The sequence below is a fragment of the Rathayibacter sp. AY1A2 genome (genome assembly GCF_002930935.1).
Lineage (GTDB): Bacteria > Actinomycetota > Actinomycetes > Actinomycetales > Microbacteriaceae > Rathayibacter.
In genome coordinates, this window is record NZ_PSTP01000001.1 from 56,717 (window position 1) to 113,223 (window position 56,507).

Here is a 56,507-nt window from a genome sequence, read left to right on the forward strand (position 1 = left end):
TGGAGGCGTCCGGCGGACGTCCGGAGGCCATCGTCATCACGGGTGATCTCGCCGACAAGGGCGAGCCGGAGGCGTACGCGAAGCTGCGCGCCGTCGTCGAGCCCGCGGCCGCACGCCTCGGCGCCGAGGTGATCTGGGTGATGGGCAACCACGACGACCGCGGCGCGTTCCGCTCGGGGCTGCTCGACCAGCTCCCGACCACGCAGCCGGTCGACCGCGTGCACGACGTGAACGGGCTGCGGATCATCGCGCTGGACTCCACCGTGCCCGGCGCCCACTACGGGGAGATCTCGGACGCGCAGCTCGACTGGCTGGCGGAGGAGCTCTCCAGCCCGGCCCCGCACGGCACGATCCTCGCGCTGCACCACCCGCCGGTGCCGAGCGTGCTCGACCTGTCGGTCCTCGTGGAGCTGCGCGACCAGCCCGCCCTCGCGGAGGTGCTCGAGGGCTCCGACGTCCGCAGCATCATCGCGGGCCACCTGCACTACTCGTCGACGGCGATGTTCGCCGGCATCCCGGTCTCGGTCGCGTCGGCCACCTGCTACACCCAGGACCTCAACGTGCCGGTGGGAGCGACCCGCGCCCGCAACGGCGCCCAGGCGTTCAACCTGATCCACGTCTACGACGGCACGGTGCTGCACTCGGTGGTGCCGATCGGCGCCTCGACCGAGGTGTCCTACGTCTCGGCGAACGAGACGCAGCGGATCCTCGCGGACCACGGCGTCGAGATCGCCGCGGCGACGGCGGCCCCCGTCGCCCGGGACGAGGAGCTCTACCCGCCGCTCGTGGAGCGGGTGGGCGTCAGCGCGTAGCGACGCGACGGGGCGTCGGGGTCGCCCCGACGCCTCCGGGCGCCGCGTCGACCGCGTCCTCGGACACGGCCGACGGTGTCAGCGCCCGCCGGCGCGGTCCCGCGCGAACAGCCATCCGGCGAGCGCCAGCGCCGCGGCCAGCGCGACGCCCACGCCGACGCCCGCTCCCACTCCGATGCCCGGGAACACGAGCGAGCTCGCCAGGCCGAGAAGCAGCCCGGCAACCGCTCCCCCGACGGCCCAGCCCACGGTCAGACCTCGCGCTCCCACGGAGCCGGGATCGGGTAGTACTCCTCGAGGAACCCGATGACGGCCTTGGTGCGCGCCTCCGCCGAGATCTCGGGGAAGCTGCCGTCGTTGAGGCAGAAGAAGTCGACTCCGCGGTTCTTGAGGAGCTTGCGCATGTCCTTCAGCCCCTGGTGCATCGTCGTGTCGACGTACTTCACCGAGGCGTTCTCCTGCACGACCGCGCGCCCGGTCATCAGCGCGTAGTAGTGGTAGAGCGAGTTGGTGACGGAGACGTCGCTCGCGGAGCGGAAGCGGCTCGCGGCGGTCGCGGTGAACTCCGGCTCGAACTCGGCCTCGAGCTCGGCCATCACGGTCTTGCGGAGCGGCGTGGCGGCGTGCTCGAGGTGACGGGTCGTCATCGCGCCGAAGCGCTCGCGGAGCAGGCGCCGGTTGACGCGGGCCGCGTTCTCGAAGCCGCTGCGGGAGGCGTTGGAGTCGCCCATGCCGATGCGCGTCGTCGCCTCGATGAACTTCGTGATGCCCCCGGGCGAGAAGAAGATCGACGGGTCGACCGGGCGCCCGAAGAACATGTCGTCGTTGGAGTAGAGGAAGTGCTCCGCCAGCCCCGGGATGCGGTGCAGCTGGCTCTCGACCGCGTGGGAGTTGTGCGTCGGCAGCACCGAGAGGTCGCGGAAGTGGTCCTCGCTGCGCACGAGGGTGACGTCCGGGTGCTCGTCCAGCCAGCGCGGGCGCGGGGAGTCGGTGACGATGTAGATGTGCCGGATCCACGGCGCGTACATGTAGACGCTGCGCAGGGCGTACTTGAGCTCGTCGATCTGGCGGAAGCGCGCCGGAGCGTCGTCGCCCTCGCCCACCACGTAGCTCGCCATGCGGGCCGCACGGGCGCGCTGGAACTCCAGGTCGGTGCCGTCGACCCACGAGAAGACGATGTCCACCTCGAAGCGGATGTCGCTGACGAGCGGCTCGAACATGCCCTCGAACGTCGGCCAGGTGCGGCCGTACGCCTCGACGTGGGCGTCGATGGCTTCGGCGACGGGGAGGCTGTTGCGCATGAGCGCGTTCTCGGCGGGAGTGATGATCTCCTCCTCGCCCACCTTCCACAGCTCGAGGCGGACGCCGCTGCGGGCGCCGTAGCGCAGCGATCCCGTCGAGGAGACGCGCGGGCGGAAGAGCTTGAAGACGGAGGCGCGCGGGTACGGCGCGAGCACGCCCTCGGCCAGGAGCTGGGGCGGGGTGCCCCGCTTGTCGACCGTCTTGGCGTAGAAGGGCTCGGTCGCGAAGGCGCGCGCCAGCAGCGTGGCCAGCTCGGCGCCGAGCACGCGGTCCACCGCGAGGAAGGGCGAGCCGTCGGTGCCGCGGATGAGGCGGTAGGGGAATTCGGCGGCGTCGAGGACCTCGCCGATGGCGATCAGGTCCTCGGTCCAGGCCGCGCGGGGCGTCGTACTCGAGTTCACCAGCGAGAACAGGCCGGCATGGACCACGACGTCGTCGCGGTCGAAGTGGCGCGGGCGCAGGAGCGGTGACGGAAGAGCACGGACGGAAGGCATGATTCACATTATCCGCCGTGGATTTCGTCCGTGTGACCGGGCCGTCGGCTTGACAGCGACCGCGGGGCCGCACGGTCAGCGCGAGAGCGACCCCAGACGGTCCCCCGCCTTCTCCGCGGCCTTCGCGGCCCGCCTGGCGCGGTGCCGCTCCTCGGCGGCGACGACCCCCAGCGCGAAGGCTCCCTCCCCGCTGCGATCGGCCTCCTCCAGGATCAGCGCACGGGCGGCGAGCGCGTCGCGCTCCTCCCCCAGGGCGTCGGCGAGGTCCTCTCCCGCCTCGGCGAGCGAGCGGCGCCGGGCGCCGACGGCCTCGGGGACGACCGCCCGCCACGCCTCCACGGTGTAGCGGAGCCGCTTCGCCGCCTTCCGCAGGTCGTGACGAGCCTCGAGCGAGCCGCCGGCCGCCGCGGAGCCCGCCGCGGAGATGCGCGCGAGGTCCTTCGCGACGGAGCGGCGCACCAGCGCCGTCGCGCTCGAGCTGGCCCGCGCGGTGCGGGGCGGATCCGCGAGCAGGGCGTCGAGCGAGGCGAGGAGCGCGAGGTAGCGGCCGCCGCGCAGAGTGCGGTCGACGCGGCGCAGCGCCGAGGCGTGCCGGTGCTCGATCTCCTCCAGCAGGGCGGTGGGGGTGCTCGGGGCGCCCTCGACGGCCGCCAGGGAGGTGCGGAACCGCTCGGCGAGCACCTCCTGGTCGCGGGCCGCGCCGAGGACCCCTCCCAGCCAGCGCAGCTCGTCCCGCACGGGGTCGGTCGCCGCACGGTCGAGCACGGAGCGGGAGGCGGCGAGGACGGACCGGAGCCGGCGCGCGAGCACGCGCATCCGGTGCAGGGCGTCGTCGGCCTCGAGGCGCACCCGCGGGTCGACGGCGCGCAGCTCGCGCAGGAGCGAGCGGACCGCGGCGAGCGCCGCCTCCCCGCCGTTCCGCGGATCCGGGACCGCCTCCTCGATCGGGCCGCCGGTGGCCCGGGCGAGCTTGGAGGCGCTGGCGGCCGGGCGGGCGCCCGCGGCGAGGAGGCGCTGCTCGATCGCGTCGAGGACCCGCTCGCCCTCGTCCCCAGGGACGTCGACGAGCTCGACCTCCCACTCCCTCCAGCGCCGCTCGCGGCCGGTGCGCTGGTCGCGCGCGGTCACCAGGTCGTCGGCGATCTCGGCGAGCTCCCGCCCGTGGGAGTCGAGGGCGCGGGTGATCGAGCGGACCGTCTCGAGAAGCGCCAGCGGCTCGAGCGGCGCGCGCCCCACCTGCCCGAGCACCGGCTCGCGGACGGCGGACGGGACCGTGCGCGAGGCCGTGAGCTCCGCGTGGATCTCGGTGCGGCCGGAGGAGCCGGGCAGCTTGACGTGCCAGCCCTGGTCGGATCCGCCCTCGCGGCGGCGCAGCGTGATCCGCGCCCGGGACAGAGCGCGCTCGGCGGTGTCGAAGTACTCGGCGCGGAGGGTCACCGGCTCCTCGGTGCGGACGCTCGCGACGCTCCCGGCGCCGGACAGGTCGGGCAGCCGGGTGCCCGCGTCGACGTCGTACTTGCGCTCGACCTCGGTCTGCACTCTCCGCGCACCGCCCGCCCGGGACGTCGCCGACTCGTTCTCCGCACCGCTGGCCATGCTCCATTGTGATCACGCCCGGCGCCGCGGCGGCACCCCGGGCGGCCAGGGGCGCCCTCGCCCTAGGCTGGAGCGATGACCGCGCCCGTTCCGCCCGTCGCCCGCCGCGTCCCCCTCGAGCGCCGCCACCACGGCGACGTGGTGGTCGACCACTACGAGTGGCTGCGCGAGAAGGAGAGCCCCGAGGTGATCGCGCACCTCGAGGCCGAGAACGCGTACACCGAGGCGGTGCTGGCTCCTCTCGCTCCGCTGCGCGAGCGCCTGTTCGAGGAGATCCGCTCGCGGACGAAGGAGACCGACCTCTCGGTCCCCGTCCGGGAGGGCTCCTGGTGGTACTTCTCGCGCTCCTACGAGGGCCGCCAGTACGCCGTGCACTGCCGGGCGCCGATCAGCGGGCCGGACGACTGGACGCCGCCGTCGATCGCCGAGGGCGGTCCGCTCGAGGGCGAGCAGGTCGTCCTGGACGGCAACGCGGAGGCGGAGGGGCACGACTTCTTCTCGCTCGGCAGCTTCGACGTCTCGGCCGACGGCCGACGGCTGCTCTTCGGCACCGACGTCGAGGGCGACGAGCGCTACACCCTCCGCATCCGCGACCTCGAGACCGGCGAGGACCTGCCGGACGTCATCGAGGGCACCGGCGGCGGAGCGACCTTCGGCGCCGACGCGCGCTTCGTCTTCTACCCGACCGTCGACGAGTCCTGGCGCCCCGACACGATCTGGCGGCACGAGGTCGGCGCCGGGACCCTGGACGAGGTCGTCTTCGCCGAGCCCGACGAGCGCTACTGGATCGGCGTGGGCCTCACCCGCAGCCGCCGCTTCCTCGTCATCGAGATCGGCAGCAAGATCACGAGCGAGTGCCTGCTGCTGGACGCGTCCGATCCGACCGGATCCTTCCTCTCGGTGTGGCCGCGCCGCGAGGGCGTGGAGTACGAGGTCGAGCACGCCGTCGTCGACGGGCGCGACCGCCTGCTGATCGTGCACAACGACGGCGCCCTCGACTTCGAGATCGTCGAGGAGCCGGCCGACCTGTCGCTCGACGCCGACGCCCGGGCCCGCGAGCGCCGCGTGGTGGTGCCGCACCGCGAGGGCCGCCGGATCGAGGGCGTCGACGCCTTCGCCGGGCACGTCGTCGTCTCCTACCGCGCCGACGGAGCCACCCGGCTCGGGCTGCTCCGCGAGGACGGCGCCGGAGCGCGGCTCGAGGAGATCGTCTTCGACGAGCCGCTCTACGACGCGGGCCTGGCGGGGAACCCGGAGTGGGAGCAGCCCTCCCTCCGCCTCGCCTACACCTCGTTCGTCACCCCCTCGACCGTGCTCGCGCTCGACGTCGCGACGGGCGAGCGCACGGTGCTCAAGCAGCAGCCGGTGCTCGGCGACTACGACCCCGCGCTGTACGTGCAGAGGAGGGAGTGGGCCGTGGCGGAGGACGGCACGCGGGTGCCCCTCTCGCTCGTCTGGCGCCTCGACGCCGCCGATCCGGACTCGGCCCCCGCGCCGCTCCTCCTCTACGGCTACGGCTCGTACGAGGCGAGCATCGACCCGGGCTTCTCGATCGCGCGCCTCTCGCTGCTCGACCGCGGCGTCGTCTTCGCCGTCGCGCACGTCCGCGGCGGCGGGGAGATGGGCCGCTCCTGGTACGAGAACGGGAAGACGCTGGCGAAGCGGACGACCTTCACCGACTTCGTCTCCGCGGCGCGGCACCTGGTCGACGCGGGCTTCACCGCTCCGGACCGCCTGGTCGCGCAGGGAGGGTCGGCCGGCGGCCTGCTGATGGGCGCGATCGCGAACCTCGCCCCGGAGGCGTTCGCCGGCGTCCTCGCGCAGGTGCCGTTCGTCGACGCGCTCACCTCGATCCTCGACCCGTCACTGCCGCTCACGGTGATCGAGTGGGACGAGTGGGGCGACCCGCTGCACGACGCCGAGGTCTACGCCTACATGAAGTCGTACTCGCCCTACGAGAACGTCCGCGAGGACGTGCAGTACCCCCGGATCCTCGCGACGACGAGCCTCAACGACACCCGGGTGCTCTACGTGGAGCCGGCGAAGTGGGTGGCCAGGCTCCGCGAGGTCGGCGCTCCCGCGCTGCTGCGCACCGAGATGACCGCGGGACACGGCGGAGTGAGCGGACGCTACGAGCGCTGGCGCGAGATCGCGTTCGAGTACGCCTGGACGCTGGACGTGCTCGAGCTGGCCTGAGCGCCCCGCCGCAAGCCCCTCCGCCCGTCGTCCGCGGCCAGTAGGGTTCGGGGTGCCGACGGAGGGAAGAGCATGAGCGCAGGCCTGTCGATCGACCGCATCGCCGCATGGGTGGCGGACCAGAGGTGGTACGCGAGCAAGGGGCGGCGCCCCGAGCTGGAGGTCCGCGGCGCCTGGTCGCTGCACCCCGGCGAGGCGGAGGTGGTGGACCACCTCTTCATCGACCGGGCAGGCACGAGCCCGGTGCTGTACCAGGTGCCGGTGACCGTCCACGCGGCTCCGGTGCCCGGGCTCGAGGACGCCCTCGTCTACTCCGACGACGTGCACTTCGTGTACGACGCTCCACGGGACCCGGTGTTCGCCCGCGCCCTGCTCGGCATGATCGCCGACGGCGGCCGCTCCGACGAGGACGGCGCCCAGGGCGGCGCCCGCGCCGAGGGCCACCGGCAGCCGGGTGCCGCGATCGGGGCGTTCGCGTCCTCGAAGGTGCTCAGTGGCGAGCAGTCGAACACCTCGGTGATCGTCCGCACCACCGCCGACGACGGATCCGACGCGACCCCGGTGATCGTCAAGGTCTTCCGCGCCCTCCACCACGGCGACAACCCGGACGTGACGGTGCAGTCGGCGCTCAACGCCGCCGGGAGCGCCCTCGTCCCGCCCGTGCTCGGCAACGTGACCGGCGAGTGGGACGACGAGGGCGAGGAGACGGGCCGCGCCTTCGGGCACCTCGCCTTCGCGCAGGAGTTCCTCCCCGGGGTCCAGGACGCGTGGCGCGTCGCCCTCGAGGCGGTCGCCGCCGACTCCGACTTCACCGGACCCGCCCGCGAGCTGGGCCGCGCCACCGCCGAGGTGCACGCGACGCTGGCGGAGGTCATGCCGACCGAGGACACCACGTCCGAGGTCGTCGAGCGGATGGTCGCGACCATGCGCCGTCGCCTGCGCATCGCCTCGGCCGAGGTCCCCGTGATCGCGGAGGACTCGGAGGCGATCGAGGCCGTGTTCCGCGCCGCCGAGACCGCGCCGTGGCCGAGGCTCCAGCGCATCCACGGCGACTACCACCTCGGGCAGGTCCTGTCCGTGCCCGACCGCGGCTGGGTGCTCCTCGACTTCGAGGGCGAGCCGCTGCGGCCCATGCACGAGCGCCGCCTTCCCGACGTGGCCCTGCGCGACGTGGCGGGGATGCTGCGGTCCTTCGACTACGCGGCGGGCGCGCACGAGCAGGCCGAGCCGGGCGCCTCGAGGGCGGCCTGGGCGGCGGCGAGCCGGGCCGCGTTCCTCGAGGGCTACACCGAGCGGGCGGGCGACGCGGTCACCGCGCACCGGGCGGTGCTCGACGCGTTCGAACTCGACAAGGCCGTCTACGAGGCGATCTACGAGGCGCGCAACCGGCCGGAGTGGCTGTCGATCCCGGTCGCCGCGGTGCAGCGCCTCGCCGGGCGCTCGTAGGGTGGCAGGCATGAGCGACGACACCGACGACAAGAAGCCCCTGGACCCGCTGAGCGACTTCAGCATCCCGGGCGACACCGATCTGCACACGACCGGCGACGCCTCGGGCGCGGACGGCGACGAGGTCGCGGAGTCCGGAGCGGACGAGGACTGAGCCGCCTGCTCCGCGGGGCCTGCCTCGGCCGTCGGCTCCGCTGAGCCGGCGGCCGTCCTAGCCCAGCGGGGCGAGCGGCTCGACCGCCGGCCCCTCCAGCACCGTGCCGTCGGCTGCGAAGCGGGAGCCGTGCAGCGGGCAGTCCCAGCTGCGCTCCGAGTCGTTCCAGGTGACGATCCCGCCCAGGTGCGGGCACACCGCCGACACCGCGCAGCGCCGCCCCTCCACGGTGGAGACCGCGACGGGCTGCAGGCCGTCGCGGGCGAGCGAGCCCTGGCCCTCCGCCGGCACCACCCCGGCCGAGCGGGGCGCGCGGAGCGCTGCCGACCACCCGCGGGCGTACCAGGCGCCCACCGCCAGCCCGGCGCCGAGCCCCTCCGCCATCACCCGCGGCAGCGTGGGCCGGCGGTGCAGCGTCCTCGCCCAGGCCGGCGTCCCGCCCTCGAGGTCGGCGACGAGCGTCAGCGCGGCCTGCACCGCGTTGGTCATCCCCCACTTGTCGTAGCCGGTCGCCAGGAAGATCCGTCCGCGGCCCCGCGGCAGCCAGCCCACGAACGGCACACGGTGGAACGGCTCGTAGTCCTGGGCGCTCCACTGCGCGACCGGCTCCGCCCCCGGGAAGGACCGCCGCGTCCAGGCGACCAGGTCGTCCACCGCCTCCGAGGTGACGGGCCTGCGCCCCACGGCGTGGCCGTTGCCGCCGATCAGGAGGAGCCGCTCGCCGTCGCGCTCGGCGTCGCGCACCGAGCGGGACGGCTCGTCGACCGAGAGGTACATGCCGTCGGGGATCGGCGCGTCGGTGCGGAACGCGACCGCGTACGAGCGCAGCGCGGCGATCTTGGCGAAGTACAGGCCGCGGTCGAGGATCGGCGCCCCCGTGAGCAGGTAGGCCCGGTCCCCGGTCACCGGGCCCGCGCTGGTGCGGACCCGGACGGGAGCGGTCGCTCGCATCCCGAGGGACCGGACGCCCTGCACCAGCGTGCCCCCGGCGGCGCGGAAGTCGGCGGCGAGCGCCGTGAGGACGTCCATCGGGTCGAACTGGGCCTGGTCGTCGAGGGCGACGGCCGCCGTGCTGGGGAACGGCACGTCGAGCTCGCCGACGAGGCGGGTCGCGAGGCCGAAGCGGCGCGCGGTCGCGTGCTCCTTCAGGACGGCGTCCACGCCCTCGGGCGTCTGCGCGTAGCTGTAGGCGGTGCGCCTCTGCACCGGCACGCCCGCGCCCTCGCAGTAGTCGAGCAGCCAGCGGAAGCCCGCGAGGTTCGCCGCGACGTAGGCCTCGGTCACCGCGGGGATGTTGCGCTCCGCGATCCGGGAGAGGTGCGCTCCCTGCAGGAGGCTGAGCTTCGCCGTCGTGTTCCCGGTCGTGACCGCGCCGACCTCCCGCGCCTCCAGCACCAGCACGCGCCGGCCGGTCCGCTGCAGGAGGAGCGCGGTGACCAGCCCGGTGAGTCCGGCGCCGACCACGACGTCATCGAAGTGCGCGCCCGGGACGAACTCGTCGGAGGGGATCGGAGCCGCGCCCGCCCGCCAGAGGGAGCGGGGCCGCGGGGCCGTCGTGGTCGTGTCCTCCGGAGTCATCGGGAGTCCCTCCGTTCAGGGGCCGGACGGCCCGCGAGCGACGCTACGCGGAGCCTCCGGGACCGTCACGGTGTTGACACGTCGCGGGACGCGGGCTCAGAGCCAGCCCCACCGCTTGAAGAGCCGGTGCAGCACCACGCTCGAGGCGAGCATCGCCGCGAGCGCCGCCGGGTACCCCCACGCCACGTGCAGCTCGGGCATCACGTCGAAGTTCATGCCGTAGATGCTCGAGATCATGGTCGGCGCGAAGAAGATGGCCGCCCACGCGGAGATCCGCTTGACCTCGTCGTTCTGCTGGTTGCCCACCTCCGCGAGCTTCTTCATGTCCTCGTTCTGCCGCTGGGCGACGAGGGTCGCGTTCACCGCCAGGATCTCCCGCAGCGTGGTGCGGAAGCCGTCGACCCGCTCGGTGACGAGCGCGACGTGGTCGGCGACGTCGCGGATGTAGCGGCGCAGCTCCACATCCGACTGGAACACCTCGAAGTCGGTGACGAGCCGCCCGAGCATGCCGGTCAGCGGAGCGACCGCACGCTGGAAGTCCAGCACCTCCTGGCTGAGCTCGTAGATGCGGCGGGACACCGCCGGGTCGCCCTCGAAGACCTGCGCCTCGATCTCGTCGATGTCGTTCTCGAGACCGGCGACGACGGGCGAGTACTGATCCACGACGGCGTCGAGGATCGCGTACAGCACGGCGACCGGGCCGACGCGCAGCAGCTCCGGATCGGCCTCCATCCGCCGCCGCACCAGCGAGAGGTCGGGCTTCTCGGAGTGGCGGACCGTGACGACGAAGTTCGACCCCACGAACAGGTGGAGCTCGCCGAAGTCGACCTCCTCGCGCTGGTCGGAGTAGCTGGCGGCGCGCAGCACCACGAACATGTCGCTGCCGTACCGCTCGAGCTTGGGCCTCTGGTGCGCGCTGATCGCGTCCTCGAGGGCGAGCGGGTGCATCGAGAACTCGTCCTCGAGCGCGGCGAGCTCGGCCGCGTTCGGCCGGTACAGCCCGATCCACGCCATCGCGTCGGGCAGCTTCTGCAGGGCGGCGAGCGCCTCCGGGATGCTGCCGGGAGAGACGACCCGGCGGCCGTCCTGGTAGATCGCGTTGTCGACCGTGCTGGTGCGGGCCGGCTCGTCGTCCGGGCGCAGACGCTGGATGGGAGCGGTGTCCTCGGCGGCGGCGCGGGTGCGCGAGCCCAGACCCAGGATCGTCGCGGGGACGCGGGGCAGCTTCACGACCATCTCCTCTGCTCGACCGACGCCCTATTGTGCACCTCCCGGTGAACGGGAGGTGTCCGCTGCGCCGCCGGTGTCGGAGGGCCTCACTAGCCTGGAGTCGCTCCCCCGGACGACGCAGAGGAAGGACGACCGTGAAGCTGCTGCACACCTCGGACTGGCACATCGGCCGCACCTTCCACGGGCACTCCACGACGGCGGCGCTCGCGACCGTGCTCGAGGCCCTGGTCGAGACGGTGCGGGCCGAGCGCGTGGACGCGGTGCTGATCGCCGGCGACGTCTTCGACTCCGCCGTGCCCGCCGCGGAGCACTACACCCTCCTCACCCGCACCCTCGAGGCGATCCGCGCGGCCGGCGCCGAGGTCGTCCTCACCAGCGGCAACCACGACTCCCCCGCCCGGCTCGGCTTCCAGGCGGGGCTCCTTCGCGGAGCGGGCGTCCACGTCCTCACCGACCCCGAGGCGTACGCCGAGCCGGTCCTGCTGCGCGACGCGTCCGGCCTCGAGGTCGGCGTCCACGGCATCCCCTTCCTCGAGCCCGCCCTCTACCGCCACCGGCACCCGGAGGAGCAGCTGCGCCGCCACGAGGACGTGCTCGCCTTCGCGATGGCGCGGGTGCGCGCCGCCGCCGAGGCGGCGGGCCGTCCCTGGGTCGTGCTCGCGCACTGCTTCGCGGTCGGAGCCCCGGCCGCGGTCCTCGAGCGCGACATCACGGCGGGCGGGCTCGACTACGTCTCGGTCGAGCACTTCGCCGCGGCCGACTACGCGGCGCTCGGGCACATCCACGGACGCGCCGAGCTGCTGCCGGGAGTGCGCTACTCCGGAGCGCCGCTGCACTACTCGTTCGGCGAGGCGTCGAAGCCGCGCGGCGCCTGGCTGGTGACGATCGGGCCCGAGGGGCTCGAGGGCGTCGAGTGGTCGCCGCTCCCCGTGCCGAGGAGGCTCAGCGTGATCGAGGGCGAGCTCCAGCAGCTGCTGCGCGATCCCTCCCTGGCCGAGGTGGAGGGCGACTGGGTCTCGGCGGTGCTCACCGATCCCGTGCGCCCGCTCGACGCGATGGCGCGCCTGCAGTCGCGCTTCCCCGGCTGCGCCACGCTCGAGCACCGGCCCCCGCACGCCGCGGCCGAGCCGCGCGCGTACGCCGAGCGGATCCGCGGGCGGAGCGACGTGGAGGTCGTCGACGACTTCCTCGCCCACGTCCGCGGCGGTCACGGCGCCACGGAGACCGAGCGCGCCCTCACCCTCGACGCGCTCGCGGCCGTCGAGGCCGAGGCTCTGCGGTGAGGATCCGCCGACTCGCCTTCGCCGGACTCGGACCGTTCCGCGCCGAGCAGTGCGTCGACTTCGACCGGCTCGAGGACGTGGGCGTGTACCTCATCGCCGGGCGCACCGGAGCGGGCAAGTCGACGATCCTCGACGCGATCGCGTTCGCGCTCTACGGCTCGGTCCCCCGCTTCGACGGCACCGCCTCGCGCCTCCGGAGCGACCACAGCGGCCCCGAGGACGAGACCTTCGCCGAGCTCGACTTCGAGGCGGCGGGGCGCGTCTACCGCGTCCGGCGCTCGCCCGAGTACGAGCGGCCGAAACGGCGCGGCACCGGCACCACGACCCAGCCGGCGAAGGTCGAGCTGCTGGAGCAGATCGACGGCACCTGGGTCGGGCTCTCGTCGAGCGCGAAGGAGGTGGGCGCCGACATCGGCCGGATCGTCGGCCTGACGAAGGACCAGTTCCTCCAGGTGATCCTGCTGGCGCAGAACCGCTTCCACGAGTTCCTGCTCGCGAAGAACGACGACCGGCAGCGGCTCCTGCGCACGCTCTTCGCGACCGAGCGCTTCGATCTGCTCCGCCGCCGCCTGCTCGAGCAGCGCGACGCGAGCGCCGTCGGGCTCGAGGAGGAGCGCGCGACCGTGACGGCGCTCGCGGACGAGGCCGTCCGGCTCCTCGATGACGGAGCCGAGCCGCCTCTGCCGGACGCCGCCTGGTTCGCCGGGCTGCCGGCGCGGCTCGCCGCTCCGCTCGAGGCGGCCCGGGCCGGCTCCGCCGCGGCCGACGCGGCGCACGAGGCCGCGGGGGCCGCTCTCGACGAGGCCCGGCGCACCGCCCGGGGCCAGGAGCGGCGCCGGCGCGCCCTCATCGAGGCGGAGGAGCTCGTGGTCGCCGAGGCGCACGTCGAGCAGCAGCGGGCCGCGATCGAGCGCGCGCGCCGGGCCGACGGCGTGCTGCCGCTGCTCCGCTCCGCCCGGGCAGCCGCCGAGAAGGAGCGGGCCGCCCGGCAGCAGCGCGACCTCGCCGCCGACGCCTACGGGGACGCGTCCGGGGGCCCGGCCGCCGAGACGGCCGAACGGCTCGCCGCTGTCCTCGGCGCCCTCGCCGAGGCGCTGGCAGAGGAGCGCCGGCTCCCCGACGCGGAGCGCGTCGCCGAGCGGTCCGCGCGCGCCGAGCAGGCGGCGGCGACCGCGCTCGCCGGGATCGAGGCGGAGCTGCGCGAGCTGCCCGCTCGCGTCGACGCGCTCGCCGGCGAGGAGGAGTCCCTGGCCGGGGAGGCCGCCGCCGTCCCCGCGCGCGTCGACGAGCTCGCCGCGCTCGAGCGGAGGATCGCCGCGGCCCTCGAGCGCGATCTCACTGCGGCGGGCCTGCAGCGGCTCCGCACGGCCTACGCCGACGCGGCGCGCGTCCACGGCGAGCGCGCCGCGGAGCAGGCCGCCCTGATCGCGCGCCGGTTCGCCGGGTTCGCCGGGGAGCTCGCCGAGCGGCTGGAGCCGGGCGAGCCCTGCCCCGTCTGCGGCTCGTGCGAGCACCCCCGCCCGGCCGAGCACGACGGCCCGACGACGGTCGGCACCGACGACCTCGACCGGGCCCGCGTCGCGGTGGAGCGCGCCGCCGCCGCCCTCGACGGCGCCCGCGAGCGCGAGGGAGCCGCGGCTCGGGCTCTCGCGGCGCTCGAGGAGCGTGTGGGCGAGGACGCGGATCCGGAGTCGCTCCGCCCGGCGCACGAGGAGCGGCTCGCCTCGGCGCGCCGCGCCGCCGCCCGCATGGAGGAGCTGCGGCGCGAGCGCACCCGGCTGCGCACCCGGATCGACGCTCTCACGACCGGACGGGACGCCGCTCGCGAGGAGCACCGCGCCCGCGCCGACGAGTCCGCCCTCGCCGCTGAAGCGCTGCGGCTGCTGCGGGAGCGCGTCGAGGCCTTCCGCGACGGCGCGACGAGCGTCGCCTCGCGGGTCGAGCAGCTGAGTGCCCAGCGCCGCCGTGCCGTCGCCCTGGTCGAGGCCGAGGAGGCGGCCGTCTCGCGGTCCGAGGCCGCCGCCGCCGCCCGGGAGGAGCTCGCCGAGGTCCTCGCCGAGCGCGGCTTCACGACCGCCGAGGAGGCCGAGTCGGCCGCGCTGGCCAGCGGGGACCGGGCACGGGCCGAGGCCGTCGTCGCCGAGCACGAGCGACGGCGGAGCGCGACGGAGGCGGTGCTCGCCGACCCGGAGCTCCGCGGACTGCCGGGCACGGCCGTCGACCTCGCCGCCGCCGAGGAGCGCTCGCGCGAGGCCTCCGCCCGTCGCGACGAGGCGCGAGCCGGCCTCTCCGTGCTCGAGCACCGCTCGGAGCGCCTGGCCGAGCTCGCCGCGACGGCCGCGGGCCGCCTCGCCGTGCTGGGTGAGCGTCTCCACCGCCACGAGGAGCTGCGCGCGCTGGCCGAGACCGTCTCCGGCCGGGGGCAGAACACGCGCCGGATGGACCTCGAGGCCTTCGCCCTCGCCGGACGCCTGGAGGAGATCGTGACCGCGGCGAACCTCCGCCTCGACGCGATGACCAGCGGCCGCTACGCCCTCGCCCACGACGACTCGCTCGCCTACCGCGGTGCCGCCTCCGGCCTCGGGATCGACGTGCTCGACGCCTTCACCGGCGTCCGCCGGCAGCCCGCCTCGCTCTCCGGCGGCGAGACGTTCCTCGCCTCGCTCGCCCTCGCCCTCGGCCTCGCCGACGTGGTGACGGCGCAGTCCGGCGGCATTTCGCTCGAGACCATGTTCATCGACGAGGGCTTCGGCTCGCTCGACGCCGAGACGCTCGAGACGGCGCTCAGCACGCTCGACGAGCTGCGGTCGGGCGGTCGGACGATCGGCCTGATCAGCCACGTCGACGCGATGCGCGAGCGGCTGCCGATCGGCCTCCGCGTCGCGGTGGGGCCGCGCGGCGACTCGACGATCCTCACCGGCTGAGCGGCCGCTCCCGGGCGAAGGGGCGACGACGGCCCGCTCCCTCCTCTCGCACTGCAGCAGCGAGCGCGCCCGCGCCCGCTGCTAGGGTCGTGCGCAGTGACACGGGGTGCCCGCCAGGGCTGAGAGAAGACCCGTTGAACCTGATCTAGTTCGTACTAGCGAAGGGATGTCGCGAATGAGCATTCGCACGCCTGTCCACCCGACCCTCCCCGCCGACACGGCGCCCGACCCGGCGTCCGTGGGTCGCGATCTCGCCGAGCTCCGCGCCGCCGGGCCCCTGGTGCAGTGCATCACGAACGCGGTCGTCACCGGCTTCACCGCCAACAGCCTTCTGGCCCTCGGCGCCAGCCCGGCGATGTGCGACCTGCCCGGCGAGGCGGGCGTCTTCGCGGGCCTCGCCTCCGCGGTGCTCGTCAACCTCGGCACGCCCGGAGCGGAGCAGCGCGAGGGTGCTCGCGAGGCGGTCGCCGCGGCCGGACGCGCCGGCACCCCGTGGGTGCTCGATCCGGTCGCCGTGGGCCCGCTGCCCGTCCGCACCGCTCTGGCGGTGGAGCTGCTCGAGGCGCGGCCCGCGATCATCCGCGGCAACGCCTCCGAGATCCTCGCCCTCGCGGGAGCCGGTGCGGGCGGCCGCGGCGTGGACGCCGTCGACACCGCCGAGCAGGCGCTCGACTCCGCCCGCGTCCTCGCCCGCCGCACCGGAGGCGTGGTCGCCGTCTCGGGAGCGGTCGACCTCGTCACCGACGGCGAGCGGATCGTCCGGGTCACGGGGGGCCACCCGCTGCTGACCCGCGTGACCGGCGGCGGCTGCGCGCTCGGCGCCGTGATGGCGGCGTTCCTCGGCGCGGGCGCCCGCCCGCTCGACGCGGCCGTCAGCGCCTCCGCGGTCTGGGGCCTCGCCGCCGAGCGGGCCGCCGCTGCGAGCAGCGGTCCCGGGTCCTTCGCCGTCGGCCTCCTCGACGCCCTCGCTGCCCTCCAGCCGGCCGACGCCGAGGCCGGGGCGCGGATCGCATGAGCCTCGACCTCTCGCTCTACCTCGTCACGGACACCGCCCAGTGCGGCCCGCGCGGCGTGCCCGCCGTGGCCGCTGCCGCCGTCCGAGGCGGAGTCACGACCGTGCAGATCCGCGATCACGACGCCTCCGCCGCCGAGCTCGTCGCCCTGACCCGGGCCGTCGCCGCCGTCCTCGACGAGCGCACGACCCTGCTGGTCGACGACCGCGTCGACGTCGCCCTCGCCGCCCGCCTCGCGGGCGCCCGCGTCCACGGCGTCCACCTCGGGCAGTCCGACCTCCCCGTCACCGCCGCCCGCTCGCTGCTCGGTCCCGACGCGGTGATCGGGCTCACCGCGAACACCCCCGAGCACCTCGCCGCCGTCCGCGCCCTGCCCGCGGGGACGGTCGACTACCTCGGCGTCGGCGTCATCCGGCCCACCGCGACCAAGCCCGACCACCCCGCTCCCCTCGGTGTCGACGGGTTCGCCGCCCTCGCCGCGGCCACGGCGCTGCCCTGCGTCGCCATCGGCGGAGTCGGAGCCGCGGACGCGGGGCCACTCCGCCTCGCCGGTGCGGCCGGCCTCGCGGTCGTGTCGGCGCTCTGCACGGCCGCCGACCCCGCGGCGGCCGCCCGCCTGATCCGAGCGGAGTGGGACCGATGACCGCCGGCGCTCGCGTCCCCCGTGTCCTCAGCATCGCCGGCACCGATCCGACCGGCGGTGCCGGCGTCCAGGCCGACCTCAAGTCGATCGGCGCGCTCGGCGGCTACGGCATGGCGGTCGTCACCGCGCTCGTCGCGCAGAACACGCACGGGGTCCGCTCCGTGCACCTGCCGCCCGCCGCGTTCCTCCGCGAGCAGCTCGACGCGGTGAGCGACGACGTCACGATCGACGCGGTGAAGATCGGGATGCTCGCCACGGCCGAGTACGCCGGAGTCGTCGCCGAGTGGCTCGACGAGGTCCGCCCGCCCGTCGTGGTCGTGGATCCGGTGATGGTCGCGACCAGCGGTCACCGGCTGCTCGCTCCCGAAGCCGAGTACGCCGTGCGCGACCTGCTCCGCCGCGCCGACCTGGTGACGCCGAACCTCCCCGAGCTGGGCGTGCTGGCCGGAGAGCCGACCGCCTCCGACTGGCCGGCCGCGCTCGCGCAGGGAGCGGCACTCGCCCGCGCCCTCGACGCCGCCGTGCTGGTGAAGGGCGGCCACCTCGACGGCCCCGCCACCCCGGACGCGATCGTCACCCCCGACGGCCTCGTGCGCGAGGTCCCCGGCGAGCGCGTCGCCACCTCGAACACGCACGGCACCGGGTGCTCGCTCTCGTCCGCGATGGCGACGCTCCTGGCCGGGCGCGATGCCTCCTCCGACGCCCTGGTCGAGGCGCTGACGGAGGCCAAGGAGTGGCTGACCGGCGCCCTGCGCGCCGCCGACGCCCTGGAGGTCGGCACCGGCAACGGCCCGATCGACCACTTCCACCGGCAACGTCCTCCGGCGTTCTGCGCGGACGTCTGGGAGCGGACCCGGACCCTCCGCGACGAGATCGACGCGCTCCCGTTCGTGCGGGCCCTCGGCGACGGCTCCCTCGGGCGGGAGGACTTCGAGTGGTACCTCGAGCAGGACGCTCTCTACCTCACCGAGTACGCCCGCGTCCTGGCCGTGGCGGCGCAGCGCGCGCCGACCACCGCCGAGCAGGTCTTCTGGGCCGAGGGCTCGGCGTCCGCCCTCGCGGCGGAGGCGCAGCTGCACCGCGACCGGCTCGGGACCAGGGACGCGACGCCCGCGCCCGTGACCCGCGGCTACACCGACCACCTGCTCGCGGTCGCCGCGCGCGGCGGCTACGGCGAGATCGTCGCCGCCCTGCTCCCCTGCTTCTGGCTCTACGCCGACGTCGGGTCGCGCCTCGCCGCCTCCGGGCATCCCGAGCACCCCTACGCGGACTGGCTGCTCACGTACGGCGACCCGGTCTTCGCGACGGCCACCGAGCGGGCGATCGAGTTCACGGAGCAGGCCGCCCGCGACGCCTCACCGAGGGAGCGCGCCGCGATGAGGGACGCGTTCCTGCGGTCGAGTTCGTTCGAGAGGGACTTCTTCGCCGCACCGCTCGCCCGGACCGGCTGAGCTCTCAGCCGGCCCGGCCGGGTGCGCTCAGCCGGCCCGGCCGGGTGCACTCAGCCGATCGCCTCGCGCAGGACGTGCATGAGGGCGTCCAGCTGCACTGTGTCGGCCGAGGCCGTCTCGGCGTCCGCGCCGTCGAGCGCGCGGGCGGCGAGACCGGCCTTGGCGTCGATGAGCTCGGCGATCTTCGCGTCGATCGTGTGCGCCGCGATGATCCGCCACGCCGTCACCGGCTCCTCCTGGCCGATGCGGTGCACGCGGTCGATCGCCTGCGTCTGCTCGGCCGAGGTCCACGACAGCTCGGCGAGCACCACGTTGGACGACGCCTGCAGGTTCACGCCGACTCCCGCCGCGGTGAGCGAGCAGACGGCGACCGAGACGTCGGGGTCCTCGTTGAAGGCGTCGATCTGCGTCTGGCGGAACGCCGCGGTCTGGTCCCCCCGGATCGAGACGGACGTGAGCTCGCGCTTCTCGAAGGTGTCCTCCGCCTGGTCCATCACGTCGATGTGCTTCGCGAAGAAGACGACCTTGCCCACCGAGCGGGCCAGCTGCGAGGCGTAGTCGGCGGCCAGCGCCGCCTTGGCCTGGCCGATCCGGCGCACCATGGTGAAGACGTTCTCGCCGGTCTTGGCCGACTTCGACTCCTCGAGCTCGCTCTGCGCCACGATGCGGATGAACCGCTCGCGCTCGTCGTCGTCGAGCTCGTGCGTGATCGAGGAGGTGACCGCCCTGAAGCGCTGCAGCATGCGGGCGCCGAGCTCGCGCTCGGCCTTCTGGATGGAGCGGCCGAGGTCGTCGTCCAGCTCGACGGGCAGGTCGACGATCCGCTTCGACGGCAGGTCGGCGGCGACGTCGATCTTCTTGCGCCGGACGATGCCGAGGTCGATCACGGCCTCGCGCGCCTCCGGGTAGAAGCCCGTGTCGGCGGGGGTGAGGCCCGTCTCCTCGAGGCGGCCCATCAGCTCCGGCCCCGGCTTGGTCTCGTCGATCCAGCCGAGGAAGCGCCAGATGGCGCGGAAGTCGTCGACGTCGTTGATCAGCGGGGTGCCGGTCAGCGCGATCATCAGCGGATCGTGCCCCGGAGTGGTCTCGCGGATCCTCGACGCCAGCGCGAGCACGCTCTGCGAGCGCTGCGAGCGGAGGTTCTTGATGAAGTGCGCCTCGTCGACGACCATGCCGCGGAAGCCCAGGCTCCCGAGCCAGCCGATGTGCCGGTCGAGGATGTCGTAGTTGACGATGACCACGTCGGCGAACGCGTCGAGCGTGCCGCCGTCTCCGTGGATGACCGTGGCGCGCCGCTGCGGGGTCCAGTGCTCGACCTCGCGCGCCCAGTTCATCTTGACCACGTTCGGCACCACCGCGAGCAGCGGGTACGCCCCGACCACCGAGGCGGCCAGGAGGCTCTGCGCGGTCTTGCCCAGACCCGGCTCGTCGGCGAGCAGGAAGCTGCGGTGCCCCTCGCGGGCGCTCTCGATGAAGCGCGCCTGGTGCGGCATCAGCTCGCGGCCGCGCGGCGAGACCCGGTCGAGCTTCGGCGGCTCCGGGAGCTCCATGCTCGCGGCCCGTCCGCCCGCTCCGTACTCGAACGCCTTGAAGAGCGGCCCGAGCAGCTCCCAGTCGTCGAGCCTGCGGCGCGGCGCCGGAGCCGAGGCCTCGGCGATCGAGAAGTCCGGCGGGAGGAAGGGGTTCGCCAGTTGGCGGGCGCGCACCGACTGCGGCACGACCTGGTTGACCGGCACCTCGGGCTTGGGCTCCGGCTCGGTCACGATGAGCAGCTCGTCGGGGCTGAGCTCCGCGCCCGCCTCGAGCAGCCAGTCGCGGCGGAGCTTCTGCGCGGCCGCCGTGACGCCGGCCTCCGATTCGAGCAGCGCGATCAGGCTGGTGTCGCGGGCGGCCGTCTTGGCCAGGATCGTGGCGATGCCGTCGAGGCGCTTCATCTCCTCGGCGCGCTGCGCGTCGCTGAGCGAGGGATCGACCTTGACCCGCTTGCGCTCCTCGCGCATCAGGAGGGCGATCACCAGGAACTTCGTCCGGTTGGTCGGTCCGACCTTGCCGGTCTGGGCCTTCGCCTCCACCTCGCGGACGCGGCGGGCGAGGATCGGGATGATCCCCGCGTTGTCCACGCCGCGCGAGCGCGATCGGGGTCGGCTCCCGGCGGCGTTCGACGCTCGTCGCGTCTGACCGGACTGACGCTGGCCGCTGCGAGCCATGCTCCTCCTCGATGTGTGACGGGGGCGGAGGAGGGGTTCCCGCGCGCTGCCGTCGCCGTGCATCCGCCGGATCGCCTCCGGAGAGGCGTCGGGCGTCGGTGCATCCGGTGGCCGTCGGGAGCTCCGAGCAACGGGTCTGGGACCCGGTCGCAGCATCCCCGGCGTGCGGGTGCGCCTCCAGTCTACTCCTCGGGGCGGTCCGGTCGGCGCTCCGCCGCGCGGACGGTCGCGCTCGTCGTCATTCCGGGGTCGGGACGCGGATGACGAGGCCCGCCGCCACGAAGACGCCGACCGCGGCGAGGCTCAGCGAGGACCAGATCGCGTCCGGGAAGGCGAACGGCAGCACCGGGTTCCACAGCACGAGCACCGGGACGAGCCCGATCAGCCAGAGGAGTGCGCGCGCCTGGATCGCGAACCAGCCGATGACCGCCGCGAGGATCGCGACCGGGTAGCGGATGAAGTCGTAGGCGTCGGAGCCGACGAGGGCGAGCCCTGCCAGCAGCACGATCGCGCCGAGGATCCCGGGCGCGAGCGCCATGCGGGCGCGGTCGCGCGAGGGGTAGCGGGCGGCGGTCGCGCGGGACGGCTTGCGGGTGCTCACCCCTCGATCGTAGGCGCGCATACCCCGCCCGGGTACCGCCTGCGGCGCGTAGGCTGGAGGAGTGATCGAGGACCTCAAGAAGCGCTCGCTGCACCGTGCCCGGATCCTGGGCGGCCAGATGCGCGGCCTCGAGCGGATGATCGAGAACGAGGACTACTGCGTCGACATCGTCACGCAGTCCCTCGCGATCCAGAAGTCGCTCGGCTCGCTCAACAAGCTCATCGTCGAGAACCACCTCCGCACGCACATCACCGCGATGTTCGAGGAGGGCGGAGACGCCCGCGAGGCGGCGATCGCCGAGCTCGTGAAGATCTTCGAGCTCTCCAACAACCGCTCGTGACCGCAGGCCTCGTCGCCGCGGCGCGGGTGCGCCCGCTGCTGCTCGACGGGGGCCTGGGCACGGAGCTGGAGGCGCAGGGCGCCGCGGTGGACTCCTCGCTCTGGAGCGCCCGGGTCCTGCTGGAGGAGCCCGGCCGGGTCGTCGCCGCGCACCGCGCCTTCGCCGAGGCGGGCGTCCGGATCGCGGTGACCGCGAGCTACCAGGTGTCCGCGAGCGGATTCGCGGCCGCGGGCCTGGCCCCGGGCCTCGCGGAGCGCGCCCTCCAGGAGAGCGTCGACCTGGCCCGGCGCGCGCAGAGCGGCTGGGTCGCCGCCTCCGTCGGCCCTTACGGCGCGAGCCTCGGCGACGGCTCCGAGTACCGCGGCGACGACGGCCTCACCGTCGGCGAGCTCGCCGCCTGGCACCGCCCGCGCCTGGAGACCCTGGCCGCGGCCGGGCCCGACCTGCTCGCTGTCGAGACCATCCCGTCGGTGCGGGAGGTGCGGGCCGTCGTGAAGGCCCTCGCGGGCTCCTCGGTCCCCGCCTGGATCTGCGTGAGCGGCCGTTCGGGCCGCACCGCGTCCGGCGAGCCCCTGGCCGAGGCGCTCGCCGTCGCCGCCGCCTCCGAGGAGGTCGTCGGCGTGGGAGTGAACTGCTGCCCGCCCGGCGACGTCGCCGAGGCGGTCCGCATCGCCCGCTCCGTCACCGGCAAGCTGGTCGTCGTGTACCCGAACAGCGGCGAGGAGTGGGACGCCGTCGAGCGTCGCTGGGCAGGCGACGCGGCCTTCGACCCCGCGCTGGTCGCCTCCTGGCGCGCGGCGGGAGCGGATCTGATCGGCGGCTGCTGCCGCGTGGGACCTGCGGCGATCGCTGCCCTCGGACGAAGCCTGGAGGAGGAGTCGTGACCACCCTGAGAGCCGTGCGCGGCGACCTCACCCGCGAGCACGTCGACGCGATCGTGAACGCGGCGAACTCGTCGCTCCTCGGCGGCGGCGGCGTCGACGGCGCGATCCACCGCGCGGGCGGGCCGGAGATCCTCGCCGAGTGCCGCCGGCTCCGCAGGGCCGAGCTGCCGGACGGCCTGCCCGCCGGCTCCGCGGTCGCCACGACCGCCGGCCGCCTCCCCGCCCGCTGGGTCGTGCACACCGTCGGTCCCGTCCACTCGTGGTCGGAGGACCGCAGCGCCGTCCTCGCCTCGGCCTACCGCGAGTCGGTGCGCACCGCTGTCGGCCTCGGCGCGCGGACGCTCGCCTTCCCGGCCGTCTCGGCAGGCGTCTACGGCTGGCCGATGGACGACGCGGCGCGCATCGCGGTGGAGACGGTCCGCGAGGCGACCGCGGACGGCGCACTCGACGAGGTCCGGTTCGTCCTCTTCTCCGCGGACGCCCTCGCGGCCTTCGAGGCCGCCCTGGCCGCGGAATGACGGAGGGGGAGCCGACCCTGCGGTCGACTCCCCCTCCACTGTGCTGCGCTAGGCCGTCTTCGGCCGCGCGAACTCGTCGTAGGGCAGCGTGATCGGGCGGGTCCGCGGAGGCATCCGCACGACCGCCTCGAGCGCCGGGCCCAGTGCCTCGCGCCACGCGCGGTAGCCGTCCTCGTTGAGGTGCAGGCCGTCCGGCGAGTACTGCTCGAGCAGTCCGCCGTCCTCGCCCGCGAGCACCGGCCACAGGTCGAGGTAGCCCGCGTGCGCCGTGGGCGCGAACTGCCACAGGTGGCGGTTGATCTCGCGGATCTGCGGCGCGAACTCGTGTCCGCGCGGCAGGACCGAGGTCACCAGGATGCGCACGTCCGGGAGGTCGCGCCGGAACGTCGCGACGATCGTCTCGATGTTGCGCACGACGTGCTCCGTCGTGCGGTGCCAGGCGAGGTCGTTGGTGCCGATCAGCAGCACCACCGTGTCCGGCTCCTGCGCGACCAGCTCGGCGAGCCGCGCGACGACGTCCGCCGTGGTGGCCCCTCCGACTCCCTCGTCGACGACCGTCGACTCCGTCAGCCACTCGCCCCAGGCTCCCGCCTGGATGATGCTGTCCCCGATGAAGAGGACCTTCCCCAGCTGGAGTCCGCGCCCCGCGTCCGTACTCGACCGTTCGCTCATCGTGCTCCTCTCGTCGGCGTCCCGGGCGGCCTCGCCGCCGCCGGACCCCTCCATTGTCACCGCTGCACCCGGCGCCCGCCAGGGGAGCGCTCGTCGCCGGAGTCCGGCAGGTCGGCCGCGGTGGCCGTGATGCGGTTGGCCATGCCGTTGAAGATGATGCCGTGGAAGGGCAGGATCGCGAACCAGTAGAGCCTGCCCGCGAGGCCCTGCGGGAAGAAGACCGCGCGCTGCGTGTAGACCGAGCCGCCGTCTCCGGAGGGCTCGGCGCGCATCTCGAGCCAGGCCCCGCCGGGCACCTTCATCTCGGCGCGCAGGCGCAGGAGCTTCGGCCGCTCGATCTCCTCGACGCGCCAGAAGTCGAGGGCGTCGCCGGCGTGCAGGCGCGCGGAGTCGCGGCGCCCGCGCTGCAGGCCCACTCCCCCGACGAGGCGGTCCATCCAGCCGCGGATCACCCATGCGAGCGGGAAGGAGTACCAGCCGTTGGTGCCGCCGATGCCCTCGATGACGCGCCAGAGCTTGGCCGGGTCGGCCTGGGTGCGGCGCTCCTTGAGGTCCACGTAGACCGTGTGGCCGGCCCACTCCGGGTCGCTCGGCAGCGGATCGCTGGGAGCGCCGACGACCTCCGCGTTCTGCCAGCTCGTCTCGATCTCGCCCGCCTGCATCTTTCCCAGCGCGAGCCGGACGGCGCGGCGGTAGGAGGTCAGCCCGCCCTCGGGGTCGGGGATGAGCGCGCGGATGTCCTGCTCGTGCACGACGCAGTCGTACTGCAGCGAGGCGATGATGGGCACCGCGAGCGAGCGCGGGATCGGCGTGACCAGGTTGACCCACTGCGAGGCCAGCCACGGGGTGAACACCGGCAGGGACGCGATCGGCCGCTGCGGGAGCCCGGCCTCGACCGCGTAGCCGTTCATCATCTGGCCGTAGCGGAGCACGTCGGGCCCGCCGATGTCGAAGGTGCGGTTGAGCGTGGCGTCCTCGAGCGACGCGGAGCCGATCAGGTAGTGCAGCACGTCGCGCACGGCGATCGGCTGGATGAAGTTGCGCACCCACTGCGGCGCGGGCATGTACGGCAGCACGTCGGTGAGGTGGCGCACCATCTCGAACGAGGTCGACCCGGAGCCGATGATCACGCCCGCCTGCAGGGCGATCGTCGGCACTCCCGACTCCATCAGGATCCGGCCCACCTCAGCGCGCGAGCGGAGGTGCTTCGAGAGCTCCTGGCCCTCGGGGTGCAGGCCGCCGAGGTAGACGATGCGGCCGACGCCGGCCGACCTCGCTGCCGTGGCGACGTTCTGCGCGGCGCGGCTCTCGACCTCCTCGAAGTGGGCGTGGTCGTTGCCCGAGCCCATCGAGTGGACGAGGTAGTAGAGGACGTCGACGCCCTCGACCGCGGCCTCCAGCGACTCCGGATCGCCGAGATCGCCCTGGGCGACCTCGACCTCCTCCGCCCACGGCACGTCGACCAGCTTGCGCGGGTCGCGCACCAGGACGCGCACCCGGAAGCCCGCCTCGAGGAGGCGCGGCGTCAGCCGGCCGCCGATGTAGCCGGTCGCGCCGGTGACGAGCGCGAGGGGGCGCGCCGAGTCGGAGGGGGTTTCGCTCATGCGGCCACGGTACGCCGATGGCCCCGGGACCTCTCCCGCTGGTGCGGGCCCGCGGCCCCTGCTAGGCGGCGGCCGGCATCCCGCTCAGTCGATGCCGAGGACCTCGCGGACCTGCACCACGTCGTGGTTCATCTGGCGGATGAGGGGCTCGACGCCCTCGTAGGCGACCTGGCCGCGGATCCGGCCGACGAACGCCACGTCGACCACGCGGTCGTAGAGGTCGAGGGTGTCGAGCGTCTGATCGAGCACGTACGCCTCGACCTGCTTGGGCGGCACCCCGACGAAGGTGGGGTTGCTGCCGACCGAGATCGCGGCGGGATGCGTGACCCCGTCGGTGGTGAGCCGGCCCGCGTAGACGCCGTCGGCCGGGATCAGGCCCTGCGACTCCGGCGAGAGGTTCGCGGTCGGGAAGCCCAGCTCGCGGCCGCGCTTCGCTCCGTGCACGACCACGCCGCGGACGACGGGCTCGTGCCCGAGCAGGCGCGTCGCGTGCTCCACATCGCCCTCGGCCAGCAGCTCGCGGATCCAGGTGGAGGAGACGCGGCGCCCGTCCTCGGGCCGCACGTCGTCGATCAGCTCCATCTCGAATCCGTGCTGCCCGCCGAGCACGCGCAGCAGGTCGACGTCGCCCGCTCCCCGGGCGCCGAAGCGGAAGTCGGAGCCGACGAGGACCACGCGGGCCTCGAGCGCCTCCACCAGCACCTGCTCGACGAACTGCTCGGGCGAGAGCGCCCGGAACGCCTCGTCGAAGGTGAGCAGCAGCGTCGCGTCCACGCCGGTCCCGGCGAGGAGCTCGAGCTTCTGCTCGTTGCCGACCAGGACGGGCGGGCACTTCTCCGGCGCGATCACGCTGAGCGGATTGCGGTCGAAGGTGACGACGACGGCGGCGAGCCCCTGCTCGCGGGCCCGCTCGTGCAGCCGGCCGATGACGGCCCGATGCCCGGAGTGGACGCCGTCGAACTTGCCGATCGTGACGGCGGAGGGTCCGATCCCGGCCAGGTCGCCGGGGCGGGTCTCGACGCGCATCAGGCGGCCGCCCGGGCCGTGCGCCGCCCCTGCACGCGGAGCCACCAGAGACCGAGCACGGGCAGGACGAGCGGGATGAGCAGGTAGCCGGCGCCGAAGGCCGCCCACACCGTCGACTGGCGCCCGAACGGGTCGGCGCTCGCGAGCCCGAGGAGCTGCGGAGCGAGGAGGCTGAGCGCGCCGACCACGAGCACGCCCACCAGCTCGAAGGTGATCGTCACCCACGCGACCCGCTGCCAAGCGCGGCCCGGGACGATCAGGGCGATCGTCGCGACGATGTACACGACGGCCGAGAGCGCCGAGAGCGAGAACGCCAGCGGCGCCTCGTCGAACCGGTCGATGATCTGGAAGACGGAGCGCCCCGTCGCGGCGAGCGCGAGGATCCCGTAGACCACGACCAGGAGGCTGCCGATCCCGCGCGAGCGGGCGGAACGGGTCGGCTCTCCGCTCCCGGGGGCCGAGGGGACTGAGGGGTCGTGAGCGGCCCGTCCGGACGCATCGCTGGCTGGTTTCGACATCGCACGTCCATGCTAGGCGCTCGCCGGGCCGGGCCCGGTGGCGGGCCCGATCAGGCGCTCTGGAAGAACCAGATCTGGTGCATCCGGTAGACCATGACCGCGATCGAGAGGCAGGCGACGCCCAGGATCACGGTGCTCCAGCGGCTCCGCTCGATGAGCGCCCAGAACCCGGCAGCGAGCGGCAGGAGCAGCGCCGAGATCAGGTAGATGTAGTACTCCGGCAGGCTCCCCGACGGGCGGTTGCCGACCAGCGGCGACACGATCGCGACCGCCAGCTGGACGATCAGCAGCAGCTCGACGATCGCCGTCGCGCCGACCGAGACGTCCGAGGGACGGCGGGCGAGCAGCCCGAGCACGAGGCAGAGCAGGCCGGCCGCGACGGCGATCCCCACCTGGAGGATCGTGAACCACTCGATCACGAGGCGGCCGTCCGCAGGTCCTCGGTCGGGAAGTTGACGACGCTCTTGAGCTGGGTGCCGCGCCGCTCGGCGAGGCCGATCAGCCGCTCCCCCGGGCCGACCGCGGCGAGGAGGCCCTTCGCGCCCGCCACCGCCGCCGGGGCCGGGATGCGCTTGCCGTTCGCGAGATCGCCCGCCTCCTGGGCGTCGAGGCGCAGCAGGGGGAACAGCTCGCCCGCCACGAGCGTCGGCGGCAGGAGCGCGGCGGGGACGTCGAGCTCGTCGATCTCGCCGGCCTGGGCCACGGAGAAGGGGCCGACCGCGGTGCGCCGCAGCGCGGTCAGGTGGCCGCCGACTCCGAGGGACGCGCCCAGGTCGCGGGCGAGCGCGCGGATGTAGGTGCCGGAGGAGCAGGTGACGCGCACGTCCAGGTCGAGGAACCCCTCGACCGGGCGGCTCGCCAGGACGGCGAACTCCGAGACGGTCACGGGGCGGGAGGCGAGCACGACCTCCTCGCCGTCGCGGGCGCGGGCGTAGGCGCGGCGGCCGTCCACCTTGATCGCGCTGACCGTGCTCGGGACCTGCTCGATCGCTCCGGTGAGGGCCGCGATCGCGTCGGACACCGACTCCGGGGCGAGGGCCGCGACGAGGGCGGGCTCCGCCGAGGCGAGCACCTCGCCCTCCTGGTCGTCGGTGGTGGTGGAGGAGCCCAGCCGGATCGTCGCCTCGTACTGCTTGTCGAGGCCGACGAGGTAGGTGAGCAGGCGCGTCGAGGGGCCGAGACCGAGGATCATCAGCCCGGTCGCCATCGGATCGAGCGTCCCCGCGTGGCCGACCTTGCGGGTCCCCGCGCGGCGGCGGGTCCGCGAGACGAGGTCGTGGCTGGTGATGCCGCCGGGCTTGTCCAGCAGGAGGATCCCGTTCGGAGCCGGGGCGGGGGTCTCGAGCACGGGTGCGAGGATACACGGACGGATCGGGAGTACCCCCGGGGTGGAGCCGGAGCCCTCGCCCGCCCGTCCTAGGCTGTCCGGATGAGGATCGCAGTACTCGGAGCAGGCGCCGTCGGCGGCACCATCGCCGCCCTTCTCGACCGCGCCGGGCACGACGTCGAGGTCACCGCCCGAGGCGACCACCTCACCGCGATCCGCCGGTCGGGGATCCGGCTCGACGGGGCGTGGGGCGAGCACACCGCCTGGGTCCGCTGCGGCGAGTCCCTCGACCTGGTGCCCGATCTCGCCTTCGTCTGCACGAAAGCGCAGGACGCCGAGGACGCGCTGCGCACCAACCGCCGCACGGTCGACGGCACCCTCGTCGTCGTCGTCCAGAACGGACTGGACGGGCTCACCGCGGCGGCCCGGCAGGTGCGCGACGCCCGGCTCGTGGGTGCTCTCGCCCTCTTCGCCGCGAGCCACCTCGAACCCGGCCGCGTCACCGTCACGGCTCCTGCCACGACCACGCTCGGCGTCCCCGGCCGCCCGGCCGACGACGACGTGCGACGGGCCGCCGCCGTGCTCGGCGAGGCGGTCCCCACCGCCGTCACCGACGACTTCACCGGAGCGCAGTGGACGAAGCTGCTGATCAACGAGGTCAACGCCCTGCCCGCGATCACCGGGCTCTCGGTCCAGGAGACGATCGACGATCCGGGGCTGCGGCGCGTCCTCGCCCGGTCGATGCGCGAGGCCGCCCGGACGGGCTTCGCGTCTGGCGTCCGCTTCGGCTCGCTGCAGGGACTCTCGAACACGTCCGTCCGCGCCCTGGCCGCCGCTCCCCTGCCCCTGGTCGAGCTGCTCCCCCGCCGGATGGCCGCGCGGATGGGCGAGGTGCCGAACCCCGGGTCGACGCTGCAGAGCGTCCGCCGCGGAGTGCCGAGCGAGATCGACCACCTGGCCGGGGCCGTGGTCCGCACCGCTCACCGCGGCGGGCGCGAGGCACCGGTCAACCAGCTGCTGGTCGACCTGGTGCACGAGGTCGAGCGGGCGGGCGCCTTCGTGCCGCCGGCGGAGGTCGTGCGCCGCGCCGCCCTGGTCTGAGCCCGCGGCCCTGTCGGACGGACGCCGCCCGCGGCGGCGGCCTCCGTCCCGAGGCTCAGCAGGAGTCGGCGAAGAGGCGCCGGGGCTGCTCCGGATCGCGGACGTCGACGAGGATCCCCGCCAGCCGGCGCGGGTCCGTCGTGGCGCGGTACGCCGCGTCCACCGGCGGCTCCTGCGTGTCGAGGCGGATGCTGGTGCTCCACGCTCCGCGCAGCTCCGGCCGGAGGGCGAACTCGCCGTCGACGAGCAGCACCGCGTCGCGGCCGGCGGTCCGCCAGCGCGCCTGCCGCGCCTCGTCGCGCACCGCGTCGAAGCCCGCGAGCACGAACCCGGTGCTGCCGCCGAGGGTGAACGGATCGAGCAGCACGCGGCGCAGGAGCTCGTAGTCGTACCCGGCCGCGTAGGAGCGCTGCTCGTCGGGCACGGCGGGGTCGTCCCGATCGGCGCGGGGACGTCGGAAGTCGGCGAGGTGCGCGACGATCGCGTCCTTGCCGGCCCGGCGGAGCGCCTCCGCGAGGTCGAGCGCGAACGCCGCGCTCACCGCGGGGTCGTCGCCGTCGATCCCGACCTTGACCCGTCCGCGCCCGTAGTTGTGCAGCACCTCCGCCGCGAGAGCGTCGAGCACATCGGCCTTCTGCGGAGCCCACCTGGTCATCCGCCCACGATACGCGCCGCCGCCTAGTGTGGGCTGATGCCCTCCGACCCTCTCGCCGACGCGATCACCGCCTGGTTCCGCACGAGCGCCCGCGACCTGCCGTGGCGCCGCGAGAACTTCCCCGCCTGGGGCACGCTCGTCAGCGAGTTCATGCTGCAGCAGACCCCGGTGGTCCGCGTCGTCCCGCGTCTGGCGGAGTGGCTGGAGCGCTGGCCGACACCCTCCGCACTCGCCGCCGTCCCGCCCGGCGAGGCGGTGCGCGCCTGGCAGTCCCTGGGCTACCCGCGGCGGGCCCTGCGACTGCACGCCTGCGCCGTGGCGATCGCCGAGGAGCACGGCGACGTGGTCCCCGACGACGTCGAGACCCTCCTCGCGCTGCCCGGCATCGGCGACTACACCGCCCGCGCCATCGCCGTGTTCGCCTACGGGAGGCGGCACCCCGTGGTCGACACCAACGTCCGCCGGGTCCTCGCGCGCGCGGTCGACGGAGCGGCGGAGCCCGGCCCGCCCCGCGCGAGGGCCGACCTCGCCGCGATGTCGGCGCTGCTGCCCGAGTCGCTCTCCGAGGCGGCGGCCTTCAACGCGGGCGCGATGGAGCTGGGGGCGATCGTCTGCACCGCCCGCGCTCCGCGCTGCGACGAGTGCCCGATCCGCGACCTCTGCCGCTGGCGGGCGGAGGGGTACCCCGAGCACACCGGGCCCGTGAAGGCGAAGCAGAAGCGGTTCGAGGGCTCGGACCGCCAGGTCCGCGGCCTCATCCTCGCCGAGCTGCGCGCCGCGCACGGCCCGGTCACCGCGGCCGAGGTGGAGTCTCTCTGGCCGGACGCCGACCAGCGCGGTCGCGCCCTGGCCGGGCTCCTCGCCGACGGCCTGGCGACGGGCGGCCCGGAGGACGGCTACCTCCTCCCCGGCTCCTGAGGGCCCGTCGACCGCCGTCCGCGTCGGAGGAGGCGGGTAGGGTCGGCGCCGTGACCGGTCGCCGCCTCCGCCTCCCCCGCCCCGACGCCGCCGTCGAGCGCACCCTCGACGTCGACCTCGCCCAGGACGTCCAGCGCGCCCTCGCCGCGGTCCGCGTCGAGAACGACCTGCCCGGCCCGTTCCCGCCGGCCGCGCTGGCCGAGGCCGAGCACGCGGACGCCGGAGCGGACGACGAGGACCGCGTCGACCGGACGGACCTCCCCTTCGTGACGATCGACCCGCCCGGCTCGCTCGACCTGGACCAGGCCCTCCACCTGGAGCGCACGTCGGAGGGCGTCGTCCTCCGCTACGCCATCGCGGACGTGCCCGCGGTCGTCCGCACCGGCGGAGCGCTCGACGCCGAGACGCGCCGCCGCGGCCAGACCTACTACCTCCCGGACGGCCGCGTCCCGCTGCACCCCGCGGTCCTCTCCGAGGGGACCGCGTCGCTCCTGCCGGACGAGACGCGCCGAGCGCTGGTCTGGACGCTGACCCTCGACGAGCGGGCGGAGCCGCGCTCGGTGCACCTCGAGCGGGCGCTCGTGCGCAGCGTGGCCCGGCTCGACTACGAGGGCGTGCAGCGCAGCGTCGACGCGGGCGATCCGCACCCCTCCCTCGCCCTCCTCCCCTGGTTCGGACGCGAGCGCCTGGCGCGCGAGGCCGAGCGCGGAGGAGCGAGCCTGACGCTGCCCGAGGAGGAGATCGTCGCCGCCGACGGCGGCTACCGGGTCGAGCGCCGCGCTCCCCTGGCCGTCGAGGGCTGGAACGCCCAGGTCTCGCTGCTGACCGGTATGGCGGCGGCGACGATGATGCTCGACGCGGGGGTGGGCATCCTCCGGACCATGCCCGAGGCCGACCCCGCCACCGTCGCGGCCTTCCGCTCCCGAGCCGCGGCGCTCGGCGTCCCGTGGCCCGAGGAGGAGGCCTACGGCGCCTACCTGCGCCGCCTCGACACCGCCGACCCCGCCCAGCTCGCCATCATGTACGCCGCGGCGAGCCTGTTCCGCGGCGCCGGCTACACCGCCTTCGACGGCGCCCCGCCGGAGCATCCCGAGCAGGCGGCTCTCGCCGCGCCGTACGCGCACGTCACCGCGCCGCTGCGGCGCCTGGTCGACCGGTTCGGCCTCGCCGTCTGCCTCGCGGTGTCCCGCGGCGGAACGATCCCGTCGCAGCTGCGCGAGGCGCTGCCCCTGCTCCCGCCGCTCCTCGCCGCGAGCGACCGTCGGGCCGGAGCCGCCTCCCGTGCGGCGACCGCGATCGTCGAGGCCGCCGTCCTCCGAGGCCGCGAAGGAGCCTCCTTCAGCGGGATCGTCGTCTCCTCGGCGCGCACCCGCTCCTCGGTCCAGCTGCTCGACCCGGAGATCACCGTCGACGTCCCGGCCCCGCTCACGCCGGGAGCCCGTGTCGTCGTCGTCCTGGAATCGGTCGACGTCGCCACGGGCTCCGCGGTGTTCGGGCTCGGCGCCTAGTCCTCGTCGTCCTCGCGGGGCTTCACATAGGGGTCGGCCTCGCCGGCGTAGTCCGCCTGAGCGGCGAGCGACTGCACCTGCGAGTCCTGGCTGCGCGCGGCGGCGAGCAGGTCCTCGATGTGCTTCGCGTTCTCGGGCACCGCGTCGAGGATGAACTCGAGCGACGGCGTGAGCCGCGACGTGATGTTCCTGCCCACCTCGGTGCGGAGCATTCCGGTGGCGGCCTTGAGGGCCGCGGCCGAATCGGCGCGCTCCTCATCGGTGCCGTAGACCGTGTAGAACACCGAGGCGTGCTGCAGGTCGCCGGTCACCTGGACATCGGTGATGGTGACGAAGCCGAGGCGCGGGTCGCGGAGACCGCGCTCGAGCCGCTTCGCGACGATCACCTGGATACGTTCGGCGAGCTTCCTCGCCCGGGCCGGATCTGCCATGGCTGGTCCTCACATCTCTCTCGGCGAACCGTTCAGCTCGCCATTCAACCACTCTCCGCCCGGACGACCGGTCGCGTCCGAGGGGGCCTTGCTTCTGGGGCGTGATGCCCCTCGACCGCGCGTCTGCGACGGCGCGGGTGGGGTGCCTTCTCGCGGCTCCCTGATCCTCGGGGACCGGATGGGGAGGGAAGGCTCAGGTGCTGGATCGGGAGCCGGACGTCGCCCGCAGGCGCGCTGCTCGCGAGCTGCTCGTTCAGCGGGCGCACCCGCCGAGACAGGAGCGCCTGATCGGGGTCGGTCTCCCGCACCCGGGGGTGCGGAAGCGCCCGCTGGAGGGTGCGCACCTCCGGGACACGGGCGGCCCCCGATTCCTCCCGCAGGGCGCGAGAGGACGAGAGTCCCCTCCCGATCCCGCACGAACAGCGCCGTGAGACGCCGGAAGGCCCGGGCGGACCCGGGCCTTCCAGTGGAGCGGATCAGCCTCGCGGCTTCTCCTTCATCTCGATCGTCTCGATCTCGTCGCCGATCTGGATGTCGTTGTACTTTCCGAGTCCGATACCGGCCTCGTAGTCCGTACGGACCTCCGTGACGTCGTCCTTGAAGCGACGCAGCGACTCGATGGCCAGGTTGTCCCCGACCACGACGCCGTCACGGATGACGCGCGCCTTCGAGTTGCGGGTGATCGTGCCGGAGCGGACGATGACACCCGCGATGTTGCCGAACTTGGAGGAGCGGAACACCTCGCGGATCTCGGCGACACCGGACTGGACCTCCTCGAACTCGGGCTTGAGCATGCCCGTGAGCGAGTTCTCGACCTCTTCGATCGCGTTGTAGATGACCGAGTAGAAGCGGATGTCCACTCCTTCTCGAGCAGCGCGCTCGCGGGCCTTCGGGTCGGGGCGGACGTTGAAGCCCACGATGATCGCGTTGTCGATCGTCGCGAGGTTGACGTCCGACTCCGTGATCGCACCGACACCGCGGTGGATGATGCGCAGCTGCACCGAGTCGTCGACCTCGATCTTGACGAGCGACTCCTCCAGCGCCTCGACGGCACCGGACACGTCGCCCTTGATGATGAGGTTGAGCGACTCGACCTTGCCCTCCTCGAGAGCACGGGTGAAGTCCTCGAGCGAGATGCGCTTGCGGGCCTTGGCCAGCAGGGCGTTGCGCTGAGCGGCTTCGCGCTTCTCGGCGATCTGACGGGCCGTGCGGTCCTCCTCGGTGACGAGGAAGGTGTCGCCGGCGCGGGGCACGGACGAGAGTCCCTGCACCTGCACCGGACGCGACGGCACGGCTTCGAGGACGGCGTTGCCGTTCTCGTCCGCCATCGCACGGACGCGGCCGTAGGCCGTTCCGGCGACGATCGCGTCTCCGACGCGCAGCGTTCCCGACTGGATGAGCACGGTCGCGACCGCACCGCGTCCCTTGTCGAGCTTCGCCTCGATCGCGACTCCGCGCGCCTCCTTGTTGGGGTTGGCGCGCAGGTCGAGACCGGCGTCCGCGGTGAGCAGCACGGCGTCCAGGAGGTCCTGGATGCCGGTGCCCGCGCGAGCCGACACGTCGACGAACATGACGTCTCCGCCGTACTCCTCGGCGACGAGCCCGAACTCGGTGAGCTGCTGGCGCACCTTGGCCGGGTTGGCGTCGGGCTTGTCCACCTTGTTCACCGCGACCACGATCGGCACGTTGGCCGCCTGGGCGTGGTTCAGCGCCTCGATGGTCTGCGGCATGATGCCGTCGTCCGCCGCGACCACGAGGATCGCGATGTCCGTGACCTGGGCACCGCGGGCTCGCATGGCGGTGAACGCCTCGTGACCCGGGGTGTCGATGAAGGTGATCGGGCGCTCGATGCCCTCGTGCTCCGCGACGACCTGGTACGCACCGATGTGCTGCGTGATGCCGCCCGCCTCGCCGGCGACGACGTTGGCGTTGCGGATCGCGTCGAGCAGGCGCGTCTTTCCGTGGTCGACGTGACCCATGACGGTGACGACGGGGGGACGGATCTCGAGGTCCTCGTCCGTCTCGTCGTCGAGCTCCTGCTCGAGGTCGAGACCGAAGCCCTCGAGGAGCTCCTTGTCCTCGTCCTCGGGCGAGACGACCTGGATCTTGAAGCCGAGCTCGGAGCCGAGCACCTCGAAGGTGGCCTCGTCGAGCGACTCGGTGGCCGTCGCCATCTCGCCGAGGGCGAAGAGGACGGTGACCAGGTTGCCGGGGGGCACCGGCACGCCGGTCATGGCCTCGATCTTGTCGGCGAAGTCCGAGATCGACGCGCCGCGGCGCAGACGGATGACCGTCCTGCCGTCGCCGCGGGGGACGCTGACGCCGCCGAGCGACGGGGCCTCCCTGAGCTCGAACTCCTGACGCTTCGTGCGCTTGGACTTCCGGGCCTTGCTCTTGCCGCCGCCGCGACCGAAGGCTCCTGCGGTTCCACCGCCGGGGCCGCGACCGCGACCGCCGCCGCCACCGGGACGCGGGGCGAAGCCGCCACCGGCACCGGGAGCGCCGCCGGGGCGCTGGAAGCCGCCGCCGGCCGGACGACCGGCACCGCCGGGACGTCCTGCTCCGCCGCCGGGTCCGCCGGGACGCTGGCCGAAGCCGGCGGGGCGCTGGCCCATGCCGGGTCCGCCGGGTCGGGGCGCGCCGGGGCGCGGAGCAGCCGGGCGGGGGATGTTGCCCGGGGTCGGACGCGATCCCATGCCCTGCGAGCTGGCGAAGGGGTTGTTGCCGGGGCGCGGGGCGGCGGGACGCTGTCCCATGCCCTGGTTGCTGGCGAACGGGTTGTTGCCCGGGCGCGGGGTGCCGCCGGGGCGGTTGGAGCCGCCCGAGGCGCCGCCGGGGCGCGGGGTGTTCGCGGCGGGAGCCGGACGCGGGGTCACGGGCTTGGGTCCGCCGGGGGTCGCGCCGGACGCCGGCTTCTCGGCGGCGGCCGGAGCCGCGGGGGCCTCGGTCGGAGCCGGAGCGGCGGCCTCGGCGGGCGCGTCCTTGGCTGCCTGGGCGCGCTGAGCGGCCGCGGCCTCCTGGGCGGCCTGAGCCTGGGCCTGGCGCTCCGCGACCGACATCGGCGGTGCCGGCGCCGGAGCGGGCGGCTTGGCCGGTCCGGGCGTGGGCGCGGACGGACGCGCGCCGGAGGGGCGCGGGGCCCCGGGACGGGCGCCGGCGGCGGGGGCGGCCGGGGTCGCCGACGCTCCCGCGGAGGAACCGCCCTGGCCCTGGAGGGCCTGGCGGAGCTTGCGCGCCACCGGGGGTTCGATGCTCGAGGACGGCCCCTTGACGAACTCGCCGAGCTCCTTCAACTTCGCAAGTGCGACCTTGCTATCGACACCCAGTTCGGATGCGATCTCGTGTACGCGTGGTTTTGCCACTTCTCTCCTGTCTTGGGCCTGCACCCAAGACGGGGGCAGGCGTCACGAACGGACGGGTCTCATTTCGAGCCGCTCATCAGTCTTCGCTCATGATCAGTTCACGGGCCGTTCTGCCTGTTCTCTATGGTGTGATCGTGCGCTGCTCCGGCCCCTCCGGTCGAGGAGCCGAGCCGGTCGGATCGTGCGATGTACTGCTCCAGCTCGCTCGCGTCCACGCTCTCGCGTGTCCGGAACGCTCTTCCGAACGCGCGGCGCTTGACCGCGAGCTCGTAGCAGTCGGCTGTGTCGTGGAGCCACGCTCCCCGACCAGGACGGACGGCACGCGGGTCTACCGCGAGGACGTTCGAGTGGAGGACCAGCCTCAGAAGAGAGGCCCGGGGGGCGCGCAGACGGCAGCCGACGCACGTTCTGACGGCTTCCACTCTACTCCCTCCCCTCCGGGACCGCTCCCCCGCACGGCCGATGCTCGGGGATCACTCCCCGTCCATCACCGAATCGGGCTGGATGTCGATCTTCGCGCCGGTCAGCTTGGCGGCGAGGCGGGCGTTCTGGCCCTCCTTGCCGATGGCGAGCGAGAGCTGGTAGTCGGGGACGAGCGCCCGGACGGCCTTGAGGCTCTGGTCGATCACGAACGCGCTGGTCACCTTGGCGGGCGAGAGCGCGCTGGCGACGAAGGTCGGCAGGTCGGAGGAGTAGTCGACGATGTCGATCTTCTCGTTGTTGAGCTCGGCGGTCACCGCGCGCACGCGCTGGCCGAGCTCGCCGATGCAGGCGCCCTTGGCGTTCACGCCGGGCTCGGTCGCGCGCACCGCGATCTTGGTGCGGTGGCCCGCCTCGCGGGCGAGGGAGACGATCTCCACCACGCCGGACGCGATCTCGGGGACCTCGAGGGCGAACAGCTTGCGCACCAGCGACGGGTGGGTGCGGGACACCTGGACCGACGGGCCCTTGGGTCCGCGGCCGACGCTCGTGACGTAGACGCGGATGCGGCGTCCGTGGCTGTAGTCCTCGCCGGGCACCTGCTCCTCGGGCGAGAGGATCGCCTCGATGGAGCCGAGGTCGACGTGGATCATCCGCGGGTTGGGGCCCTGCTGGATGACGCCGGCGACGATGTCGCCCTCGCGGCCCTTGAACTCGCCGAGCACGTGCTCGTCGGCGATGTCGCGCAGGCGCTGGTTGATGACCTGCTTCGCGGCGAAGGCGGCGATGCGGCCGAAGTCGCGCGGGGAGTCCTCGGCCTCGCCCACGACGGCGCCCTCCTCGTCGAGCTCGGGCACGAAGACCGAGACGTGACCGGTCTTGCGGTCGAGGTGCACTCGCGCGTCGACGGCGGTGGCCTTGTCGGCGTCGTCGGCCTGGCCGATGTGCTTGAGGTAGGCGGTCAGGATCGCCTGCTCGATGATCTGCACGAGTTCCTCGAAGGGGATCTCGCGCTCGCGCTCCATGAGTCGCAGAACGCTCAGGTCGATGTCCACGGGCGGGCCTTTCTCTCTATTCACTTGGATGCCGCGGTGGTGACCGCGGTCGTTCGCCTGCCGGGCTCTCACCCGGATCAGCGCTCAAGGGTACCCGACGCGGCCCGGGGTTCCACCCGCGGATCCCGCCGACGCACGGAGGACCCCGCCTGCCGCGGGAAGCGGCGGCGGGGCCCTCGGCGTGTCGGGACTAGGCGCCCAGCCTGGCGAGCGCCTCGGCGACCGGGAGCTGCTCGCGCTCGCCGGACCGGCGGTCCCACAGCTCGACGATCCCGTCGGCCGCTCCTCGGCCCGCGATGACGATCACGGGCACCCCGATCAGCTCGGCGTCGCCGAACTTGACGCCGGGCGAGACCTTCGGGCGGTCGTCGATCAGCACGTCGTGGCCGGCGGCCTCGAGGGAGGCGCCGATCGACTCGGCGAGCTCGAGAGCCGCCGCGTCCTTGCCGGTCGCGATGACGTGCACGTCGAACGGCGCGACGTTCGCGGGCCAGAGCAGTCCTCGGTCGTCGTGGGTGGCCTCGGCGATGATGGCGAGGATGCGGGTCACGCCGATGCCGTAGGAGCCCATCGTGACGGTGACGAGCTTCCCGTTCTCGTCGAGCACCTTCAGCCCGAGGACGTCGGCGTACTTGCGGCCGAGCTGGAAGACGTGGCCGATCTCCATGCCGCGGGCGGTCTCGATCGGGCCCGAGCCGTCGGGCGCCTCGTCGCCGGTGCGGACGTCCGCGACCTCGACGGTGGCGTCGCCGTGGAAGTCGCGGCCGGCGACCAGGTCGAGGACGTGCTGCCCGAAGACGTTGGCCCCGGTGATCCAGGCGGTGCCGTCGACCACGCGCGGGTCGAGCAGGTAGCGGACGCCGGTCGCCGACTCCTCGCCCAGGACGGCTCCCTCGGCCGACCAGGGTCCGATGTAGCCCTTGACCAGTCCGGGGTGCTTCGCGAAGTCCTCCGCGGTGGCGGCCTCGACCTCGGCCGGGGCGAAGGCCACTTCGGCGCGCTTGAGGTCGACGTCGCGGTCGCCGGGCAGGCCGACGATCACGAGCTCGCGGGTGCCGTCGAGCGCGGTGAGCGCGAGGACGACGTTCTTCAGGGTGTCGGCGGCGGTCCAGGCGCGGCCGTCGGGGCGGGGCTGCGTCGCGTTCGCCAGGTCGACCAGGGTCTGGATGGTCGGGGTGTCGGGCGAGTCGAAGACGCGCGCCTCGGGCAGGCCCTCGACGGGCAGCGCCGCGGGGACGGGCGTGCGGTACGCCTCGACGTTCGCCGCGTACCCTCCCGCCGACCGGACGAAGGTGTCCTCGCCGACGGGGGTGGGGTGCAGGAACTCCTCGCTCCGGGAGCCGCCCATCGCTCCGGCGTCGGCCTGCACGATCACGTACTCCAGGCCCAGGCGGGCGAAGATCCGCTCGTAGGCGTCGCGCTGGCGCTGGTAGCTCGCGTCGAGGCCGGCGTCGGTGTAGTCGAAGGAGTACGCGTCCTTCATCGTGAACTCGCGGCCGCGCAGGAGGCCCGCGCGGGGCCGCGCCTCGTCCCGGTACTTGTCCTGGATCTGGTAGATCGACAGGGGCAGGTCCTTGTAGGAGGAGTAGAGGTCCTTCACGAGCAGCGTGAAGAACTCCTCGTGCGTGGGAGCCAGCATGTAGTCGGCGTCCTTGCGGTCCTTCAGGCGGAACACGCCGTCGCCGTACTCGGTCCAGCGGCCCGAGAGCTCGTAGGGCTCGCGGGGCAGGAGCGCGGGGAAGTGCACCTCCTGGGCGCCGGCCGCCTCCATCTCCTCGTGGATGATCCGCTCTATGCGGCGCTTGACGCGCAGGCCCAGCGGCAGCCAGGCGAAGACGCCGGGCGCCTGACGGCGGATGTAGCCCGCGCGGACGAGGAGGCGGTGGCCCGCGACCTCGGCGTCGGCGGGATCCTCCCGGAGCGTGCGGACGAACAGATGCGAGAGACGGGTGACCACGAGGGACGATCCTATCCGCTGCGCTCCCCCGGCTCGCGAGGGCGCCGGGAGCCTCAGTCGGGGATCCGCGAGAAGACGACCGCTCCGCCCGTGCCGTCCAGCAGCACGTCGTCGGGGGTGCCGCCGATCGTCATCGGGCCGGAGAGGAGCGCCCGGAGCCGGATGGCCTCGGGGCTCGGCGTGTCGGAGCAGCTGTCGGATCCGGTCACCTCATCGCCGGGGACCAGCACGCCGTCGTCGATCCGGTAGGCGGCGCTGACCACGAGGCAGCCCGTGCCGACGACCAGGGTCGGCGCACCCCCGACGCTCTCCGAGCGGAGGCGGACGCGGGCGTCCTCGACCCAGGCCGTGTACGGGGTCTCCCCCTCTGCCGCGGTCAGCACCCAGCGGTCGCAGCCGAAGGGGTCCTGCGGGGTGCGGCTGTCGATGCACTCGCCGGCCTCGGAGGACGGGCCGCTGCGGAGCGCGGCGACACCGGAGGCGAGGAGCGCGGCGGCGACGACCACGAGCGCGAGGCGCAGTGCGGGGCGGACCACGTCGATCCGCCCCGCGCCGTCAGTTCGCGCCGACGGTGACGACCGGGGCTCCGGTCGAGGTGTCGTCGGCCGGCATCTCGGCGGCCAGGCGGTTGGCCTCCTCGATGAGGGTCTGGACGATCTCGGCCTCGGGGACGGTCTTGATGACCTCGCCCTTGACGAAGATCTGGCCCTTGCCGTTGCCGGAGGCGACGCCCAGGTCGGCCTCGCGGGCCTCGCCGGGTCCGTTGACGACGCAGCCCATGACGGCGACGCGCAGCGGGACGCTCATGCCCTCGAGGCCGGCGGTGACGTCGTTGGCGAGCGTGTAGACGTCGACCTGCGCGCGGCCGCAGCTGGGGCAGGAGACGATCTCGAGCTTGCGCTCGCGGAGGTTCAGCGACTGGAGGATCTGCAGGCCGACCTTGACCTCCTGCGCGGGCGGGGCCGAGAGGGACACGCGGATGGTGTCGCCGATGCCCTCGCCGAGGAGGATGCCGAAGGCGGTGGCGGACTTGATCGTCCCCTGGAACTCGGGGCCGGCCTCGGTGACGCCGAGGTGGAGGGGCCAGTCGCCGCGCTCGGCGAGCTGGCGGTAGGCCTTCACCATGACGACGGGGTCGTTGTGCTTGACCGAGATCTTGAAGTCGTGGAAGTCGTGCTCCTCGAAGAGGCTGGCCTCCCAGACGGCGCTCTCGACGAGGGCCTCGGGGGTGGGCTTGCCGTACTTCTGCAGGATGCTCGGCTCGAGCGAGCCGGCGTTGACGCCGATGCGGATCGAGACGCCGGCGGCCTTCGCGGCGGCGGCGATCTTGCCGACCTGGTCGTCGAACTTGCGGATGTTGCCGGGGTTCACGCGGACCGCGGCGCAGCCGGCGTCGATCGCGGCGTAGACGTAGTTGGGCTGGAAGTGGATGTCGGCGATGACCGGGATCTGGCTCTTCTTGGCGATGATCGGCAGCGCCTCCGCGTCGTCGCGGCTCGGCACCGCGACGCGGACGATGTCGCAGCCGGACGCGGTGAGCTCGGCGATCTGCTGGAGGGTCGCGTTGATGTTCGTCGTCGGTGTGGTGCACATCGACTGGACGCTGACCTGCGCGTCACCGCCCACGAGCACCTTGCCCACCTTGATCTGGCGGGACTTGCGGCGGGGGGCGAGGGTCATGGGGACCTTGGGAAGACCCAGATTCACTGCTGGCACGCGCCCCATCGTACGCGCGCCGCGGGACCCCTCGTCCGCTCGCCGCACCTTCCCAGCCGCCGCCCCTCCTGCGCGCCTCGGAACCCGTCCACCGCACCTGCTCTCAGCCCGAGACCGCACGACGATCCGCGGTCGCCGCGCCCCGAGCCGAACCGCCGATCCCGTCCGAGCGATTCACCGCAGACGCTGCCAGCCCGCTCCCTTCACAGAGCGGACCGCGCCACGCCGGTCAGCGACCGCCCTGCCACCCCCGAGGCGAACGGGTGAATCGCGTCCCAGCGATTCGCCCCAGCCGTCCGCACCCCGCTCCACCCACGCCCCCACCCCGAGAAGCCGACCGCGCCACGCCGGGCGAGGACCGGCGTGGAATCCAACTCAGAACAGCGTGATCGGCTTGACGATGTCGGCGTAGATGAGGAGGGCGCTCATGCCGCCGAGGACGAGGACGACGACGTAGGTGAGCGGGAGCAGGCGGGCGATGTCGACGGGGCCGGGGTCGCGGCGTCCGAAGAGCTTGGCGATCCGGCGGCGCAGGCCCTCCCAGAGGGCGCCGGCGATGTGGCCGCCGTCCATGGGGAGCAGCGGCACCAGGTTGAAGACGAGGAGGGCGACGTTGAGCGAGGCGAGGACGCCGACCATCGTCTGCACCTTCGACACGACGGGGAGCTGGTCGGAGGCGGCGATCTCGCCCGCGATCCGGCCGACTCCGACGACGCTGATCGGGCCGTTGGCGTCGCGTGCCTCCGAGCCGAACGCCGCCTGGGCGACGTCGATGAGGCGCTGCGGCAGGTTGAGGATCACATGGGCGACGCTGGTGATGTTCGACCAGACCGTCTCGGGCACCGCGGTGACCGGCTGCTGCGCGAGGGCCGACGTGGGCGAGATGCCGATGAAGCCGACCGTCTGCGTCTCGATCGCACCGGAGGCGTCGGTGACGGGGGCGCCGTTCGCGTCGGTCACCGCGACCTCGTTCTCGGCGGGGGTGATCGTGAGGGTCAGCGGCGCGCCGTCGCGCTGGACGGACACGCTGAGCGGGACGCCCGCGGAGCGCTGGATGATCGGGGTCAGGTCGTTCCAGGTGCTCACCGGAGTGCCGTCGATCGCCGTGATCGTGTCGCCCGGCAGCAGGCCGGCCGCGGCTCCGGGTGCCAGCGGGTCGTCGGCGGTGCAGGTCGCGGTCGCGCGCTGCGACTCCGGGACCACGCACTGCGAGACCGCGGCGAGGGTGCTGGTGCTCTGCGGGATCCCGATGCCGCAGAGGAGGACGGTGAAGAGGACCGTGGCGATCACGAGGTTCATGAAGGGGCCGCCGGCCATGACGATCACGCGCTTCCACACGGGGAGCCGGTAGAACGCGCGATGGTCCTCGCCGTCGCCGATCGTCTCGGCGCTGGCGGCACGGGCCTCGTCGATCATCGTGGCGTAGGCGCCGCGCCGGGGCTCCTCGAGCTGGGCCTCGGAGGACGCCAGGCCGTTGAAGAAGCCTGTGCTCGACTCCGTGGGCCGGTCCCCCGGGTGCTTCGGCGGGTACATGCCGATCATGGCGATGTAGCCGCCGAGCGGGATCGCCTTGACGCCGTACTCCGTCTCGCCGCGTCGCCGGGAGAAGAGGGTCGGCCCGAACCCGATCATGTACTGCGTGACCTTGACCCCGAACAGCTTGGCGGGGAGCAGGTGCCCGACCTCGTGCAGGGCGATGGAGAGGGCGACGCCGACGGCGATGATGACGACGCCGAGGACGAAGAGCAGCACGGATTCCACCGACACACTGTAGGCCGGGCCCGCCCGTCCACGCTGGGGTGCGCCTGCACGGATCCGATGAACTCCGCGGCCGAGAGGATCAGCGGCGCGACGTCCGCCGACACGGATCCGCGGAGACGGAGCCCGTCCGGATGACCCCTGGTCAGACTCCGGCGATCCGCTCGTCCGCCGTGCGGCGCGCCCACTCCTCCGCCGCGGCCAGCGACTCGCGGGTCAGCGAGCCGTCGACGCTGTGCGCATCGACCACCGCCTCCACCGTCTCGAGGATGTCGAGGTAGCCGATCCGCCCCGCGTGGAACGCCTGCACGGCCTGCTCGTTCGCCGCGTTGAACACGGCCGGGTAGGAGGCGCCCGCCTCCCCGACGCGCTTCGCGAGCCGGACCGAGGGGAACGCCTCCTCGTCCAGCGGCTCGAACGTCCAGGAGTGGGAGCGGGTCCAGTCGAGCGGGACGCCGACCCCGGCGACGCGGTGCGGCCAGTCGAGGCCGAGCGAGATCGGGAGCCGCATGTCCGGCGGCGAGGCCTGGGCGATCGTCGAGCCGTCGATGTACTCGACCATCGAGTGGATCACCGACTGCGGGTGCACGGTGACGTCGATCCGGTCGTAGGGGACGTCGAAGAGCAGGTGCGCCTCGATCACCTCGAGCCCCTTGTTGACCAGGGTGGAGGAGTTGGTCGTGACGACCAGGCCCATGTCCCAGGTCGGGTGCGCGAGCGCCTGCGCCGGGGTGACGTCGCGGAGGGAGGCGCGGTCGCGTCCCCGGAACGGCCCGCCGGACGCGGTCAGCACGAGGCGGCGGACCTCGCGGTGCTCGCCCGCGAGGAGGGCCTGGGCGATCGCGGAGTGCTCGGAGTCGACCGGCACGATCTGGCCGGGACCGGCGAGCGAGGTGACGAGCTCGCCGCCGACGATCAGCGACTCCTTGTTGGCGAGGGCGAGCGTCCTGCCCTCCTCGAGCGCCGCGAGCGTCGGGCCGAGCCCCACCGAGCCGGTGATCCCGTTCAGCACGACGTCCGCGTCGACCGAGCGGATCAGCTGCTCGGCCTCCTCCGCGCCGAACGCCGTGTGCTCGACGCCGAACGCGGACGCCTGCTCGGCGACCACCGCCCGGTTCGAGCCGGCGGCGAGGCCGACGACCTCGAACCGCTCGCGGTTCGCGCCGATGACGTCGAGAGCCTGCGTGCCGATGGACCCGGTCGAGCCGAGGATGATGACCCTGCGCATCCGCCCATCCTGGCACGGAGCGCCCAGCGCCTCCCGGTCAGCTGATGGCGAGGATGTCGACCACGAAGACGAGGGTGTCGGTCCCGCTGATCCCCGCGTTCTGGTTGCCCTGGTCGCCGTAGCCCTTCGACGGCGGGATGGTGACGAGCACCTGCGAGCCGACGGTCTGGCCGACCACGGCCTCCTTGAAGCCCTCGATCACGTCGCCGGTGCCGAAGGCGGCGGGAGCCGGCTTCCCCCAGCTCTGGTCGAACACCTCGCCGGTGCCCCAGACCACGCCCTGGTACTGCACGATCAGCTGGTCGCCGTCGGCCACGGTCGCGCCGCTCCCCTTCTTGAGGACGGCGAGCTGCAGGTCGGCGGGCGGGTCGGTCGAGGGGATGGTGACGGTGGGCGCCCCGTCCTCGGCGAGCGCCACCGTCGGCAGGCCGTCGACCGGGGGCTGCGGCTCGCCGTCGGCGGCGGTCGGCACGATCTGCTCGACGTCGATCACCATGACGATCGAGTCGGTCGCGGCGATGCCGAACTGGCTCTGCCCGGCGTCGCCGAACGCGTCGGCCGGGGGAACGACTGCGACGACGCGCGAGCCGACGGTCGCGCAGTTGACGGCCTTCACGAGGCCGGCGAGGTACTGGTCGGTGTCGACCTCGAAGGCCGCGCGGCCACCGGACGCGTAGCTGCTCGCCGAGAACTCGGCACCGCTCGTCCCGTTGTAGAGCGTGTAGTCGACCAGCACGGTGTCGCCCTCGGCGACCTCCTCGCCGGTGCCCTCGATCGCGACGGAGCGCTCGGTGGCGTCCACGCTGACCGGGCTGGGGAACACGGTGACCGGCTTGGTGGCGAAGTCGCCGCTGGTCTGCACCGCGGCGGTCGCCTCGCCCTCGGTCGCGCAGCCGAGCGGGGTGGCGGAGGCGGACGGCGCTGCATCCGGCTCCCCGGGGGTGCAGGCCGCCAGGCTCAGGGAGGCGCCGAGGACGGCGAGGATCGCGATGGTTCTGCGCACAGGGGCACCTTTCGTGACCGGCGGCGGCCGGTGGACGTTCGGGGATCGCCTCCATCCTGCACGGCGCGCCTCGCAACGCGCTGGGTGCGGGTCCTCGAACGGTCCCAGGCCTACCATCGGGGCATGCGTGAATTCTCGGTCCCCCAGTCCCGAGAGCTCGTCACCGAGCTCCCCGGCCCGCGCTCCGTCGCCCTCCAGGAGCGCCGCATCGCCAGCGTCTCCCGCGGCGCCGGGACGCTCGCGAACATCTACATGGACCACGCGTCGGGCGCGGTCCTGGTCGACGTCGACGGCAACCGCCTGATCGACCTCGGCTGCGGCATCGGAGTGACCACCATCGGCCACGCGCACCCCGCGGTCGCCGCGGCGGCCGCCGCGCAGGCCGAGAAGCTGACGCACACCCTCTTCACCGTCACTCCGTACGAGAACTACGTCCGGGTCGCCGAGAAGCTCGCCGAGATCACCCCCGGGGACTTCGAGAAGCACTCGATCCTGGTGAACTCCGGCGCGGAGGCGGTCGAGAACGCCGTCAAGATCGCGCGGAAGTTCACCGGCCGCCGCGCCATCGCGACGCTCGACCACGCCTTCCACGGCCGCACCAACCTCACGATGGCGATGACCTACCGCCCCTGGCCGGAGCGCGCGGGCATGGGCCCCTTCCCGGGAGAGATCTACAGCCTCCCGATCAGCTACCCGTTCCGCGACCCCGAGGGCATGACGGGCGAGGAGGCGGCCGAGCGCACCATCGACCACATCACCACCCACATCGGCGCGCAGGAGCTGGCCGCGCTCTTCGTCGAGCCGATCCAGGGCGACGGCGGCATCATCATCCCGGCGCCGGGCTACTTCCGCCGCCTGTCCGAGTTCTGCACCGAGAACGGCATCGTCTTCGTCGCGGACGAGATCCAGGCCGGCATCGCCCGCACCGGCACCTGGTACTCCATCGAGCACCACGGCGTGGTCCCGGACCTCATCACGACGGCCAAGGGCATCGCCGGCGGCTTCCCGCTCGCCGCCGTCACCGGCCGCGCCGAGATCATGGACGCCGTGCAGCCCGGCGGCATCGGCGGCACGTTCGGCGGCAACCCCGTCTCCACCGCCGCGGCGCTCGCGACGTTCGAGGCGATCGAGTCCGAGGGCCTGCTGGAGGAGGCGCAGCGGGTCGAGCGCCTACTGCAGGCGCGGATCGGCGACTGGGCCGAGCGCTTCGCGGTCGTGGGCGAGGTCCGCGGCAAGGGCGCCATGTGGGGCGTCGAGCTCGTCCACCCGGGCACGAAGAAGCAGTACCCGGAGGCGCTCACAGCGATCCTGAAGCACGCCACCACGAACGGCGTGATCGTCCTCGACGCGGGCAGCTGGGACAGCGTGCTGCGGATCATGCCGAGCGTGGTCATCAGCGAGGAGCTCATCGACGACGCCGCGACGGTCATCGAGGAGGCGCTCGCCCAGTTCGGCTGATCCGCCGCATGACCGGAGCGGCATGGACGCCCCGGTAGCTTCGTCGGAATGCGGATCGACGACGACCACGAGAGGCCGACTCCCCCGGGGATCGGCCTCTCCGCGCGTCTGGCGCGCCTGTCCATCGGCGGCGTCGGCCGGCTGGTCTACCGGCCGATCGTGGAGGGGCGCGACAACGTCCCGGCCGAGGGACGCGTGATCCTGGCGGCCAACCACCTCTCGTTCATCGACTCCCCGGTGCTGACGCTGCTCGCCCCGCGGCCGGTGCAGTTCCTGGCCAAGTCGGACTACTTCACGGGGACCGGCGTGCGGGGCGCCCTCTCGCGCGCCTTCTTCACGAGCGTCGGAGCCGTCGCGGTCGAGCGCGGCGCCGGCCAGGCCGCTCAGGAGGCGCTGGACCTCGGCCGGGCGATCCTCGAGCGGGACGAGGCGTTCGCCGTCTACCCCGAGGGCACCCGCTCCCGCGACGGGCGCCTCTACAAGGGCCGCACCGGAGTGGCGTGGCTCGCCCTCACCACGGGCGCGCCGGTGGTCCCCGTCGGCATGATCGGCACGCAGGAGCTCCAGCCGGTGGGCACGAGGGTGCCGCGCCTGCACCGGATCACGGTCCGCTTCGGGGCTCCGCTGGACCTCTCGCGGCACGGCTCCGCCGACTCCGGCCGCGCCCGACGCCACGCCACCGACGAGGTGATGGCGGCCGTCCACGCGCTCTCCGGGCAGGAGCTCGCCGGTGCGTACAACGAGTCGCCGCCGACGACCACGGTCGAGCGCATCCGCCGGGCGCTCCCGCACGAGCGCCGCTGAGCCTCAGCGCGCGGACGCCTCCGGCTCGTGGGAGACGGGGAAGTTCACCGAGTTGGCGATGAAGCAGAGCCGGGAGGCCTCGGCGTGCAGCGTCTGGGCGATCTCCACCATCGACTCCTCGGCGACAGTGACGCGGGGCCGGAGGGTCACCGAGGTGAAGCGGCCGCTCTCCCCCTCCTGCAGCATCGAGCCCACCGCGTCGTCCGTGTAGCCGGTGACGACGACTCCGTTCTTGACCGCCACGTGCAGGTAGGAGAGGAGGTGGCACTGCGCGAGCGCCGCGAGGAGCAGCTGCTCCGGGTTCCAGCGGTCGGCGTCGCCCCGGAAGGGCGTGTCGGCCGAGGCGAGGATGGGCGCCGGGCCCTCCGCCGTGACGGTCAGCTGGCGCCCGTACTCGCGGTAGCCGCTCGTGCCGGTGCCCCGGTCGCCCTCCCAGACGACGGACACCGCGTACTCGTGCTCGGACTTCATCGGGCTCCTCCTCGACGGCGGTGGATCAGGCCGGTCGCGCCGGTCTGGACCTCTGGACGCGGAACCCCCGCGGGTAGACTCCGAGGACCATGACAGACACGCTCGCCCCCCAGGTTCCCACGTCCGCAGTCCCCCAGGAGCGGCGCGTCGCGACCGAGATCCCCGGGCCGCGATCCCGGGCCCTGCACGAGCGCCGCCTCGCCGTCGTGCCCACCGGCGTCGGCACCGCGCTCCCCGTCTACATCGACCGCGCGCACGGCGCGATCCTGGTCGACGTCGACGGCAACAGCTTCATCGACCTCGGCGCCGGCATCGGCGTGACGACGATCGGGCACACCGACGACTCCGTCGTCGCGGCCGCCGCGGAGCAGCTCGCGCGCCTCACGCACACCCTCTTCACCGTCACTCCGTACGAGCCCTACATCCGCGTCGCGGAGCTGCTGGCCCAGCACACCCCCGGCGACTTCGCCAAGAAGACCGTCCTGGTCAACTCCGGTGCCGAGGCGGTCGAGAACGCCGTCAAGATCGCGCGCAAGCACACCGGCCGCCCCGGCGTCGCGGTGCTCGACCACGCGTACCACGGACGCACGAACCTCACGATGGCCATGAACTTCAAGGCGCTGCCCTACGGCCTGGGCTTCGGACCCTTCGCCAGCGACGTCCACCGTGCGCCGAGCTCGTACCCGTACCACGACGGCCTGTCGGGAGCCGAGGCCGCCCAGCGCGCGATCTCGTACCTCGAGAAGACCGTCGGCGCGTCCGCCCTGGCCTGCCTCGTCGCCGAGCCCATCCAGGGCGAGGGCGGCTTCATGGTCCCCGCCGACGGCTTCCTCCCGGCACTGCAGGAGTGGTGCACGGCCAACGGCATCGTCTTCGTCGCCGACGAGATCCAGTCGGGCATGGCCCGCACCGGCGCCTGGTTCGCCAGCGAGCACCTCGGCCTCGTCCCCGACCTCGTCCTCTCGGCCAAGGGCATCGCCGGCGGCCTGCCGCTCGCGGGCGTGACGGGCCGCGCCGAGATCATGGACTCGGCGCAGGCCGGCGGACTGGGCGGCACCTTCGGCGGGAACCCCGTCGCCGCCGCCGCCGCCGTCGCGGTCTTCGAGCGCATCGAGCGCGAGGGCCTCCTCGCCGAGGCCGACCGGATCGGCGCACGCCTGGGCGCGGCGCTGCGAGGCCTGCAGGAGCGCTACGACATCATCGGCGACGTCCGCGGCATCGGCGCGATGATGGCGATGGAGCTCGTGCAGCCCGGCACCGCCGGCACCACGAAGGAGCCGAACGCCGTCGCGGTCCAGGCGATCATCGACTACGCCGCCCAGCACGGGGTCCTCGTGCTGAGCGCCGGCACCTACGGCAACGTGGTCCGCTTCCTGCCGAGCCTCGCCCTCACCGACGAGCTGCTCGACGACGCCGTGTCGGTCATCGCCGACGCGTTCGCCACCCTCTAGGCGCGATCCTCCGAAGGCCACCGCGGGCGCCGAGGCGCTCCCCGGTGGCCTTCGGCGTCTCCGAGAGCGCGGGACCGGTCGGCGCATCGGGCAGGATGGGGGGATGCCAGCAGGAACCTTCACCGTCGCCGAGTCCGTCGAGCTGGCCGTCGTCGAGCGATCCGGGTTCGTCGAGTCGCGCCACGCCGGCTCCGCCGTCCTCCTCGACTCCGAGGGCCGCGTCGCCCGCAGCCTCGGCACCCCGACGGCTCCCGTCTTCCCCCGCTCCTGCCTCAAGCCGTTCCAGGCCCTCGCGGTGATGACCGCCGGAGTCGAGCTGAACGGCGCGGAGGCGGTCATCGCCACCGCGAGCCACGCCGGCATCCCCCAGCACGTGGCGCTGGTGCAGAACCTGCTCTTCCGCGCCGGCCTGGACCACACCGCCCTGCAGTGCCCGGCCGACTGGCCCGGCGACTCCGGGACCCGCGCTCAGCTGCTGCGGGCGGGCGCGACTCCGGACCCGCTCTACATGAACTGCTCGGGCAAGCACGCGGCGATGCTGCTGGCCTGCGTGCAGAACGGCTGGAGCACCGAGGACTACCTCGAGCGGACGCACCCGCTGCAGCAGCACATCGTCGACACGATCGAGCGCCTCACCGGCGAGCGCGTCGTGGCCTCGGGGATCGACGGCTGCGGAGCTCCCGTGCACGCCCTTCCTCTGACCGCGCTGGCGAAGGGCGTCTCGCGGATCGTGTCCTCCTCCCCCGCCTCACCGTTCGGCCTCTACCGCCAGGCCGGCGTCCTCACGGCCGCGATCCTCGAGAACGCGTGGGCGATCGACGGCCCGGGCCGGGACAACACCGTCGTGATCGAGCGCCTGGGCCTGGTCGCCAAGCTCGGCGCCGAGGGCGTGCTCGTGATGGCCTCGCCCGACGGCACCACCGTCGCCCTGAAGATCCTCGACGGGAGCCTCCGCGCCGCGACCGTGGTCGCGCTGAAGCTCCTGGTCGAGGCGGACGCGGTGGACCGGACCGCGGCGAACGACGTGCTGGTGCGGCTGAACCCGGTCGTGTCGGGCGGCGGGCGCCCGGTCGGCGCGATCCGTGCCTCCTACGTCTGACCGCACCTCCCGGCACACCCTGAGCTACTGCTCGCGCGTGAGGCGCTTCGCCCGGGCCGCCGCGGAGACCTGCGTGATCACCACCACGAGGATCGCCAGGACGAACACCGCCGACGCGATGACGTTCGCCTCCGCCGGGATGCCGCGCGCCGCCGCGATGTAGATGTACTTCGGGAACGTGGTGACCGATCCGGAGTTGAAGTTCGTGATGATGAAGTCGTCGAAGCTCAGCGCGAACGAGAGCAGCGCCGCGGCGAGGATGCCGGGCAGCAGCAGCGGGAAGGTGATCCGCCAGAAGACCTGGTTCGGCGACGCGTAGAGGTCGCGTCCCGCCTCTTCCAGCTTCGGATCCAGGCTCGCCACCCGCGCCTTCACGGTGACCACGACGAAGCTGATGCAGAACATCGTGTGCGCCAGCACGATCGTGACCAGTCCCTTCTCGGCGCCCACGCTGAGGAACTGCGCGGCGAGGCCGGCTCCGAGCACCACCTCCGGAGTCGCCATGGGGAGGAACAGCAGCAGGCTGATCGCCGACCGGACCCGGAAGCGGAACCGCACGAGCGCGATGGCGATCATGGTGCCGAGCGCAGTGGCCAGCACGGTGGCGATCACACCGACCAGCAGGCTGTTCCCGAAGGCGGTCATCACCTCTTCACTGGTCCAGGCCGACACCCACTTGTCGAGGGTGAAACCGCGCCAGGCGAGGTTGCTCTTCCCCGAGTCGTTGAAGGAGAAGACGAAGGTGTACCCGATAGGGATGAGCAGGAAGAGCAGCGCCAGCGCCGTGTAGACGCCGAGCCCGAGGCCCCGGAAGCGGCGGCGGCCCCGGATCGGGGCGGGGGGCGGCGCGCCGAGCGCCTCCTGGGCGCTCGCGAGCGGACGGTCGGCCGTCGCGGTCACAGGAGGTCCTCCGTTCCACTGCGCTTCACGTAGAAGCCGACGATGACCAGGATCACGGCCATCAGCACGATCGAGAGCGCGGCGGCCGCCGGGTAGTTCTCGAGCGTGAGGAAGTTCGCCTCGATCGCGTTGCCCACCATCGAGGTCTGCGACGAGCCGAGGAAGTCCCGGCTCGCGTTGATGTAGTCGCCCGCCGCGGGGATGAACGTCAGCAGCGTGCCCGAGACGATGCCCGGCATCGACAGGGGGACGGTCACGCTCCAGAACACGGAGGCGGGGTGCGCGTAGAGATCCGACCCGGCCTCCAGGAAGCGCACGTCGAGGCGCTCGAGCGTCGTGTACAGCGGCAGCGTCATGAACGGGATGAAGTTGTAGGTGATGCCGAAGATCACGGCGATCGGCGTCCCCGTGAGGTGGCCGTCGCTCGGCAGGACCGCCACGGCCTTGAGCGCCTGCACGAGCGGGCTCTCGTCCGCGAGGATCTGCTTCCACGCCAGCGTCCGGAGCAGGAAGCTGATGAAGAAGGGCGCGATCACCAGCGTGAGGAGCAGGTTCTGCAGCAGCGGCCAGGGCCGCGCTTTCACTCCGATGAAGTAGGCCAGCGGGTAGCTGATCACCAGCGCGAGCACCGTCGCGATCAGCGCGTAGCCGAAGGAGCGGAGCACGTGCGGCCAGTAGTCGCCCATCACCACGAGGTAGTTCTGCCAGGCGAACCCGGGGGCGTACTCGCCGATGTCCCCGTCCGGCACCTCGGCCTGGAAGGACGTGAGCACGAGCGAGATCAGCGGCGCCAGGAAGAACAGCAGCATGTAGGCGATGCCCGGCAGCAGCAGGACCAGCGCGATCGTCGACCGCCGGCGGACCGGAGCGTCCTGAGGATCCGCCTGCCCCGTGGCGAAGGCGGCGAAGGCCATGCCTACGCTCCCCCGCTGCGACCGGCCAGGAGCCCCCGGCGCTGCACGGCGATGGCGCTGGTGGAGTCGTCCGCCTCGAAGCGTGGGACCGAGCCCGGTTCGTCCGCGAGTCCGAAGCCGTGCTCGGTGCTGAAGCCGACCCACACCTCCGCTCCCTCGCCCACGACCGGCCCGAAGACCATGTTCTGCGCGAAGACGACCACCGGGCCCAGGCCCGGCATCCGGATCGTGTACTGGGTGCTGACCCCGCTGAAGGAGACGTCGACCACGCGGCCGGGCCCGAGCACGTTCCGGCCGGAGTCCGCCGAAGGCTCCTGCGTCAGCAGCAGGAGCTTCTCGGGGCGGACGCCGACCGTGATCTCCCCGCTCGTGCGGGCGCAGCGGGCGACGGGCACGACGATCCGGTGCCCGCCCGCGTCGACGGTGAGTGCGCGGTCGGTGCTGCCGACCACCTCGCCCGTGAAGAGGTTGGACTGGCCGAGGAAGTTCGCGACGAACGCGGTGCGCGGGAGCTCGTAGAGCTCCTCCGGCGCGCCCATCTGCTCGATCCTGCCCTTGTTCATCACCGCGACGGTGTCGGCCATCGTCATGGCCTCCTCCTGGTCGTGCGTGACGTGGAGGAAGGTGAGGCCCACCTCCTCCTGGATCGACTTGAGCTCCAGCTGCATCTGCCGGCGGAGCTTGAGGTCGAGGGCGCCGAGCGGCTCGTCGAGCAGGAGCAGGGCGGGCCGGTTGACGAGGGCGCGCGCGAGGGCGACCCGCTGCTGCTGACCACCGGAGAGCTGCGCGGGTCGGCGCTGGGCGAGGTGGTCGAGCTCGACCAGGCGGAGCGCCTCGTGCGCCTTGCCGACGGGGTCGGCGATCCTCCGCCGCTTCAGGCCGAAGGCGACGTTCTCGAGGATCGACATGTGCGGGAACAGCGCGTACGACTGGAACACGGTGTTGACGGGCCGCTGGTACGTCTTCGTCTCGGTGACGTCCCGCCCGCCGATGAGGATCCGGCCGGCGGAGGGCTCCTCGAGCCCGGCGACCAGGCGCAGCGTCGTCGTCTTGCCGCAGCCCGAGGGGCCCAGCAGGGCGAAGAAGGAGCCCGCCGGGATGGTGAGGTCCAGGGAGTCGATGGCCGTGAAGCCCGGGTACTGCTTGCTGATCCCGACCAGCTGGAGGTCGGCGCCGCTCTCGGCGAAGGTCCCGATCGCCATCAGATGCCCAGGAGCACCTTCTGGAACTCGGCCTGGTACTCCTTCTCCTCCGCGGCGGTCAGGGTCCGGAACACGTGCGCCTGCGCGAGCGTGTCCTCGTCGGGGAAGATCAGCTGGTTCTCGGCCAGCTCCGGATCGATGCTCTCCATGACGTCCTTCGCTCCATCCACGGGGGTGATGTAGTTGACCCAGGCGGCCACCTCGGCGGCGACCTCGGGCTCGTAGTAGTAGTTCATCAGGGCTTCGGCGTTGGCCTTGCGCTCGGAGCCCATCGGGACCACGAAGGTGTCGTTCCAGAGTGCGCCGCCCGAGTCGGGGAAGGCGAACTCCCACTTGTCGCCGGCCTCGGCGTTGATCAGGGTGATGTCGCCGGACCAGCAGATCGCCGCGAGGGTGTCCTCGTTCTGCAGGTCGTTGAGGTACGCGTTCCCCTTGATGTTGCGGATCTGTCCGGCGTCGACCTGCTCGCGGAAGACGTCGATCGCGTTCATGTACTCGTCGTCGCCCCAGGAGCCGGCGATGTCCGTCCCCTGAGCGAGCATGATGAGCCCGATCGTGTCGCGCATCTCGCTCAGCACGCCGACGCGGCCGCGGAGCGACGGATCCCACAGATCCTCGATGCTCGAGAGGCCCTTCGGCAGCTTCTCCCTGTTCCAGCAGATGCCCGAGAACCCCGCCTGGTACGGGAGGGAGAGCCTGCGGCCCGGATCGAAGTCGGGGTTCGCCAGCGAGGGGGTGAGGTTGGCGATGTTCGGGATGTTCGCGTGGTCGAGCTCCTGCACGTAGCCGCGGCGGACCAGGCGCGAGACCATCCACTCCGTCAGGCAGACCGTGTCGGCGCCGATGTACTGCCCGAGCGCGAGCTGGTCCTTCACCTTGCCGTAGTACGAGTTGTTGTCGTCGACGGCGACGTTGTAGGTCACCGCGATGCCCGTCTGCTCCTCGAAGCCCTGGAGCGTGGGGTGGTTCCCGTCGTCGTCCTCGTCCATGTAGGCGGGCCAGTTGTCCCACACCAGGTGCGGGTCGCCGGCCGATCCGTCGGCGGCGGCGGTCGGAGCGGCACGGGTCTGCGGGGCGCAGGCGGCCAGGGCGAGGGCACCCGCTCCGAGGCCGATCCCGCCGAGGACCGCCCGACGCGAGAGGACCGCCCGGCGCTCGCGCTCGTGCGAGCGTGCCGCGGCGACCGCCCGGCGGAGGACGGGATCCCTCGGGAGGGGACGGGTCATGGCGGGGGCTCCTGACTGCGTCGGGGCTCGTGCCTCGGGGGCCGAACGTGGGGAAATACTGGCACAGCGCTCATCTGCCTGTCACGGCGAACGGAGGAGAACGCTCATCCGGAAACATGATCGTCACGAATTCCGCACCCGGAGGCCGTGTCAACCGCCGATTCGGTCCCCGGAGGCCGTGCCGTCAGCGGGTGAGGGGCGGGCGTCCCGAGCCGCCGGCGGACCCGTCGACGCGCTCGACCGCCATCTCGACGGAGGAGAGCAGGATCCGGCTGCCGAGCTTCGCGCGGTAGCGGCGGCCGGCCTCGAGCGGGAGTGGCGCCTGGGTCGGCGCGACCAGCACGGACCCGTTGGCCGACCAGCGGTCCCTGACCCAGAGCCCGCCCTCGTCGAAGCCGAACTCGAGGTGGGTCTTGGAGAGGGATCGCGACGGATCCGGGATCGCGAGGATGTGCCGGAACGTCTCGTTGGGGTCCGGGAGCGGCTGGCGTCCGATCAGGCCGTTGCCGGTCACGATCGCGTGCTGCCCGGTCGCGAAGCTGAGGCGCACGAGCCCCTGCGAGGGCGGCGCCATCGGAGCGCCGGGGGCGGGACGCCGGTGCCGGCCGGGGGCCAGGCCCGGCAGCCAGGCACGGCGGGACGGATCGAGGACCGTCGTGTCGCCGGAGGACGAGGGGCGGGACGCACCCGTCGTGGCATGCGCCGCCACCGACGAACCGCACTCGCCGCAGAGGATCGCCCCGGGAGCGAGGTTGGAGCCACACGTGCTGCAGATCACCGAGAACGCCCTTCCGCTCACCATCGTACCCAGCGCCGGCGCGGGGAGCCCCGAGCCGGCCGAACCCGACGCGAACCGGCAGGCGCAGGACCGTCGTACGGCCGTTCGGCGCGTGCGGGCGGTCCGGCGGCACCGCCACCGCGGCCGTCCCATGCCGGAGCGCTGCTCGTCAGACCGGTGCGCCGGCCTCCTCGTCGCCGGTGACCGCGAGGACGTCGACGACGATCACGGTGACGTTGTCGCGCCCGCCGTTGTCCAGCGCGGCGTCGACCAGGGCGTCGGCCGCCTCCTGAGCGGAGCCGGTGCCGCTGAGCAGGTGGCCGACGCCGGCATCGGTCAGCTCCTTCGTGAGTCCGTCCGAGCAGATCAGCAGACGCGATCCGGCGAGGACGGGCACGAGCCGGTAGTCGGGGACGGGCGCCTCGTGGAAGCCGACCGCGCGGGTGATCACGTTGCTGTGCGGATGCACGTCGGCCTCGTCGCGGGAGATCAGGCCCGCGTCGACCAGCTCCTGGACGATGGAGTGGTCCACGGTGAGCTGCACGAGGGTCCCGGCGACGCTCAGGTACACGCGCGAGTCGCCGATGTTGAAGACGGACCAGTAGGGCTCTCCCCCGACCACCGTGAGCGCGATCCCGGTGACCGTGGTCCCGGTGCCGACGTCGGCCGTGTGCGACTGCCGGGCGATGTCCCCGACCGCCTCCCGAAGCGCCCGGTCGATCTCCTCCGCTCCGACGGTCGCGCCGAGCGCCGCGGTGGACAGGCGCGACACGACCGCGTCGCTGGCGACCTCTCCTGCCGCGTGCCCGCCCATCCCGTCGGCGACAGCGAAGAGCGGGCTCTTGGCGAGGTAGCTGTCCTCGTTCGCGCTGCGCACGTGGCCGGTCTCGGTGCGCGCGGCCCAGCCGAGGGTCACTTCGGCCGAGGGCGCGTCGGAGCTCCAGGCGGAGACGGGGACGGTGACGGACGCGCGGCTGCGGCCGATCTGCGTCATCGCTGCTCCTCGCATCCCCGTGGCCCGCGCCCGTCCGGTCCGACGGCCCGTGACCGCCGGCTCCAGGGGTGCCCGGCCGCCTCCCGATGGTAGTCGCTGACGGCCCTCCGCCGAGCCGGCCGCCATCGCTGTCGCCCGATGTCCGTCGCGCAGACGGGACCACGCTTAGACCACCGGATCCGATGCCGGAGCGAGCTCCGACGTGCGGATCCACTTGCCCGGGCCCCCGTGGACTGCCAGAATCGCCGCATGGCCCCGTCTCGCCCACCCTCTCAGCGT

Annotated in this window: 51 protein-coding genes and 1 riboswitch (2 of these 52 running past the window's edge); of the genes, 20 read left to right on the plus strand and 31 right to left on the minus strand. The window is 73.3% G+C overall.

What is annotated here, in order from left to right; translation table 11 throughout:
• Nucleotides 1-812, plus strand: partial view of a phosphodiesterase gene (locus C5B93_RS00270; RefSeq protein WP_104249612.1) — the 3' portion only. The gene continues 142 nt to the left of window position 1, outside the view; only the last 812 of its 954 coding nucleotides appear in the window; its start codon lies off the left edge, out of view; the stop codon is at nucleotides 810-812.
• 78 nt (nucleotides 813-890) lie between these two features.
• Here C5B93_RS00270 and C5B93_RS00275 read toward each other — a convergent pair whose 3' ends face one another.
• The 3 genes from C5B93_RS00275 to C5B93_RS00285 form a co-directional block, all read right to left on the minus strand.
• Entirely contained in the window at nucleotides 891-1,082 is a 192-nt protein-coding gene (locus C5B93_RS00275) for a hypothetical protein (protein ID WP_104291498.1), read from the minus strand.
• Nucleotides 1,064-2,608 carry a stealth family protein gene (locus tag C5B93_RS00280; protein WP_104225612.1) on the minus strand — a complete coding sequence of 515 codons (1,545 nt, stop codon included), beginning with the start codon at nucleotides 2,606-2,608 and terminating at the stop codon, nucleotides 1,064-1,066. The genes C5B93_RS00275 and C5B93_RS00280 overlap by 19 nt, the downstream gene beginning before the upstream one ends.
• Nucleotides 2,609-2,683: 75 nt before the next feature.
• Entirely contained in the window at nucleotides 2,684-4,204 is a 1,521-nt protein-coding gene (locus tag C5B93_RS00285) for a CYTH and CHAD domain-containing protein (protein WP_104291499.1), read from the minus strand.
• Nucleotides 4,205-4,279: 75 nt separating this feature from the next.
• On the opposite strand from C5B93_RS00285, the gene C5B93_RS00290 reads away from it, so the two are divergent.
• The 3 genes from C5B93_RS00290 (at nucleotide 4,280) to C5B93_RS17065 (ending at nucleotide 8,000) form a co-directional block, all read left to right on the plus strand.
• On the plus strand, nucleotides 4,280-6,400 hold the full coding sequence (locus C5B93_RS00290; RefSeq protein WP_104291500.1) for a S9 family peptidase: 2,121 nt from the start codon (nucleotides 4,280-4,282) through the stop codon (nucleotides 6,398-6,400).
• Nucleotides 6,401-6,472: 72 nt separating this feature from the next.
• Nucleotides 6,473-7,846, plus strand: coding sequence for a phosphotransferase (locus C5B93_RS00295; RefSeq protein ID WP_104266987.1), 1,374 nt, complete (start codon nucleotides 6,473-6,475; stop codon nucleotides 7,844-7,846).
• Between the two features lie 10 nt (nucleotides 7,847-7,856).
• Entirely contained in the window at nucleotides 7,857-8,000 is a 144-nt protein-coding gene (locus tag C5B93_RS17065; protein ID WP_181068284.1) for a hypothetical protein, read from the plus strand.
• A gap of 57 nt (nucleotides 8,001-8,057) precedes the next feature.
• Here C5B93_RS17065 and C5B93_RS00300 read toward each other — a convergent pair whose 3' ends face one another.
• Both C5B93_RS00300 and C5B93_RS00305 read right to left on the minus strand, forming a co-directional pair.
• Nucleotides 8,058-9,578, minus strand: a complete 1,521-nt coding sequence (locus tag C5B93_RS00300) for an FAD-dependent oxidoreductase (protein WP_104291501.1) — start codon at nucleotides 9,576-9,578, stop codon at nucleotides 8,058-8,060.
• Nucleotides 9,579-9,674: 96 nt separating this feature from the next.
• On the minus strand, nucleotides 9,675-10,814 hold the full coding sequence (locus C5B93_RS00305) for a magnesium and cobalt transport protein CorA (protein WP_104223070.1): 1,140 nt from the start codon (nucleotides 10,812-10,814) through the stop codon (nucleotides 9,675-9,677).
• Between the two features lie 128 nt (nucleotides 10,815-10,942).
• On the opposite strand from C5B93_RS00305, the gene C5B93_RS00310 reads away from it, so the two are divergent.
• From C5B93_RS00310 to thiD, 5 genes are all read left to right on the plus strand, one after another.
• On the plus strand, nucleotides 10,943-12,091 hold the full coding sequence (locus C5B93_RS00310; RefSeq protein ID WP_104260936.1) for an exonuclease SbcCD subunit D: 1,149 nt from the start codon (nucleotides 10,943-10,945) through the stop codon (nucleotides 12,089-12,091).
• Nucleotides 12,088-15,015 (plus strand): AAA family ATPase, encoded by a 2,928-nt coding sequence (locus C5B93_RS00315; protein WP_104291502.1) that lies wholly within the window; start codon nucleotides 12,088-12,090, stop codon nucleotides 15,013-15,015. The genes C5B93_RS00310 and C5B93_RS00315 overlap by 4 nt, the downstream gene beginning before the upstream one ends.
• Nucleotides 15,016-15,107: 92 nt before the next feature.
• Nucleotides 15,108-15,199: riboswitch (TPP riboswitch) on the plus strand.
• Nucleotides 15,191-16,030, plus strand: a complete 840-nt coding sequence (thiM, locus tag C5B93_RS00320; RefSeq protein ID WP_104246561.1) for a hydroxyethylthiazole kinase — start codon at nucleotides 15,191-15,193, stop codon at nucleotides 16,028-16,030. (Overlaps the previous riboswitch by 9 nt.)
• Nucleotides 16,027-16,671 (plus strand): thiamine phosphate synthase, encoded by a 645-nt coding sequence (gene thiE, locus C5B93_RS00325; RefSeq protein ID WP_104291503.1) that lies wholly within the window; start codon nucleotides 16,027-16,029, stop codon nucleotides 16,669-16,671. The genes thiM and thiE overlap by 4 nt, the downstream gene beginning before the upstream one ends.
• Complete coding sequence (gene thiD, locus C5B93_RS00330) at nucleotides 16,668-18,122, plus strand: bifunctional hydroxymethylpyrimidine kinase/phosphomethylpyrimidine kinase (RefSeq protein ID WP_104291504.1); 1,455 nt, start codon at nucleotides 16,668-16,670, stop codon at nucleotides 18,120-18,122. Before thiE ends, thiD begins: the two co-directional genes overlap by 4 nt.
• A 50-nt stretch (nucleotides 18,123-18,172) precedes the next feature.
• Here thiD and C5B93_RS00335 read toward each other — a convergent pair whose 3' ends face one another.
• Together C5B93_RS00335 and C5B93_RS00340 are read right to left on the minus strand one after the other, a co-directional pair.
• Nucleotides 18,173-20,329, minus strand: a complete 2,157-nt coding sequence (locus C5B93_RS00335) for a DEAD/DEAH box helicase (protein WP_104225603.1) — start codon at nucleotides 20,327-20,329, stop codon at nucleotides 18,173-18,175.
• Nucleotides 20,330-20,567: 238 nt separating this feature from the next.
• Nucleotides 20,568-20,930, minus strand: a complete 363-nt coding sequence (locus C5B93_RS00340; protein WP_244229446.1) for a DUF6804 family protein — start codon at nucleotides 20,928-20,930, stop codon at nucleotides 20,568-20,570.
• Nucleotides 20,931-20,991: 61 nt separating this feature from the next.
• Between C5B93_RS00340 and C5B93_RS00345 the strand changes: the two genes are divergently transcribed.
• Genes C5B93_RS00345 through C5B93_RS00355 form a run of 3 tightly spaced genes read left to right on the plus strand, consistent with a single transcriptional unit; the run spans nucleotide 20,992 to nucleotide 22,672 of the window.
• Nucleotides 20,992-21,270, plus strand: a complete 279-nt coding sequence (locus C5B93_RS00345; RefSeq protein WP_104223062.1) for a metal-sensitive transcriptional regulator — start codon at nucleotides 20,992-20,994, stop codon at nucleotides 21,268-21,270.
• Nucleotides 21,267-22,154 (plus strand): homocysteine S-methyltransferase, encoded by an 888-nt coding sequence (gene mmuM, locus C5B93_RS00350; protein WP_104291505.1) that lies wholly within the window; start codon nucleotides 21,267-21,269, stop codon nucleotides 22,152-22,154. Before C5B93_RS00345 ends, mmuM begins: the two co-directional genes overlap by 4 nt.
• Nucleotides 22,151-22,672 (plus strand): O-acetyl-ADP-ribose deacetylase, encoded by a 522-nt coding sequence (locus C5B93_RS00355; protein WP_104233789.1) that lies wholly within the window; start codon nucleotides 22,151-22,153, stop codon nucleotides 22,670-22,672. Before mmuM ends, C5B93_RS00355 begins: the two co-directional genes overlap by 4 nt.
• 48 nt (nucleotides 22,673-22,720) lie before the next feature.
• Here C5B93_RS00355 and C5B93_RS00360 read toward each other — a convergent pair whose 3' ends face one another.
• The 6 genes from C5B93_RS00360 to truB form a co-directional block, all read right to left on the minus strand.
• Nucleotides 22,721-23,344, minus strand: a complete 624-nt coding sequence (locus C5B93_RS00360; protein ID WP_104225671.1) for a GDSL-type esterase/lipase family protein — start codon at nucleotides 23,342-23,344, stop codon at nucleotides 22,721-22,723.
• A 56-nt stretch (nucleotides 23,345-23,400) separates the two neighbouring features.
• Complete coding sequence (locus tag C5B93_RS00365; protein WP_104233790.1) at nucleotides 23,401-24,948, minus strand: SDR family oxidoreductase; 1,548 nt, start codon at nucleotides 24,946-24,948, stop codon at nucleotides 23,401-23,403.
• 84 nt (nucleotides 24,949-25,032) lie between these two features.
• On the minus strand, nucleotides 25,033-25,974 hold the full coding sequence (locus C5B93_RS00370) for a bifunctional riboflavin kinase/FAD synthetase (protein ID WP_104291670.1): 942 nt from the start codon (nucleotides 25,972-25,974) through the stop codon (nucleotides 25,033-25,035).
• On the minus strand, nucleotides 25,974-26,492 hold the full coding sequence (locus C5B93_RS00375; RefSeq protein ID WP_258062831.1) for a hypothetical protein: 519 nt from the start codon (nucleotides 26,490-26,492) through the stop codon (nucleotides 25,974-25,976). Before C5B93_RS00375 ends, C5B93_RS00370 begins: the two co-directional genes overlap by 1 nt.
• Before the next feature lie 50 nt (nucleotides 26,493-26,542).
• Complete coding sequence (locus C5B93_RS00380; protein WP_104223058.1) at nucleotides 26,543-26,911, minus strand: hypothetical protein; 369 nt, start codon at nucleotides 26,909-26,911, stop codon at nucleotides 26,543-26,545.
• Nucleotides 26,908-27,840 (minus strand): tRNA pseudouridine(55) synthase TruB, encoded by a 933-nt coding sequence (truB, locus tag C5B93_RS00385; protein ID WP_104291506.1) that lies wholly within the window; start codon nucleotides 27,838-27,840, stop codon nucleotides 26,908-26,910. Before truB ends, C5B93_RS00380 begins: the two co-directional genes overlap by 4 nt.
• Before the next feature lie 81 nt (nucleotides 27,841-27,921).
• On the opposite strand from truB, the gene C5B93_RS00390 reads away from it, so the two are divergent.
• A complete protein-coding gene (locus C5B93_RS00390) occupies nucleotides 27,922-28,920 on the plus strand; it encodes a ketopantoate reductase family protein (RefSeq protein ID WP_104225598.1) in 999 nt (332 codons plus the stop codon).
• A 55-nt stretch (nucleotides 28,921-28,975) separates the two neighbouring features.
• Here the strand turns inward: C5B93_RS00390 and C5B93_RS00395 are convergent, their stop codons facing one another.
• Nucleotides 28,976-29,575, minus strand: a complete 600-nt coding sequence (locus C5B93_RS00395) for a hypothetical protein (RefSeq protein ID WP_146078397.1) — start codon at nucleotides 29,573-29,575, stop codon at nucleotides 28,976-28,978.
• Nucleotides 29,576-29,611: 36 nt separating this feature from the next.
• Here C5B93_RS00395 and C5B93_RS00400 point away from each other — a divergent pair, with 36 nt between their 5' ends.
• Together C5B93_RS00400 and C5B93_RS00405 are read left to right on the plus strand one after the other, a co-directional pair.
• Entirely contained in the window at nucleotides 29,612-30,493 is an 882-nt protein-coding gene (locus C5B93_RS00400) for an A/G-specific adenine glycosylase (RefSeq protein ID WP_104223054.1), read from the plus strand.
• 50 nt (nucleotides 30,494-30,543) lie between these two features.
• Nucleotides 30,544-32,001, plus strand: coding sequence for a ribonuclease catalytic domain-containing protein (locus tag C5B93_RS00405; protein ID WP_104291508.1), 1,458 nt, complete (start codon nucleotides 30,544-30,546; stop codon nucleotides 31,999-32,001).
• On the opposite strand, the gene rbfA is transcribed toward C5B93_RS00405, so the two are convergent.
• The 10 genes from rbfA to C5B93_RS00455 all read right to left on the minus strand — a co-directional run bounded on the left by rbfA (nucleotide 31,998) and on the right by C5B93_RS00455 (nucleotide 44,931).
• Nucleotides 31,998-32,432, minus strand: a complete 435-nt coding sequence (rbfA, locus tag C5B93_RS00410) for a 30S ribosome-binding factor RbfA (protein ID WP_104223052.1) — start codon at nucleotides 32,430-32,432, stop codon at nucleotides 31,998-32,000. The genes C5B93_RS00405 and rbfA overlap by 4 nt on opposite strands.
• A gap of 476 nt (nucleotides 32,433-32,908) precedes the next feature.
• Nucleotides 32,909-35,794, minus strand: coding sequence for a translation initiation factor IF-2 (infB, locus tag C5B93_RS00415; RefSeq protein ID WP_104246572.1), 2,886 nt, complete (start codon nucleotides 35,792-35,794; stop codon nucleotides 32,909-32,911).
• A 98-nt stretch (nucleotides 35,795-35,892) separates the two neighbouring features.
• Nucleotides 35,893-36,216, minus strand: coding sequence for a YlxR family protein (locus C5B93_RS00420; RefSeq protein ID WP_104291509.1), 324 nt, complete (start codon nucleotides 36,214-36,216; stop codon nucleotides 35,893-35,895).
• A 51-nt stretch (nucleotides 36,217-36,267) separates the two neighbouring features.
• Entirely contained in the window at nucleotides 36,268-37,269 is a 1,002-nt protein-coding gene (gene nusA, locus C5B93_RS00425; RefSeq protein WP_104225180.1) for a transcription termination factor NusA, read from the minus strand.
• A gap of 190 nt (nucleotides 37,270-37,459) precedes the next feature.
• Entirely contained in the window at nucleotides 37,460-39,226 is a 1,767-nt protein-coding gene (locus C5B93_RS00430; protein WP_104291510.1) for a proline--tRNA ligase, read from the minus strand.
• A 53-nt stretch (nucleotides 39,227-39,279) separates the two neighbouring features.
• Nucleotides 39,280-39,762: a hypothetical protein gene (locus C5B93_RS00435; protein ID WP_104246574.1), complete on the minus strand. Its 483-nt coding sequence runs from the start codon at nucleotides 39,760-39,762 to the stop codon at nucleotides 39,280-39,282.
• A 19-nt stretch (nucleotides 39,763-39,781) separates the two neighbouring features.
• A complete protein-coding gene (ispG, locus tag C5B93_RS00440; RefSeq protein WP_173244694.1) occupies nucleotides 39,782-40,942 on the minus strand; it encodes a flavodoxin-dependent (E)-4-hydroxy-3-methylbut-2-enyl-diphosphate synthase in 1,161 nt (386 codons plus the stop codon).
• A 375-nt stretch (nucleotides 40,943-41,317) separates the two neighbouring features.
• Entirely contained in the window at nucleotides 41,318-42,703 is a 1,386-nt protein-coding gene (locus tag C5B93_RS00445; RefSeq protein WP_258062217.1) for an RIP metalloprotease, read from the minus strand.
• A gap of 142 nt (nucleotides 42,704-42,845) precedes the next feature.
• Entirely contained in the window at nucleotides 42,846-43,928 is a 1,083-nt protein-coding gene (locus tag C5B93_RS00450) for a 1-deoxy-D-xylulose-5-phosphate reductoisomerase (protein ID WP_104291511.1), read from the minus strand.
• A gap of 37 nt (nucleotides 43,929-43,965) precedes the next feature.
• The gene (locus tag C5B93_RS00455; protein WP_181068285.1) at nucleotides 43,966-44,931 is read right to left on the minus strand and encodes an FKBP-type peptidyl-prolyl cis-trans isomerase; all 966 of its coding nucleotides are present in this window, start codon (nucleotides 44,929-44,931) and stop codon (nucleotides 43,966-43,968) included.
• A 123-nt stretch (nucleotides 44,932-45,054) separates the two neighbouring features.
• On the opposite strand from C5B93_RS00455, the gene C5B93_RS00460 reads away from it, so the two are divergent.
• Together C5B93_RS00460 and C5B93_RS00465 are read left to right on the plus strand one after the other, a co-directional pair.
• Nucleotides 45,055-46,389 (plus strand): aminotransferase class III-fold pyridoxal phosphate-dependent enzyme, encoded by a 1,335-nt coding sequence (locus C5B93_RS00460; RefSeq protein ID WP_104291513.1) that lies wholly within the window; start codon nucleotides 45,055-45,057, stop codon nucleotides 46,387-46,389.
• A 48-nt stretch (nucleotides 46,390-46,437) separates the two neighbouring features.
• Nucleotides 46,438-47,193, plus strand: a complete 756-nt coding sequence (locus C5B93_RS00465; RefSeq protein WP_104223042.1) for a 1-acyl-sn-glycerol-3-phosphate acyltransferase — start codon at nucleotides 46,438-46,440, stop codon at nucleotides 47,191-47,193.
• A gap of 3 nt (nucleotides 47,194-47,196) precedes the next feature.
• Here the strand turns inward: C5B93_RS00465 and C5B93_RS00470 are convergent, their stop codons facing one another.
• Entirely contained in the window at nucleotides 47,197-47,664 is a 468-nt protein-coding gene (locus C5B93_RS00470; RefSeq protein ID WP_104291514.1) for an OsmC family protein, read from the minus strand.
• 89 nt (nucleotides 47,665-47,753) lie between these two features.
• Here C5B93_RS00470 and gabT point away from each other — a divergent pair, with 89 nt between their 5' ends.
• Both gabT and C5B93_RS00480 read left to right on the plus strand, forming a co-directional pair.
• Nucleotides 47,754-49,115 (plus strand): 4-aminobutyrate--2-oxoglutarate transaminase, encoded by a 1,362-nt coding sequence (gene gabT / locus C5B93_RS00475; RefSeq protein ID WP_104223040.1) that lies wholly within the window; start codon nucleotides 47,754-47,756, stop codon nucleotides 49,113-49,115.
• Between the two features lie 103 nt (nucleotides 49,116-49,218).
• Nucleotides 49,219-50,214, plus strand: coding sequence for an asparaginase (locus C5B93_RS00480; RefSeq protein ID WP_104223039.1), 996 nt, complete (start codon nucleotides 49,219-49,221; stop codon nucleotides 50,212-50,214).
• Nucleotides 50,215-50,238: 24 nt separating this feature from the next.
• Here the strand turns inward: C5B93_RS00480 and C5B93_RS00485 are convergent, their stop codons facing one another.
• The 6 genes from C5B93_RS00485 to C5B93_RS00510 all read right to left on the minus strand — a co-directional run bounded on the left by C5B93_RS00485 (nucleotide 50,239) and on the right by C5B93_RS00510 (nucleotide 56,228).
• The gene (locus C5B93_RS00485; protein ID WP_181068297.1) at nucleotides 50,239-51,045 is read right to left on the minus strand and encodes an ABC transporter permease; all 807 of its coding nucleotides are present in this window, start codon (nucleotides 51,043-51,045) and stop codon (nucleotides 50,239-50,241) included.
• Nucleotides 51,046-51,110: 65 nt separating this feature from the next.
• Nucleotides 51,111-52,028 (minus strand): ABC transporter permease, encoded by a 918-nt coding sequence (locus C5B93_RS00490; protein ID WP_104223037.1) that lies wholly within the window; start codon nucleotides 52,026-52,028, stop codon nucleotides 51,111-51,113.
• 2 nt (nucleotides 52,029-52,030) lie between these two features.
• Nucleotides 52,031-53,230 (minus strand): ABC transporter ATP-binding protein, encoded by a 1,200-nt coding sequence (locus tag C5B93_RS00495; protein WP_104225585.1) that lies wholly within the window; start codon nucleotides 53,228-53,230, stop codon nucleotides 52,031-52,033.
• Nucleotides 53,230-54,456, minus strand: a complete 1,227-nt coding sequence (locus C5B93_RS00500; RefSeq protein ID WP_104291516.1) for a PotD/PotF family extracellular solute-binding protein — start codon at nucleotides 54,454-54,456, stop codon at nucleotides 53,230-53,232. Before C5B93_RS00500 ends, C5B93_RS00495 begins: the two co-directional genes overlap by 1 nt.
• Before the next feature lie 184 nt (nucleotides 54,457-54,640).
• Nucleotides 54,641-55,165: a hypothetical protein gene (locus C5B93_RS00505; RefSeq protein ID WP_104223034.1), complete on the minus strand. Its 525-nt coding sequence runs from the start codon at nucleotides 55,163-55,165 to the stop codon at nucleotides 54,641-54,643.
• 238 nt (nucleotides 55,166-55,403) lie between these two features.
• Entirely contained in the window at nucleotides 55,404-56,228 is an 825-nt protein-coding gene (locus C5B93_RS00510) for a PP2C family serine/threonine-protein phosphatase (RefSeq protein ID WP_104225583.1), read from the minus strand.
• Between the two features lie 249 nt (nucleotides 56,229-56,477).
• On the opposite strand from C5B93_RS00510, the gene C5B93_RS00515 reads away from it, so the two are divergent.
• On the plus strand, nucleotides 56,478-56,507 hold the start of the coding sequence (locus C5B93_RS00515) for an Lrp/AsnC family transcriptional regulator (RefSeq protein WP_104223032.1). Its footprint extends 450 nt past the window's final position; 30 of the gene's 480 nt are visible here — the first part of the coding sequence; its start codon is at nucleotides 56,478-56,480; its stop codon lies off the right edge, out of view.

Bases quoted from the DNA above. Each gene is read 5' to 3' on its own strand.
- C5B93_RS00360 (WP_104225671.1), bottom strand. From the start codon at position 23,344: ATGAGCGAACGGTCGAGTACGGACGCGGGGCGCGGACTCCAGCTGGGG.
- thiM (WP_104246561.1), top strand. From the start codon at position 15,191: ATGAGCATTCGCACGCCTGTCCACCCGACCCTCCCCGCCGACACGGCG.
- C5B93_RS00305 (WP_104223070.1), bottom strand. From the start codon at position 10,814: ATGGTCGTGAAGCTGCCCCGCGTCCCCGCGACGATCCTGGGTCTGGGC.
- rbfA (WP_104223052.1), bottom strand. From the start codon at position 32,432: ATGGCAGATCCGGCCCGGGCGAGGAAGCTCGCCGAACGTATCCAGGTG.
- C5B93_RS00450 (WP_104291511.1), bottom strand. From the start codon at position 43,928: ATGCGCAGGGTCATCATCCTCGGCTCGACCGGGTCCATCGGCACGCAG.
- C5B93_RS00395 (WP_146078397.1), bottom strand. From the start codon at position 29,575: ATGACCAGGTGGGCTCCGCAGAAGGCCGATGTGCTCGACGCTCTCGCG.
- C5B93_RS00470 (WP_104291514.1), bottom strand. From the start codon at position 47,664: ATGAAGTCCGAGCACGAGTACGCGGTGTCCGTCGTCTGGGAGGGCGAC.
- C5B93_RS00480 (WP_104223039.1), top strand. From the start codon at position 49,219: ATGCCAGCAGGAACCTTCACCGTCGCCGAGTCCGTCGAGCTGGCCGTC.
- C5B93_RS00335 (WP_104225603.1), bottom strand. From the start codon at position 20,329: ATGGCTCGCAGCGGCCAGCGTCAGTCCGGTCAGACGCGACGAGCGTCG.
- C5B93_RS17065 (WP_181068284.1), top strand. From the start codon at position 7,857: ATGAGCGACGACACCGACGACAAGAAGCCCCTGGACCCGCTGAGCGAC.
- C5B93_RS00295 (WP_104266987.1), top strand. From the start codon at position 6,473: ATGAGCGCAGGCCTGTCGATCGACCGCATCGCCGCATGGGTGGCGGAC.
- C5B93_RS00300 (WP_104291501.1), bottom strand. From the start codon at position 9,578: ATGACTCCGGAGGACACGACCACGACGGCCCCGCGGCCCCGCTCCCTC.
- thiE (WP_104291503.1), top strand. From the start codon at position 16,027: ATGAGCCTCGACCTCTCGCTCTACCTCGTCACGGACACCGCCCAGTGC.
- C5B93_RS00375 (WP_258062831.1), bottom strand. From the start codon at position 26,492: ATGTCGAAACCAGCCAGCGATGCGTCCGGACGGGCCGCTCACGACCCC.
- C5B93_RS00365 (WP_104233790.1), bottom strand. From the start codon at position 24,948: ATGAGCGAAACCCCCTCCGACTCGGCGCGCCCCCTCGCGCTCGTCACC.
- C5B93_RS00285 (WP_104291499.1), bottom strand. From the start codon at position 4,204: ATGGCCAGCGGTGCGGAGAACGAGTCGGCGACGTCCCGGGCGGGCGGT.
- C5B93_RS00460 (WP_104291513.1), top strand. From the start codon at position 45,055: ATGCGTGAATTCTCGGTCCCCCAGTCCCGAGAGCTCGTCACCGAGCTC.
- C5B93_RS00400 (WP_104223054.1), top strand. From the start codon at position 29,612: ATGCCCTCCGACCCTCTCGCCGACGCGATCACCGCCTGGTTCCGCACG.
- C5B93_RS00465 (WP_104223042.1), top strand. From the start codon at position 46,438: ATGCGGATCGACGACGACCACGAGAGGCCGACTCCCCCGGGGATCGGC.
- C5B93_RS00370 (WP_104291670.1), bottom strand. From the start codon at position 25,974: ATGCGCGTCGAGACCCGCCCCGGCGACCTGGCCGGGATCGGACCCTCC.
- C5B93_RS00500 (WP_104291516.1), bottom strand. From the start codon at position 54,456: ATGACCCGTCCCCTCCCGAGGGATCCCGTCCTCCGCCGGGCGGTCGCC.
- C5B93_RS00510 (WP_104225583.1), bottom strand. From the start codon at position 56,228: ATGACGCAGATCGGCCGCAGCCGCGCGTCCGTCACCGTCCCCGTCTCC.
- thiD (WP_104291504.1), top strand. From the start codon at position 16,668: ATGACCGCCGGCGCTCGCGTCCCCCGTGTCCTCAGCATCGCCGGCACC.
- C5B93_RS00490 (WP_104223037.1), bottom strand. From the start codon at position 52,028: ATGGCCTTCGCCGCCTTCGCCACGGGGCAGGCGGATCCTCAGGACGCT.
- gabT (WP_104223040.1), top strand. From the start codon at position 47,754: ATGACAGACACGCTCGCCCCCCAGGTTCCCACGTCCGCAGTCCCCCAG.
- C5B93_RS00390 (WP_104225598.1), top strand. From the start codon at position 27,922: ATGAGGATCGCAGTACTCGGAGCAGGCGCCGTCGGCGGCACCATCGCC.
- C5B93_RS00280 (WP_104225612.1), bottom strand. From the start codon at position 2,608: ATGCCTTCCGTCCGTGCTCTTCCGTCACCGCTCCTGCGCCCGCGCCAC.
- C5B93_RS00290 (WP_104291500.1), top strand. From the start codon at position 4,280: ATGACCGCGCCCGTTCCGCCCGTCGCCCGCCGCGTCCCCCTCGAGCGC.
- C5B93_RS00495 (WP_104225585.1), bottom strand. From the start codon at position 53,230: ATGGCGATCGGGACCTTCGCCGAGAGCGGCGCCGACCTCCAGCTGGTC.